The sequence below is a fragment of the Streptomyces sp. NPDC127177 genome, assembly GCF_042672475.1.
GTDB lineage: Bacteria > Actinomycetota > Actinomycetes > Streptomycetales > Streptomycetaceae > Streptomyces.
Window position 1 is genome coordinate 1 of record NZ_JBHXUW010000025.1, and the last position, 57,671, is coordinate 57,671.

Here is a 57,671-nt window from a genome sequence, read left to right on the forward strand (position 1 = left end):
TCCCCGTCCGAGGACGGGGAAGGGCGCTCGGCGCGTTCTGCGGGTCCGGCGGATCAGCCCAGTGCGGGCGGAGCGTCCTCGGGCGCGGTACCCCAGGCCGACGGCTCGCTGCCCACCGTGAAGGAGAGCGAGCGGGACGAACGGATGTCGTCGGTGGTGAGGTAGGTGCGCGACTGCTGAGCACCGTCGAGCCGGGCCGACTGGATGTAGCGGTCGGTGTCCGACGCGCCGGGCGCGCGTACGGTGAGCGCACCGTGCGGGTAGTACCGGCGGTCGAGCTTGATGTCGACGCGCTCGAACGCGGGGGTGGACAGACCCCAGGTGTCGGTGCCGGGCTGGACCGGGAAGACCCCGATCGAGGAGAGCACCATCCAGGCGGACATCGTGCCGAGGTCGTCGTTGCCGGTCATGCCGGTCGGACCGTTGGTGAAGAGCGTGAGGGCCGCGTGGACCACATCGGTCGTCTTCCACGGCTGGCCGGTGGAGAGGTAGGTGTACGGGGCGATGAGGTCGGGCTCGTTCTGCGGGTTGTACTTGTCGGCGTTGTAGTACGCGTACGGACCGTTGACCCAGACCTCACGGGCGGTCTTCGCGGGGTCGGTCAGCAGCTCGTCGTACGCGAAGAAGGAGTCGAGCCGCTGGTTGGCGGCGTCCTTCCCGCCGATCAGGTCGACCATGCCCGGGATGTCCTGCGGCACCATCCACTGGTACTGCCAGGACGTTCCCTCGTGGAAGCCCTCGCTCTCGGCCGGGTCGACGGGGCCGGTGAAGGCGCCGGAGGCGTCACGGGCGCGGAAGAAGCCGGTCGAGGGGTCGAAGATCTTCCGGTAGTTCTGGGCGCGGGCCTCGTAGCGGGCGGCGTCGGCGTCGTGGCCGAGGTCGCGGGCCATCTCGGCGAGCATGCCGTCGGACAGGGCGTACTCCAGGGTGGCGGAGGCGCCGTGGTCGTAGTCCGAGTCACCGGGCTTGGCGTGCTCGCGGTCCTTGATGTACGGGGCGAAGCCGTCCTTCAGGTACTCGGCGTTGGCTTCGCGCCCGACCGGTGCGGACTCGGTGGGCGGCACACCGTCGGCGTTCTTCTTCAGGGCGCGGTACGCCTCCTCCTCGTACCCCTTCAGCAGACCCTGCTGGTAGGCGTTGGTGAGGAAGGGGGTGACCGGGTCGCCGGTCATGATGTTCGTCTCGACCGTGCCGTAGCCCCACTTGGGCAGCCAGCCGCTCTCGGCGTCGATCCGCAGGACGGATATCGCCATGTCGCGGGACTCGCGCGGGGCGAGCAGCGCGAGGAGCTGGGCCTGGGTGCGGTAGGTGTCCCAGAGCGACCAGTTCTGGTAGTAGGTGAACGTTCCCTTGGCGGAGACAGCGCGGTGCTTCTTCTGGTCCCAGCCGGTGTAGCGGCCGTCCACGTCGCTGCCGATGTTGGGCGCGAGGAAGGACCGGTACAGGGAGGAGTAGAAGGTGCGGCGGAGTTCGTCGCTGCCGCCCTGGGCCTTCACGCCTTCGAGGCGGTCCTCCCAGCTGCGCTGCGCGGCGTGCTCAACGCGGTCGAAGCTGCGGCCGCCCTCGGCGCGGAGGTTGAGCGCGGCGCCCTTGGCGTCGACGTAGCTCAGGGCGGTGGTGGCCTCGACCGTGCGGTCCTTGCTGGTGTCGAAGCGCAGCCAGGCGCCGTTGCGGGCGTCGGTGGCCGAGGACTTCTTCGTGCCCTCGGTGACGGTGTCGCCGTTCCAGGTGCCCGAGGTGGTGAACGGCCGGTCGAAGTGCGTGACGGTGTAGACCGTGTACGGCTTGGTGTCCTGGCAGAAGCCACTGCCGGTGATCGCGGTGCGCACCGTGCGGTTGTCCAGGATCTCGACCTCGGACGAGAGCGTCTTGTGCAGTGACTGGCCCGCGTTGAGCAGGACGTTGGCCTTGTCGGTGGCCGGGAAGGTGTAGCGCTGCACCCCGGTGCGCTGCGTCGCGGTCAGCTCGGCGTCGATGCCCGTCCCGAGCCCGACCTTGTAGTAGCCGGGGCTCGCCTTCTCGTCGTCGTGGCTGAACTCCGCCGCGTACTTCGCGTAGTCCGTCTCGGTCACGTCACCGGTGGTGGGCAGGGTCGGCAGGTCGCCGCCCAGGCCGCAGCCGACGCCGGAGAGATGGACCGCCGAGAAGCCGCGGATGTGGTTCTCGCCGTAGTCGTAGCCGGTGTTGTGGCCGGTGTCCGGGGAGAGCTGCACCATGCCGAAGGGCACGGATGCGCCGGGGTAGGTGTTGCCCTCGTTCTGGGTGCCGATGAACGGGTTGACCAGATCGGTCAGCCGGCCGTCGTCGCGCGGGCTGGCCTGAGCCGTGGCCCCGGTGGTGAGGACACCGCCCAGGAGCGCGACGGCGGCGAGTGCGGCCGCCGGGCCGCGCAGTCTCGGCCGTGGGGTCCGGTGCATGGGGTTACTCCTTCGGACAACGTTGTCAGAGCGCGATCATTCTTGGTTCCCGGCAGGCCCCCGTCAAGGGGTCGGACAGGCCCGCTCCGGCCCGCCCACGAGGGGCGGACCGGAGCGGGCCGCACGGGTCAGGCTGCGGGGCAGCCCGCCACCACTGGCTTCGACGCGTCGCGGATCAGGGCCTGCTGAGCGGCCTTCACCCGCTTCACATCGGGCTTGACGACCCTGCGGTCGTAGGTGAGCAGCCCGTTCAGCTCACCTTCCACGTCCGAGATCTGCGTGTACACCGCGCCGTTGCCGCCCTTGCAGGCGAGCGCGTGCACCTCGTCGAGCTTGGCGAGGTAGTCGTCGGTGTAGGTGGCCGGGTCGACGGCGACGTACGACTGCTGGACGGCCCAGGCATGGCCCGGCACTCCGAGACCCAGTCCGCCGTACTCTCCGCTGATCAGGGCCCGTTCACCGTCCGGCTTCGGAAGCGCGGGACTCGGGTAGCCGTGCTCGTCGATGATGTCGCCGGTGCCCCCGTCGACGCCGAGGTTGATGCCGGACATGCTGTTGACCAGGCGCGTCGGGTCCCAGGTCTTGGCCTGGTCGGCGATGCGGGCCTCGTCGTACTGGCCCCAGCCCTCGTTGAAGGTGACCCACATGACGACGGACGGGTGGCTGTCGTGCTCGTCGATCATCTCCTTCATCTCGTGCTCGTACTCGGTGCGGGCAGCGGCCGACGGGTTGACGGTGTTCATCGCCGGCATGTCCTGCCAGACCATCAGGCCCAGCTTGTCCGCCCAGTAGAACCAGCGGTCGGGTTCGACCTTGATGTGCTTGCGGACCGAGTTGAAGCCCATCTCCTTGTGCATCTTCAGGTCGTACGCGAGCGCCTCGTCGGTGGGCGCGGTGTGCAGCCCGTCCGGCCAGAAGCCCTGGTCCAGGGTGGCCATCAGGAAGACCGGCTTGCCGTTGAGGACGGTGCGCGGGGTGCCGTCCACCTTCTCGACGGAGATGGACCGCATCCCGAAGTAGCTGCCCACCCGGTCGGAGCCGACGCTCACCTCGAGCTGGTAGAGGTGCGGATCATCGGCGGACCACAGGTGCGCGTGCGGGACGCGGATCTCGACCGCCGAGCCGGTGCGGCCGGTGGCCGTGCCGACCTTGCGCTTGCCGTCGTAGACGGTCGCGGTGACCGGGACGCCGTCCCGTACACCGCGCGCCTCGACGGTGACGCTGCCGCCCGGCACGTTGGGGGTGATCTTCAGCGAGTCGGCGTGGTCGGCCGCGACCGGCTCCATCCACACCGTCTGCCAGATGCCGGACGACGGGGTGTACCAGATACCGCTCGGGTCGAGGCGCTGCTTGCCCATCGGCGGGTTCTCGCCGTCCTCGGCGTCCGTCGGGTCGTAGACGCCGACGATCAGCTCCTGGGTGCGGCCCGGCTTCAGCGCCGCTGTGATGTCGGCGCTGAACTTGTCGTACCCGCCCTTGTGTTCGGCGACCTTGTGGCCGTTGACGTACACCTCGGACTGCCAGTCGACGGCCCCGAAGTTCAGCTGGAGCCGCTTGCCGGAGCCGACCTTCCAGTTCTTCGGGACGGTGAAGGTCCGCCGGTACCACATGCGGTCCTCATGCCGTTCCAGCCCGGAGAGCTGGGACTCGACCGGGTACGGGACGAGGATCTTCTCGCCGAGCTTCCTTCCCACCGGCGGCTGCTCCCCCGCCTTCGCCGCGGCGAACTCCCAGGAGCCGTTGAGGTTCTGCCAGTTGTCACGGGTGAGCTGGGGGCGCGGGTACTCGGGGAGGGCGTTCTTCGGCCCCACCTCGTCGGCCCACTTCGTGGTCAGCTCGTGCGTGGAGTGGTTCGGCCCGCTGGACCAGAAGGCACCGACCTGCTTGCCGTCCTCGCCGGCGAGCGAGCCGTCGCCGTCGTAGCGGATGTCGGCCAGACCGGTGGCGTTTCCGGCCTTGTTGCCGACGACCGGCTCCTTCAGGGCGACGGTCAGGCTGCGCGCGTCCTTCGGGTCGGCCTTGACCGCTCCGAGCGGCCACTCGGCCCCGCCGATCACCGCGTCCAGGTGGTTGACCAGGCCGGCCGGGAGCTTTCCGAGCTTCTGCGCGAAGTCCAGCTTCAGGGTGCGGCCGTCGGCGAGCACGGTGGCGGCGATGGCACCGTCGTACGCGAAGTCGTCGGGCAGCCGGAACGCGGACTGCGGTACGGGGACCTTGGTACCGCCCGGTTCGGTCCACTTCAGGTGGAGATTGGAACCACCCTCGTGCTCGAAGTACTCGACCTTGAAGTCGTACGCCTTCCCCGCGGTCAACTCGACCGGCTGGGACGTCTGTTCACTCTCCCAGTCGTCGACCCAGTGGTCGATGACCGGCTTTCCGTCGATCCACAGCCGGAAGCCGTTGTCCCCGATCATGGAGAAGGTGTGGGCGCCGGACTTCTCCGGCACGATCTTCCCGGTCCACCGGATGCTCGCGTCGTCGGCCTGCCCGGTGGCCGAGGTCAGCCGTGATTCGAGGGTCGGGAAGTCGATCGAGGGGTCGAAGCCGGTGGCCTTGAGCTCCCCGAAGTCGAAGGCTCCCGGGGCGGACTGGGTGTAGTACTCCCCCTTCAGCCCGTGGACGTCGTCGGCGGCCCCGGGGTCCTTGCCGGCCGCCGAAGCGGCGGGCACGGCGGACAGCCCGGCGGCGCCGACGACGGCTGCCAGGAACAGAATCAGTCTCTTGTCGATGCGCACGGATCCTCCTTGGTGAGGAAGGGTGGCGGCTCGTTGCAGCAAGATGTACAACGTTGGAAGGAATGGCAGTTGGCATGACAGCACGACGAATGCGGCGCTGTCCAGGTGCATGACAAAGCTTGATCCGGGAGGGGGCGGGACCGGGCGGACCCACGGCACGGCGGCGCGCGGCGAGGTACGGGACATCCCGCCACGCGGCCCTTCGGCACGCCCTTCATCAGGCGTTTCCGTCCCGCCCGGCCACTCGGGGGCAACAGCGTCGGGGCGGACTACCGGCTGCGCGCGGGCGCTCCGGGCGGGCTGTCGAAGACGCAGTCACCGCACAGGCCGCCGCCCGGAACGCGGTAGTACAGACAGCAGGTGCGCCGGCGGAAACCGGGACCGTGCGGGAAGCCGGTATCGCGGAGGCCGGGGTGGTCGAAGAGTTCGGACGCGAGGGCGCGGGTGCGTGCGGCCACGTCCGGCCGGCCGGCGGTGCGCGCCCAGCCGATCAGTTGGCGCACGGCTCCGGCCAGCGCGGAGCCGGCGTTGCCGCGCAGGAGCCGGGCGGAGACCGCCGTGTCCCGGCGGACCGCTTCGGCGAGCGGCTCCAGATGGCCGTGCTGGACGACGTCCCTGATCCGGGCGGCGGAGCCCGGCAGCGACTCGGCGGACGCCGTCCACAGATCGTCGGGCGCCTGTCTGCCTGGATTCCAGTGGAGGGACGATGCGCGCAGATCCGGGAAGCGACCGGAGAGCGCCGCGGGCCCCAGCGCGGTGGACCAGAGCCGTGCGGCCAGCCCGAGATGGGCCACGGAGGCGGCGACCCGCCGCTCGGGCGTGCCGAGTCGCTCGGCGACGGTGTCGATCCGGGAGGTGAGCGGGGCGTTCTCCCCCGCGTACAGACACGCCAGGGTCCGGCTCCCGCCGTCCGGCGGAGGGGGCGCGCCCAGCGCGAAGAACACGCCCGGCGACGCCGCTTCCCGCTCACCCATCGTGCCGCCACCTCCGCTGCCCAGGCCACCTGTCGTGACACCGCGGCCACCAGGAGTGGCACGGCTCGCGGTTCACCGTATCCGTTTGGGATGATCGTTCTGACGTCGCTCGCAGGGAGGACTACCGTCGGGAGGAGGACACCGTAACCACTGCCGTACTACCAAAGCAGTACGCCGGATCGCCGTCTCAAGGACGACGACGCGGCGGCTTTGAAGGGCCATCGTGGTGTACATGAGTTCCCTCGCGCTGTCCGTGCTGCTGTCACTGGTCTCCGCGGTCGCCTACGCGGCCGGCGCGATCGTCCAGGAGCGCGTCGCCACGACCTCCGACGGGCGCTCGCTCGCTCCGCTGCGCGACCGGGTCTGGTGGGTCGCGGTGGCGCTGAACGGCGTGGGCGCGGTGCTGCACGTCGTGGCGCTGGCGTACGGCCCGCTCAGCCTCGTACAGCCACTGGGTGCCCTGACCATCGTCTTCGCCCTGCCGATGGCCGCTGTCTTCGTCCACCGCAGGGCCGGGGCCAAGGCCTGGCGTGGCGCGATCATGGCGACCGTGGGACTGGCGGGTCTGCTCGCCCTCACCGGAAGCTCCGACGCGCACACCCTGGGCGGTCCGCAGCAGCTGATGCTCGGCACGGTGACGTTCGGTGCGGTCGCTGCGCTCGTCCTCATCTCGAAGGCGATGCGCCGGCCGGTGATGCGGAGCGTGGTGCTGGCCGGGGGCGCCGGTGTGGCGTTCGGTATCGCCTCGGTGTTCACGAAGACCGTGGCCATGGAGTGGACCGCGGGCTCGGTGGGGACCGGACTGCCGAGTCTGCTGGTGATCGCCGCCCTGGCGGCGACCGGTCTGCTGCTGTCGCAGGCCGCCTACCGGGGCGCGGGTCTGACCGCCCCGCTCGCCACGGTGACCGTGGTGAACCCGGTGGTCGCGGCGGCCGTCGGCATCACACTTTTCGGCGAGCAGTTCCGGCACGGCACCGCGGGCACGATGCTTGCCCTCCTCTGCGGGGCCGTCGCGGCGGGCGGGCTGATCCTGCTCACCACTGAGCGGATGGGCGCGGAGCGACGGCGGCAGCAGGCCGCGGGCGGCGGCGAGGAGCGGCCGGCCGGGCGCATCGAGGACGAGGTGCCGGCTGACCACGCCCCGCCCGCTTCCGGTGCCGCGCCCGGGTCCGACGACTCCCCCGTACCGGGCGCCTCCACCCTTCCCGGCGCCGCTCTCCTTCCCGGTGCCTCGCCCGCGCCCGGTGCCTCGGCCAGTCCCCGCGTCTCTCCCGCTCCCGGCGCCGGTGCCCGGGATTTCGGCGGGCCCGCCCGTCCGGCGGGCGCGCCGGGACAGCCGGTCAGGGCGACACCGCCCGTCGTGACGGTCCCCGAACCGGCGGGGCCGGGACCGTCGGCCGCGGAAGCGTTTCCCGCCCCGCCGGCGCCGCCTGCCCGGACGCCGCTGGAACGCCGGTTGGGGCAGGTGGAGTTCGGCGGGCAGGTCGAGTTCGACCCGGACACCAGGACGCACACCGGCACAGCACGGCGTGCCGGGTTATCCGCAGGTTCCACCGCCTCGCCCGCCGCTGCCGGCGCCACAGCCCTTCCGGCCGATGACGACGCCGGTCGGAGCGGCGCGCTTCAGACCTTGACGCCGGCCGCCCTCAGGTAGGCCAGCGGGTCGATGTCGGAGCCGTACTCCGGGCCGGTACGGACCTCGAAGTGCAGATGCGGCCCCGTCACATTGCCGGTGGCGCCGGAGCGCGCGATGCGCTGGCCCCCGCCGACATGCTGTCCGGCGCGCACGTGGAGCGCCGACAGATGCGCGTACTGGCTGTACTTGCCGTCGCTGTGCCGGATGACGATCTGATAGCCGTAGGCGCCGCCCCAGCCCGCCGTGACGACTGTGCCCGAGGCCATCGCCTTGACCGAGCTGCCGGTGGGAACGGGGAAGTCCACGCCGGTGTGGTAGCCGCTGGACCAGGCGCCGGCCTGGCGGTACTGCGTGCCGGTACGGGCCTCGATCGGGGCGGTGATCGTGTGCTTCTCGGTCCGCTGGACCTTGGGCGTCCCGGTCTTCTTCGGCTGGGCCGGCTTCGCCTGCTCCTTGGGCTTCGTCTGCTGTTTCGGCTTCGTCTGCTGTTTCGGCTGAGCCGCCTGCTTCGGCTGTGCCTGCTGCGTCCGCTTCGGCTCCGCCGCGGCCTTGGGCCGGGTGGCAGGGCGCGGGTCCGCCTTCGACGCGGTCTTCGCGCCCGCCTTCGGGGTCCCGGCCAGGTCGAGGCTCAGTCGCTGGCCGGGGAAGATCAGATCCGGGTCGTCGCCGACGACCTTGCGGTTCGCCGAGTAGAGCCGCTGCCAGCCGCCGAGGTCGCGCTCGGCCGCGATGCCGGAGAGCGAGTCACCGCTCGCCACGGTGTACGAGTCACGCTTTCCGGGCACCGACGTCGGCGTGGCGGCCGTCGTGTCGCGCTTCGCCTCCGCCTGCCTGGGCGCCTCGGTCCTGGGCTGGGTGGCCGCCCGTTTCGGCGTGGCCGCCTTGGTGGTCGGCCCGGTCTGCGGGCTGATGTCGGGGGATCCCCCGCCTCGCGTGAGACCCGCCCGCGTGGAACAGACCGGCCAGGCGCCGGGGCCCTGTCCCTTCAGGACCTTCTCCGCGATCGCGATCTGCTGGTCCCTGCTGGCCAGGTCGGCACGTGGCGCGTACTCCGCGCCGCCGTACGCCGCCCAGGTCGACCGGGTGAACTGCAGCCCGCCGAAGTAGCCGTTACCCGTGTTGATGTGCCAGTTGCCGGTGGACTCGCACGCGGCGACCTTCTCCCACACGTCCCCTGGCGCGGCACCGGCCGATGTGGCGGCGATGAGCGGGAGCGCCAGCCCCGCACCCCCCGCCGTGACCGTCAGCGAGGCACGGTTGATGCGGCTCGGCTGATATCTGCGGTGCCGTCCGTTCGCGGCCATGACTTGGCTCCCCCACTGACTGTAGGACACGTCGCAAGCGGTCAACTTATGTGCTGACAGCGGGTGATGACAAGAGTGCGACCCGTCACCCGCCGCCGGGCCCGTGGAAGCGCTCCCCATTGACACGGCCGACATCGGCCAGCGACGCTGGGCCAGGCAGTACGGGAGAGCGCTCTCCGGCTTGACTGGGGCGCTGGGTGAAGGGGCATGGCCGTCATGACGGACGAAGAGATCGATGCGCTGCTGGAGAAGCTCGACGCGGCGCAGAAGGTGCGTCTGCTGACGGGCGCCAGCACCTGGCGCACGTACCCCGAACCGGCCGTAGGACTGCGCCCCCTCACCCTCTCCGACGGGCCCGCGGGGGTGCGCGGAGAGACCTGGGACGAGCGCGAGACCTCGCTCGTGCTCCCCTCGCCGACCGCGCTGGCGGCTTCCTGGGACGAGCGGCTGCTCACCGATCTCGGTGCACTGCTCGCCTCCGAGGCCCGCCGCAAGGGCGTGGACGTGCTCCTCGCCCCCACCCTGAATCTGCACCGTTCCCCGCTGGGCGGGCGGCACTTCGAGTGCTTCTCCGAGGACCCGCTCCTCACCGGCCGGACCGGCGCCGCGATCATCCGGGGCGTCCAGTCCGGCGGGGTGGCCGCCACCGCCAAGCACTTCGTCGCCAACGACGCCGAGACGGACCGGCTCAGCGTGGATGTCCGGATGGACGAACAGACACTCCACGAGGTCTATCTCGCCCCCTTCGAGGCGGCCGTGGAGGCCGGTGCCTGGGCGGTCATGTCGGCGTACAACAAGGTCGACGGGGCCACCATGTCGGCCTCTCCGCTCCTGGAGAGCCCGCTCAAGAGCGACTGGGGGTTCGAAGGAGCCGTGGTCTCGGACTGGGGAGGCGTGCGCACCCTCCTGGACACCGCCCGCTCCGCGCAGGACCTGGCCATGCCGGGCCCCGACGGGCCCTGGGCGGCCGGGCTGCTCGCCGCACTGGAGCGGGGCCTGGTATCCGCCGCCGCGATCGACGACAAGGTACGGCGGCTGCTGCGGCTGGCGGTCCGGGTCGGGGCGCTCGGCCCGGACCGGCCGGTGTGGCGGCCCGCGGTGGCGCCCGCCGCCCAGCGGGCGCTGCTGCGGCGGGCCGTCGCCGCCGGTTCGGTGCTGCTGCGCAACGAGGGGCAGCTCCTCCCGCTGGACCCGGCGGAGCTGCGCTCGGTCGCGGTCATCGGTCCGCACGCCACGTCGGTACGGATCCAGGGCGGCGGCAGCGCCGAGGTGTTTCCCGACGCGGTGGTGAGCCCGCTGGACGGCATCCGGGAGGCGCTGGACGGGAGCGCGACCGTCACATACCGGCCGGGTCTGCCGCCGTCGCCCCGGCCCCGGCCCCTCTCCCGGGACTGGGCGCGCGACCCCCGCTCCGGCGAACCGGGCGTGCTCGTACGGCTGCTGGACGCCGACGGGGCCGAACTCCACGCCGAGCACCGGCTGTCCGGCCGGATCGTGGAGCCATCGGTGGTGGTCGCCGGCGCGGCGTCCGTGGAGATCCGGGCCCTGGTCCGGCCGCCCGTGGGCGGGGAGTGGACCTGGGCCGTGGGCGGCTGGGGCGCGATCTCGCTGACGGTCGGCGGCCGGGAGGTGCTGTCGGGGTACTTCCCGCTGGACAGCGACGATCCGACCCGGGTCCATGTCGCGCCGCCCGAACACCGGGCGTCCGCCCGACTCGACGCGGGCGCGGAGGTGGAGGTGGTGGCGCGGCGTTCGCTGGCACCGCGCTCCGGGGTAGCGACCGTCCTCGCCGCCGCCCCACCCGCCGGGGACGCGGCCACCGCGCTCGCCAAGGCCGTGGCCGCGGCGCGGTCGGCGGATGTCGCGGTGGTGGTCGTGGGCACCACCGAACAGAGCGAGTCGGAGGGGCACGACCGCGACAGCCTCGACCTGCCGCCGGGACAGGACGCGCTCGTACGGGCCGTGGTGCGGGCCAATCCGCGCACGGTGGTCATGGTGAACGCGGGCGGCCCGCTCGCCCTTCCCTGGCACAACCGGGTGCCCGCCCTGCTGCTCGCCTGGTTCCCGGGCCAGGAGGCCGGTGGCGGGCTGGCGGACGTGCTGCTCGGCCGCTGCGAGCCGGGCGGCCGGCTGCCGACCACCTGGGGAGCATCCCAGGACGACGTACCGGTACTCGACACCGTCCCCGGACCCGACGGACGGCTGCACTACGAGGAAGGCCTCCACATCGGCTACGGCGCCTGGCTGCGCTCCGGGTCCGCTCCCGCCTACTGGTTCGGCCACGGACTGGGCTACACCGGCTGGGAGTACGAGGAGCTGACGGCCCCGGCGACGGTACGGGCAGGCGAACCGTTCGACGTGCGGGTGCGGGTACGCAACTCCGGGCGGCGGCGCGGCCGCGAAGTGGTCCAGATCTATCTGGCCAGGGACGGATCGGCGGTGGAGCGGCCGGTGCGCCGGCTGATCGGGTACGCGGCGGTCGAGGCGGAGCCCGGGGAGAGCGTGGTGGCGGCGGTGCGGGTCTCCGCGCGCGCCCTGGCGCACTGGTCGGCGCAGCGGCACGGGTGGGAGACGGAGGCCGGTGAATTCACGCTGCTGGGCGGCCGTTCGGCGGGCGAACTGCCGCTCACCGCGACCGTGATGGCGGCCGGGGGGCCGCTGCCGTCCGGCAACTCCGTTCCCGAGGTGACGGATCACGATGGAGAGCGCTCTCCGCTGATGCTATAAATGCGCTCATGACGGATGATGTGCGCTCGGCCGGTACACCCACCCTTGAGGACGTGGCGAGGGCGGCCGGTGTCTCCCGCGCCACCGTCTCCCGGGTGATCAACGGGGTCCGCAACGTCGACCCGGTGATCCAGGAGGCCGTACGCCGGGCGGTCGCCCTCACCGGTTACGCCCCCAACCGTGCGGCACGCTCCCTGGTGACCCGCCGCACCGACGCCATCGCGCTGGTGGTCTCCGGCGCCGGCGTCGAGTCCGAACCGGCCGACGGTACGGGAGCGGCCGGCACCGATCCGGCGGAGGCCGGCGAGCCCGACAACGGCTCCGCCTTCACCGCCCAGGTCTTCGCCGACCCGTTCTTCGGCCGGGTGGTGACCGGAGTGGTCAACTACCTGCGCCCGCGCGGGATGCACCCGGTGCTGATGTTCGCCGAGACGTCACGGGCCCGGGAGGACGTGGTCTCGTTCCTGCGCCAGGGCAGCGCGGACGGCGCCCTGGTCGTCTCGACGCACGCGGAGGACCCGCTGCCCGGTCTGCTGACGGAGGCGGGACTGCCCGCCGTGCTGTACGCGCGGCCCGCCCGCCCGGTCCGGATCAGCTATGTCGACCTCGCCCATCAGGACGGCGCCGGGCTGGCCGCCGAGCACCTGCTGGCGCGGGGCTGCCGCCGCATCGCGACCATCGCGGGGCCGCTCGACGTACCGGCCGGGCAGGAGCGGCTGGCCGGTTTCCGCGACACGATGGGCCGGAACGGGCATCCGTACATCCCGATCGCCGAGGGACAGTTCACCCAGGAGAGCGGCGAGGCCGCGATGGAACGACTGCTGGCCGAACACCCGGACCTGGACGCGGTGTTCGCGGCCAACGACCTGATGGCGATGGGCGCCTGCCACGTCCTGCGGGAGCACGGCAAGCGGGTGCCCGAGGACGTGGCGGTGATCGGCTTCGACGACAGCAGCGCGGCATCGGCCTGCCGCCCGCCGCTGACCACGGTCCGCCAGCCGGTGGAGGCGATGGCCGCGGAGATGGCCCGCCTGCTGATCGAACGGCTGGAGAAGCCGGACGGGGCGGCGACCTCAGTGATCTTCGAACCGGCGCTGGTGGTACGGGACTCGGCGTAGCCGGGCGAGGGCCGCCGGGGGTGCCCGGCGGTTGTGTCCTCGGGGAGCGGCGGAAAGGATCGGGTGGTCGATGTGCTACTTGATCGGGGTCCTTGGTGAATCTGACCGACCGGATACTTCCCCTCGCGGGTGTCGCCCTCGGAGCGCTGATGTCGTTCCTGGTGAGCAGCCTGAACGAGCGGACGAGATGGCGCAGGCAACAGGCCGTGCGGTGGGACGAGCACCGCTTGGGGGCCTACGCCGAGTACGCCCACGCCGTGAAGGAGCTGGCGGCCCGCTACCGGATGCTCGCCGCCGCCCGCGGTCTGGTGCCGGGCCCGATGCCGCTGGAACCGACTCCCGACGTGCTCGCGGAACTGGCCGACCTGGAGTCCCGTCGCTCCGCACTGTCCGAGACCCTCGCACTGCTCGGCGACACCGAGGCGAACACGGCGTCCAAGTCCCTGGACCACTGCGTGTGGCGGCTGGAGTGCCTGGCCCGGGGTGTCGCCACCGAGGTCGAACAGGACTGGGATCAGGCGTACTCGGAATTCCGGCAGGCCCGGGACCGCTACGTCGCGCATGCGCGGGCCGGCCTCGGAGTGCCCGGGGCCGTGGCCCGGGACGTGCCATGGCCGGACGCATGGCGCCCGAGCGGTTCACCACCCGCGCCATGATGCGTACGTGGCGCCCGCGCCGCCGGTCACCCGCCCCACCACGCGCACGCGGCGCCCGAGCCGGTTCACCGCCCGCGCCATGATGCGTTCGTGGCGCCCGAGTGGTTCACCGCCCGCGCCATGATGCGTTCGTGGCGCCCGAGTGGTTCACCACCCGAAGCACCACGCGCACGCGGCGCCCGAGCCGTTCACCACCCGGACCGTGGCGCGTGCCCGGCGCCCTCGTGCGCCCGCGCACAACCGGGCCGGCCTCCCCGGCGCCCCCGCCTCACCCCGCCGCCTCCGAGGCCGTCCGCGGTCGTTCCCTCTTCCGTACGGCGTCCGCGGCGGTGCGGAAGCCGGGGGCCGGGTCCTGCTGCGGCTCGGGGGCCGGGCGGCTGCCGCCCCTGGCGAGGAAGTCGGCCAGCGGGAGCGTCGCGGCGCCGACCGTGACCGCGTCCGGGCCCAGCCTGCCCATCTCGATCGTGGTGCGGGCCGCGGCGTGGCGGAGTGCGTACTCCTGCGCGTAGCGGCGGATGTCGGGAAGCAGGTGCGGGCCGATCAGCAGACCCGCCCACCCCCCGAGCAGAATGCGTTCGGGCAGGAAGAGGTTGATCAGGTCCGCGAGGGCCGCGCCCAGGCATTCGGCCGTCTCGTCGAGCAGCGAGACGGCGAGGGGGTCCGGCTCGCCCCCCGGGCCGGGATAGGCGGCGGCGAGCAGTGCGGCCAGGGCGCTCTCGTCGTCCGCGTCGGCGGCCAGCGGGCCCCCGGCCTCGTGCCAGCGCTCCCGCATGGCCTCGGCGCCCGCGTACGCCTCCAGGCAGCCGATCGAGCCGCACCGGCAGCGGCGTCCACGCAGCTGGACCGTGGTGTGGCCCCATTCGAGGGCCATGCTGCTGCGGTCCTCGTCGAGGAGGTCGCCGTGGTTGACGCAGGCCCCGACGCCGGAGCCGATGAGCGCGATCGCCGACGCGCCCGCGCCGCGGCCGCCGCCGAACCACATCTCCGCCTGGCCGAGCGTCTTGGCGCCGTTGTCGATGAAGAACGGCACCTCCGACGGGACCCGGACGGCGTCGCGGAGCAGCCGCTCGAAGGGGACGTCGCTCCAGTCGATGGTCTGCCCGTGGACGACCGAGCCGACGTCGCCGACGGCGCCGTCCGGGGCGTCCCGTTCGATGATTCCGGGGACGCCGATCCCGATGCCGAGCAGCCGTCGCGCATCGGCACCGGCGTCCCTCAGGACGTCGGCGACCCCGCTGCGGACATGGCCGACGATGCGGCTGACGTCGTAGCCGTGCTGGGCGAGCAGCCGTTCGGTGCGGGCGAGTTCGGTGAGGGAGAGATCGAAGAGCTCCACCCTGATCCGGGTCTCGCCGATGTCGATGCCGATCAGGAGCCCGCCGCCGGGCGCGACACGCAGGAGCGTGCGGGGACGGCCGCCGTCGGAATCGACGACTCCGGCCTCCTCCAGGAGACCCTCGGCGGCGAGTTCCGCGACGACGTTGCTGATGGAACCTGAACTCAGCCCGGTGGCGGGGCCGAGCTCCTGGCGGCTCAGCGGGCCGTCGAAATACAACCGTTGCAATACCCTCGCCCGGTTGCCCCGTCGCAGGTCACGCACGGTCCGTCTGTTGCGCTCAGCCATGTGGCTCCTTCCCTTCCCGCAACATACCGTGACCCCGGGGCTTGACGCGACCTTCTCTCAGCTCTTAAATCACGTCATAAATTAAGGCCTGAAGACCGTTCGGTTCCCGAACACGGCCTGCCTCCCCGGAAAGGGGCCATCCCGCATGCGCACCATCAGAGCCGCAGCAGCCGTCACCCTCGCGATCTCCATCGCCGCCGGAGTCACCGGCTGCGGAGGCGGCTCGTCCGCCAGTGGCGGCAGCAACGATTCGCCGAAGACACTCACCTACTGGGCGTCCAACCAGGGCCCCAGCATCGAGGCCGACAAGAAGATCCTCACCCCCGAACTGAAGAAGTTCGAGGAGCAGACCGGCATCAAGGTCAAGCTGGAGGTCGTCCCCTGGGCCGATCTGCTCAACCGGATCCTCGCCGCCACCACGTCCGGTCAGGGACCGGACGTACTGAACATCGGCAACACCTGGTCGGCCTCGCTCCAGGCGACGGGCGCGCTGCTCCCCTGGAGCAAGGAGAACTTCGACGCGATCGGCGGCCGGGACCGCTTCGTCGAGTCGGCGGTCGCCTCGGCCGGCGCGGAGGGCAAGGACCCCTCCGCGGTGCCGCTGTACTCACTCGCGTACGCCCTCTACTACAACAAGAAGAGCTTCGCCGACGCGGGCATCAGCAAGCCGCCGGCCACCTGGGACGAGCTGGTCGCGGATGGCAAGAAGCTCTCCAAGGACGGCAAGTGGGGGCTGGGCGCCGAGGGCTCCAACCTCTCCAACAACATCCACCAGACCTTCGTCCTGGGCCAGCAGCACGGTGCGGACTTCTTCGACAAGTCCGGCAAGGCGACCTTCACGTCCGACGGCGCGGTCGCGGCCGTGAAGCAGTACATCGACTTCATGGCGAAGGACAAGATCGTCGCTCCGGGCAACGCGGAGTACGCCCAGAACCAGTCCCTGACGGACTTCGCCAAGGGCAAGACCGCGATGGTGCTCTGGCAGGCCGCCGCCTCCACCTTCGCCTCCCAGGGCATGAAGCCCGAGGACTGGGGAGCGGCTCCGGTCCCCGTCGCCTCCGGCACCCCGGGCTCGGGCAAGAGCACCAACTCCATGGTCGCCGGCATCAACATGGCGGTGTTCAAGAACACCAAGAACATCGACGGCGCCAAGAAGTTCGTGAAGTTCATGACGAGCGACGCAGAGCAGAAGCTCCTCAACAAGACCTACGGATCCATACCGCCGGTGAAGACCGCCCAGGCCGACGAGGCGTTCTCCGCCCCCGACCTGAAGGTCCTGCGCGACACCCTCGCCACCAGCGCGGCCCCGCTGCCGCAGGTGCCCAACGAGTCGCAGTTCGAGACGGCCGTGGGTACGGCGGTCAAGGAGCTGTGGGCCGACGCCGCAGCCGGACGCCCCGTGACCACCGAATCCGTCAAGGCGCGCCTCGAAAAGGCCCAGCAGACGATGCAGCAGTAAGGCTCTCTCATGACCGCCACCGTGACCACCGACAGCCGGACGGAAAAGTCGGACAGGGTGACGAGCCGGGGCACCGGGGGTGCGCGCAGGAGACTGCCGCGCATCCCCGACCGGATCCGCCAGGGCGGACTGCCCTATCTCCTGCTCCTGCCGGCCGTTCTGCTCGAACTCCTCGTCCATGTGATCCCGATGATCATCGGGATCGTGATGAGCTTCCGCCAGCTCACGCAGTTCTACATCAACAACTGGGGCGGAGCGCCCTGGACCGGCTTCGACAACTACAGGATCGCCGTCGACGTCAACGCCCCGATCGGCGAGGCGCTGCTCCACTCGTTCTTCGTCACCTGTGTCTTCACGTTCTTCGCCGTCGGCCTGGCCTGGCTGTTCGGCGTCGCGGCGGCGATCATGCTACAGGAGAACTTCCGCGGCCGGGGCTTCCTCCGGGCGATCTTCCTCGTCCCGTACGCCCTGCCGGTCTACGCGGCCGTCATCACCTGGGCGTTCATGTTCCAGCGGGACAACGGCCTGGTCAACCACGTGCTCCACGACCAGCTCGGGCTGACCGACCAGCCGTCCTTCTGGCTGATCGGCGACAACAGCATCTACGCGCTGATCGTCGTCTCGGTCTGGAAGGGCTGGCCGTTCGCCTTCCTCATCGTGATGGCGGGGCTGCAGAACATCCCGCGCGAGCTGTACGAGGCCTCCGCCATCGACGGCGCCGGCATCTGGCAGCAGATCCGCAAGATCACCCTGCCGGCGCTGCGTCCCGTCAACCAGGTCCTCGTACTCGTCCTGTTCCTCTGGACGTTCAACGACTTCAACACCCCCTACGTGTTGTTCGGCAAGGCGGCACCGGAGAACGCGGACCTGATCTCGATCCACATCTACCAGTCGTCGTTCGTCACCTGGAACTTCGGCACCGGGTCCGCCATGTCCGTACTCCTGCTGCTCTTCCTGCTGGTCGTGACGGCCGTGTACCTGCTCATCACCTCACGCGGAAGGAAGGGCGCCGATGCCTAGCCGAGCCCCGTCTGCCGTGCTCCCCCGGACCCCGAAGTCCCGCTCCCACAAGCGGTCCCCGATGGCCGCGCCGCGGTCCTTCCTCTGGACCCGCCGCGTCATCCTGACCTTCCTGGCCGCCTTCGCCCTGCTGCCCGTCTACGTGATGGTCAGCAGCTCGCTGAAGCCGCTCCAGGACGTGTCGGGGAAGTTCCACTGGATCCCGTCCGGGCTGACCGTCAAGCCGTACTTCGACATCTGGGACACCGTCCCGCTCGCCCGCTACTTCCTCAACTCGCTGATCGTGGCGGGTTCGGCGACGGTCCTGTCGGTGATCATCGCGGTGTTCTCCGCGTACGCCGTGAGCCGCTACAAGTTCCGCGGCAAGCGCGTCTTCACCGTCACGGTGCTCTCCACCCAGATGTTCCCCGGGATCCTCTTCCTGCTCCCGCTGTTCCTCATCTTCGTCAACATCGGCAACAGCACCGGCATCGCGCTGTACGGATCGCGTGGTGGACTGATCCTCACGTACCTGACGTTCTCCCTGCCGTTCTCCATCTGGATGCTCATCGGCTACTTCGACTCGATCCCCAGGGATCTGGACGAGGCCGCGCTGGTGGACGGCTGCGGACCGCTCGGCGCCCTGTTCCGCGTCGTCGTGCCGGCCGCCGTACCGGGCATCGTCGCCGTCGCCGTGTACGCCTTCATGACGGCCTGGGGCGAGGTCCTCTTCGCCTCCGTCATGACCAACGACACCACCCGCACCCTGGCGGTCGGCCTCCAGGGCTACGCCACCCAGAACGACGTGTACTGGAACCAGGTGATGGCCGCCTCGCTCGTCGTCAGCGTCCCCATCGTCGCCGGGTTCCTGCTGCTGCAGCGGTACCTCGTCGCCGGTCTCACCGCGGGAGCCGTCAAGTGACCACTTCGGAAAGGAAGTCCGTGAACGACCTCAGCGCCCTCCCGGCCGACTTCGCCTGGGGCGTCGCCACCGCCGCGTACCAGATCGAGGGAGCCGTGGCCGAGGACGGCCGCGCGCCCTCCATCTGGGACACGTTCTCGCACATCCCGGGCAAGGTGGCCGGCAACGACACCGGCGACGTGGCCTGCGACCACTACCACCGGGTCCCCGAGGACATCGCCCTCATGAAGGAGGTGGGGGCGGGCGCCTACCGCTTCTCGCTCGCCTGGCCGCGGATCGTGCCGGGTGGCGACGGCCCCGTCAACACGGCCGGGCTCGACTTCTACGACCGCCTCGTCGACGGCCTCCTCGACGCCGGGATCACCCCGTTCGCCACGCTCTACCACTGGGACCTCCCCCAGGCGCTCCAGGACCGCGGCGGCTGGACCGTCCGGGAGACGGCCGAGCACTTCGCCGCGTACGCCTCCGTCGTCGTGGAACGCCTCGGCGACCGGGTCAAGGACTGGGCGACCCTCAACGAGCCGCTCTGCTCGGCCTGGATCGGCCATCTGGAGGGCACGATGGCGCCGGGTCTCACCGATCTGACCGCCGCCGTCCGTGCCTCGTACCACCTGCACCTCGGGCACGGCCTGGCCGTGCGGGCGATCCGCGCCGCGTCCCCGGACGCCCGCGTCGGCATCGTGAACAACCTCAGTCCGGTGGAGGCGGCCACCGACCGCGAGGCGGACCGGGCCGCCGCCGTGCGCGGGGACGGCCACACCAACCGCTGGTGGCTCGACCCGATCCTCGGACGCGGCTACCCGCAGGACATGGTCGACCTCTACGGAGTCGAACTCCCGGTGCGGCCGGGCGACATGGACATCATCGCGGCACCGCTCGACTGGATGGGGGTGAACTACTACTTCCGCCAGGTCGTCACCGCCGACGCGACGGGCCCCGTCCCGCATGCCAAGCAGGTCTACCTGCCCGGCTCCCGTCACACCCACATGGACTGGGAGGTGCACGCCCAGGGCCTGGAGCAGCTGCTCCTGCGCCTGACGGAGGAGTACGGCGTACAGCGCATCTACGTCACCGAGAACGGTTCGGCCTACCAGGACGTCGTGCTGGCCGACGGGTCCGTCCACGACCCCGAGCGGATCCGGTACCTGGAGGAGCACCTCGCCGCCTGCGCCCGCGCCGTCCGCAAGGGCGCGCCGCTCGCCGGCTACTTCGCCTGGTCGCTGCTGGACAACTTCGAGTGGGCGTACGGCTACGACAAGCGGTTCGGCCTGGTCCACGTCGACTACGCGACGCAGCGCCGCACCGTGAAGAGCAGCGGGCGCCGTTACGCCGAGCTGATCCGCGAAGCGTCGTCAGGCCGTCCGGGCCGGGCCGCCTGAGCTCCCGCAGCGGCGCCTGAGGGGCGCGCCCGCCGGGGCACACCATCGAGTCCGCGGGGGTCCCGTTTTCCCGTCACCACCGCGGACTTTCCGCTCCGCGCCGCCAGCGGGGACTTGGGACGGCGCGGGCGGTCCCACGAGATCGCCGGCCCGGTTCGGGCGCGGGCTCGCAGGGCCTGGGGCTCCGGTGGACGGAGCGTCGGGTGAAGACTGAACGGCCAAGGACGACTGGGAGAGCGCTCTCCCAGCCGTAGTCAGTGTTGCGCCGCTGTTCAGGAGGTGTCAAGAGTTGATGAACCACGGCCGTGGAGTGGTCGGTTGGTGTTCACAGCCGGAACACGGGAGCAGGGCGGGCGGCGGCCAGGTCCTCCTGTCCGGGGACGCGTTCGTCCGTCCGGGTCCTGCCGGCCTACCACCAGGTCCGGGGACGCGTTCGTCCGTCCGGGCCCTGCCGGCCAGCCGCTGAAGAGGCCGTCCCATGGTCCGGTATCCATACTGGACATCGCGGCATCTCAGCGCACAGGCCTTCCCCGACAGAATGCAGGAGCACCAAGATGAGCGACACCGCGCAGATCGGCGTCACCGGGCTCGCGGTGATGGGCCGCAATCTGGCCCGCAACTTCGCCCGTAACGGCTACACGGTCGCCGTGCACAACCGCACGGCCGCGAGGACCGACGCCCTGGTCGAGGAGTTCGGCGACGAGGGGTCCTTCGTCGCCGCGCGCACGCCGCAGGAGTTCGTGGCGGCACTGGAGCGGCCCCGGCGGCTCGTCGTCATGGTGAAGGCGGGTGAACCCACGGACGCGGTGATCCAGGAGTTCGCCCCGTTGCTGGACGAGGGCGACGTCGTCATCGACGGCGGCAACGCCCACTTCGAGGACACCCGGCGCCGGGAGAAGGAGCTCCGCGAGCGCGGTATCCACTTCGTCGGCGCGGGCATCTCGGGCGGTGAGGAGGGTGCGCTCAACGGGCCGAGCATCATGCCGGGCGGTTCGGCACAATCGTACGAATCGCTGGGGCCGATGCTGGAGAAGATCGCGGCGAAGGCTCAGGACGGCACGCCCTGCACCACGCACATCGGTCCGGACGGCGCCGGCCACTTCGTCAAGATGGTGCACAACGGCATCGAGTACGCGGACATGCAGCTGATCGCGGAGGCGTACGACCTGCTGCGCGCGGTGGCCGGCTACTCCCCCGCGCAGATCGCGGACATCTTCCGCACCTGGAACACCGGGCGCCTGGACTCCTACCTCATCGAGATCACCGCGGAAGTGCTCTCGCACGTCGACGCGGCGACCGGTGAACCCTTCGTGGACGTCGTGCTCGACCAGGCGGAGCAGAAGGGCACCGGCCGCTGGACCGTGCAGATCGCCCTCGACCTGGGCGTCCCCGTCTCCGGCATCGCCGAGGCCGTCTTCGCCCGCTCAATCTCCGGCCACGCGGACCTCCGTGACGCCTCGCGCCATCTCGCCGGACCGACCGCGCGCAAGCTCGGCGCGGACGAGGCGGCCGCATTCGCCGACCAGGTCGAGCAGGCGCTGTATGCCTCGAAGATCGTCGCCTACACCCAGGGTTTCCACGAGATCGCGGCCGGCAGCGAACAGTACGACTGGTCCGTCGACCTCGGCAGGGTCGCGGCGATCTGGCGCGGCGGATGCATCATCCGGGCCGCCTTCCTGGACCGGATCACCAGCGCCTACGAGGCCCGGCCCCAGATGCCGAGCCTCCTCTCCGACAAGGGCTTCGCCGAAGAGATCGCGGCCGCACAGGACGACTGGCGCACCGTGATCGCCACCGCCGTCACCCGGGGCGTGCCCACCCCCGCCTTCGCCGCCACCCTCGCCTACTACGACTCCCTGCGGGCCGACCGCCTCCCCGCCGCCCTCACCCAGGGCCAGCGCGACTACTTCGGCGCGCATACCTACCACCGCGTCGACCGCGAGGGCACCTTCCACACGCTCTGGGGCGGCGACCGGACCGAGGCCGAAAGCTGACCGCCTCGGTGGCCGGCCGGTTGCCGACCGCGTCGCCCCGCTTCCGACGGAGGCCGCAGCCCCCTGAGGGCCGCTGCGCGGACACAGCGGGGCTCCTCCTCATGGCCGACGCCTTCGCACACCGGGTTGGGCGTGTCGCCCATGACAGCCGGCCGGAGGCGGTTGGAGCCTGAACGCATGACCGACCCGACTCAGGACCCCCGTTTCCTCCAGGACCCCTATCCCACCTACGCGGCCATGCGATCCAGGTGCCCGGTGCAGCCCGTGCCCACCGGGCCCGGCGGGCGCATCAGCTACGTGGTCACCGGCTACGCCGAAGCGAGGGAGGCCCTCGGCGACGCTCGGCTCTCGAAGGACACGGCCGCCTTCTTCGCCGGCACCGAGTCACGGCGTCGCCTGCATCCTGCCGTCGCGCACACCATGCTGGCCGCCGACCCGCCCCGGCACACCCGGCTGCGCAAGCTGGTGACCAAGGCGTTCACGACCGGGGCGGTAGCGGAGCTGCGCCCCTTCATCGCCCGAGTCACCGACGAGCTGCTGGATCAGTGGCCGACCGGTGAGGAGTTCGACTTCGTGGCCGGTCTGGCGGTACCGCTGCCGGTCATCGTGATCTGTGAGCTGCTCGGAGTCCCGGAGACGGACCGGCCTGACGTCCGGCGCTGGTCGGGAGAGCTGTTCGCCGCAGGCCGGCCCGACGTCATCGACGCGGCCTCCCATTCCATGGCCGGCTACATGACGAGCCTGATCGCCGCCAAGCGCCTGAAGCCGGGGGGATCCCTTCTTGACCGGCTCATCTCGGCACGTGAAGGAGAGGACCGTCCGAGCGAGGAAGAGCTGGTTTCTCTGGCGGTGCTGTTGCTCGTGGCTGGACACGAGACCACCACCAACTTCCTGGGCAACGCCACCCTGGCGCTGCTCCAGCACCCTGACGTGCTGGATCGTCTTCGGAGGAATCCGGACGATGTCCCGGCCGTACTGGACGAACTGCTTCGGTTCGACTCCCCCGTCAGCACCGCCACCTTCCGGTTCACCACGGAGGCCGTCAGGCTCGGCGGTACCGACATCCCGGCCGGTCTCCCGGTGCTGGTGGCTCTTGGCGCGGCCAACCGCGATCCGGAACGGTTCGCGTCGCCGGACCTGCTCGACCCGGAGCGGGACGCCACCGCCCATCTCGGCTTCGGCCATGGCATCCATCGCTGTGTCGGCGCTCCCCTGGCAAGAGCCGAGGCGGAGATCGCCCTCCGGGCGGTACTGACCCGGTTTCCCGGACTCCGGCTTGCCGCGCCGCCCGACCAACTGGAGTGGCGTCGCACCCGTCTCGTTCGCGGACCGGTATCGCTTCCTGTCCTGGCGTGAGGCTTGTCTCCCCGACTCCGTCGAGGGCTCCGGGAAACACTGTCCGCCCGCACGGGGGTGGGCAGAGGGGACACGCGTCGAGGCCGTCGCGTTCCGGCGACGAGGACGCCGGGGCAAACGGTACCGGCGCCAAACCCGTGCATCGGGCGCTCGTGCACGCAGCGGCCGTGACGGCGTCCGTGCCCTACCGCGACCGCGACCGTCCTCAGGAGCGGCTCGGGCTCACGCCCCTGTGGCCGTACCACGCCCCCGTGCGCGTACATCGGGGCGAGCGTCGAAATTCACGACCCCCCAACACCCCGGGTCCCGAATACGCGCGCGGCTACAAGCTCGCCATCGCCGCGCGGCTCGCCGGAACCGCCCGCGAAGCCGACGCCGCCGGTTCCGGCCGTCCGTGGTCGAGCGGGATCCGGCCCCTCGACTTCATCCGTCGATGAGCCGTTCCGCGAACACCCCGTAAGGCCGGCGGAAGAGCGACGCGGCCCGGCCCCGAGGCGTCAGCCGAGCTTCTTGAGCAGTTCGTCCGCGAGCGGTGCGGCCGATGCGGGGTTCTGGCCGGTGATCAGATTGCGGTCGACGACCACGTACGGGGCCCATGGCTCGCCCTCCTGGAAGTCGGTCCCGATCTCCACGAGACGGTCCTGGAGCAGCCACTTGGCCTTGTCCGCGAAGCCTGCCTGGCTCTCCTCCTTGTTGGTGAACCCGGTGAGCCGGTAGCCGGCGAAGGCGTTGGTGCCGTCGTCCTTCGTGGCTGCCAGCACCGCGGCGGGGGCGTGGCAGACGATGCCGAGCGGCCGGCCCGACTCCAGTACCCGGGTCAGCAGCCTCCCGGAGTCGGCGTTCACCGCCAGGTCCTCCATCGGCCCGTGTCCGCCGGGGTAGAACACCGCCGCGTAGTCGGCGGGGTCCACGTCCTCCAGCCGCACCGGCCGCTGGAGTTCGGTCATCGATTCGAGGACGCCGGCGACCCGGTCGGCGTTCTCCTGACCGTCGTTGAACTCCGGCGCCAGACTCCCCCGGTCCACGGTCGGGATCACCGCGCCGGGGGTGGCGACGACGATCTCGTACCCGGCTGCCTTGAACCGCTCATAGGGGGCGACGGCCTCCTCCGCCCAGAAGCCGGTCGGGTGCACGGTCCCGTCGGCGAGGGTCCAGTGGTCGGATCCTGTCACCACGAAAAGAATCTTTGCCATGTCACGTCTTCCGTCGTCGTGCCGGCCCCGTGCCGGCGTTCCCGACCGTACGTCCGGGCGCCTGCCGGAACCCGGCAGGTGCCCGTGCGGTGCGCCCGGAAGAGCCCACGGGATGACATGAATGGCGCAGACGGCGGCGACCGTCGCCATGGCTCGGCCGCCGAGTGGAGGGCCGGCTCAGGACGGTGTCCCGGCCTGTGCGCGCAGGGCTCGGCAGAACCAGTCCAGCGCGGGCGCCAGCGGGGCCGGGGCCGGCCAGCCGTTGACCACGGCGAGCAGTTGCAGGTACCGCTCCCGGCGGGGGTCGTTGGCCGTTTCGGCACGGGCCAGCAACAGCCGCCGCAGGTCTTCGTCGTCCGGAGCACCCGAGAGACGCGCGCACGCCGCCGTCACAGCGACGACCACGGCCCCGGCTCGCACGGATGCGGGGTCGACGCCCGCGGCCAGGGCCGGCCCCGCGTGGTCACGGATCACCGCTTCGGGATTGCGGACCGGGACCGGCGAAGCGGCGCGGGAACGGTCCGCCACGTGGAGTTCGGCCGTACGGCGCAGTACGGCACGGAACCCGGGGTCCTGGGACAGCTCGGCCAGCTCCACCCAGGCTTCGGCCTGCTCGGTCCGGGGCTCGGCGGGCAGTTCGGGTGTCATCGACCGCATGACGCCCGCGATGTCGAACGCCGGGTCAAGACCGCCGAGCACCGCGTCGAGGAAGTCATCGGTCAGCCTCCGGCGCTCGTCCTCGGAGAGTCCGGCCAGTCGGTGCATGAATTCCATCTCCTCGGGTGTGGAGCCGCGTCGCGCCACGGCCGTGAGCACCGCACGCCGCAGTTGCAGCACACGGATCTGAACCGCGAGCGCCTCGGCGTGCGCGGCAGCGACCTCCGGCAGCCGGTTCTCCCGCTCCACCACCTCGCGGACCGCCGACAGCCCGACGCCGAGCTCGCGCAGTGTCCGTACCAGGTGCAACCGGGCCACGGCCTCGGGGCCGTAGCGGCGGTATCCGGCCGGGCTGCGGTCGGCCGGCTGCACGATCCCGCGGTCGGACCAGGAGCGGACCGTCTTGACCGACAGGCCGGTCCGCCGCGCCAGTTCACCGATCGGGAGTCGTGAGTCGTCGTTCATGGACCTACCCTCTCGTCTCCCCCCGGGGGAGACTCAAGGGGCGGGAGCGACGGAAGCGGGCCCGCCGGCCGGACCGGGACACCACGCCGGGATATGGAGAGCCATCTCATGCCTGCCCAGCTCATCGACGCGGTGCTCTGCGACATCGACGGTGTCGTCAGGCACTGGCCGGCGTCCGATGCCCTCGAAGACACCCACGGGCTCCCGCGCGGTGCGCTCGCGGCCGCGGCGTTCGCGCCGGCGCGGCTGCTTCCCGCGATCACGGGTGCGGTGACCGACGAGCAGTGGCGGTCCGCCGTCGCGGAGGATCTGGCCGCGGTCTGCGGGTCGGTGGAACGGGCCGGGGCAGCGGTCGCGGCCTGGTCCGATCTCGTCCCGCGCGTCGACCCGGACGTGGTCGCGCTCCTGACCGCGGTCCGGGAGGTGGCGGCGGTGGCGCTGGTATCCAACGCCACCACCCGGCTGGAGTGGGACCTTGACCGGCAGGGCCTGACCGGCCTGGCCGGCACTGTCGTCAACACCGCCCGCATCGGCGTCGCGAAACCGGACCCGCGCGTCTACCGCATCGCGGCCGAGCGCGTCGGGGTCGCGCACGGCCGCTGTCTGTTCGTGGACGACACCGCGCCCAACGTGGAGGCCGCCCGGCGGGAAGGCATGACCGCGCTCCACTTCCGCCGGGCGGAGGACCTGCGTACCGCCCTCGCACCGCTGCTCGACGGTACCGGCTCGCGGGCGGGGCGGCCCTGACGGGTTCGGCCGCCGCGTGGGCCATGGACCGGCGGCCCTCCTGACACCAGGTCAGCCCCTTCCCGGACGCGGCGGTCCCCGGGCCCGCGCGGGGGTGGCCGGTACGGTGGAGTCCGCGCCGCCGCACCGTCCGGCACGGCGGAGCCACGGCGCATTCCTTCCGGGGGCCGGTTGCCCGGAAGGTCCAAGGGCATCGGAGGATCCGTGGCAATCGACATCAACGAGCCGTTCGGCCAGAACTGGACGCACGCGGCGCAGTTCGGCATCGCGTTCGGGCTCTCCTGTGCGATCGGTATCGAGCGCGAGATCCGCCAGAAGGCCGCCGGGCTGCGCACTTACACGATCGTCGGGCTCGGAGCCGCGCTCTTCACCCTGGTCAGCAAATTCGGCTTCTCGGACGTGCTGGTCACCGGGCAGGTCGAGTTGGATCCCTCCCGGGTGGCCGCACAGATCGTCTCCGGCCTCGGGTTCATCGGCGGCGGGGTCATCTTCGTGCACCGCGGTTCGGTCAAGGGGCTGACCACGGCGGCGTCGATCTGGCTGACCGCGGCGGTGGGCTGCGCGGCCGGGGCGGGGCTGCCCGTCCTGGCCACGCTCGCCACCCTCGCCTACTTCCTGGTGTCCTACGGCGTCCGCCCGCTCGCCCACCGGCTGCCGGCGCTGCGCAACGCCTCCACCGGCTACCGGATCACCTACACCGAGGGGGTGGGCGCGCTGCGGGAGCTGGTCAACCACTGCACGGAGGCGGGGTTCGCCATCTCCGAGCTGACCACGCTGGCCTCCGACGGCGAGGGCATGTTCCGGCGGCGTCGCCGGTCGGAGTCCACCGCCTCGGCCGAGCGGACCGTCGAGGTGGCGCTCGTCGTGCAGGGCCGGGGCGACCCGGACGCGTTGATGGCCCGGCTGGCGGGCAGCACCGGGGTGCTGGCGTGCAGCCGGAGCGATCTCGCCGACGAGTGAGCGCGGTGTCTCCGGCGGTCCGGCCGGGGCGACTCCCGCAGGCGCGGGCGCAGGGCCGGCGGGGGCGTCGCCCGGCCGGGTGACCCGGGGTGCGGCACCGCCGCGGGTGTGGGTAAGTGGCAGCGGGCACCGCCGTCCGCAACGCGCGGCAGGGCCCGCCGCACCGCCTCGTCGCCGACGCCATGTCATGGAGCCACCGCATGCCCGACACCTCCGAGGAAGCGGCCGCGGCGCAGCCCGTCGTCGCGCCGCTGACCAGCGCGGCCCTGATCCTGGTCGCCACGATCGAGCCCGGTGGTGAGCCGGTCGTCCGCGAGGTGCTGCCGGATCTGGCGGCCTACGCCCGCTCCATCGGTTTCCGCTTCCCCGGCGCCGGTCTGGTCTGTGTGACCGGGTTCGGTTCCGACGCGTGGGACCGGCTGTTCTCGGGCCCCCGGCCGGCCGCGCTCCACCCCTTCCAGGAGCTGCGCGGCGCCCGTCACCACGCCCCCTCGACCCCGGGCGATCTGCTGTTCCACATCCGGGCCGAGCGGATGGACGTCTGCTACCAGTGGGCCTCCCAGCTGTTCGACCGGCTCGGCGGCGCGGTGCGGATCGTCGACGAGACGCACGGCTTCCGCTACTTCGACCACCGGGATCTGCTGGGCTTCGTCGACGGCACCGAGAACCCGGTGGGTGACGACGCGCGGTCCGCCGCGCTGGTCGGCTCCGAGGATCCGGATTTCGCGGGCGGCAGCTACGTCGTCGTCCAGAAGTACGTGCACGACCTGGCCTCGTGGAACGCGCTGAGCACGGAGGAACAGGAGCGGGTGATCGGCCGGACGAAGCTCACCGACATCGAAATGGCCGACGACGTCAAGCCCGCCGACTCCCATGTCGCGCTGAACACCATCACGGACCCGGACGGAACGGAGCACGACATCCTGCGCGCCAACATGGCGTTCGGCAGCTTCGGGCAGGGCGAGTTCGGTACCTACTTCATCGGGTACGCCGCCGATCCCGGTGTCACCGAGCAGATGCTGCGCAACATGTTCCTCGGCAGTCCCCTCGCCACCCACGACCGCATTCTCGACTTCTCGACCGCGGTCACCGGCACGCTCTTCCACGCCCCCGGCGCCGACTTCCTCGACGCCCCGCCGCCGTCGCCCACGTCCGCCGTGACCGCGGCGCCGCCGGAGCCGACGGTACAGGCCCCGGTTCCGCCGGGCGCCCGTGACGGTTCGCTGCACATCGGCAGCCTGCAAGAAAGCGCCCCGTGATGAACAACCTGCACCGCGCACTCGCGCCTGTCACCCAAGCCGCCTGGGACCAGATCGAGGAGGAGGCGCGTCGCACCTTCAGCCGCCATGTGGCGGGCCGCCGTGTCGTCGACGTGAGCGGGCCCGATGGCCCGCGGCTGGCGGCCGTCGGCGACGGCCACCTCCGCGAGATCGACCCTCCCACCCCCGACGTCCTGGCCCGCGCCCGCACCTCGGTCCCGGTCATCGAGTGGCGGGTGCCGTTCACGGTGACCCGTGCGGCCGTGGACGACGTCGAGCGCGGCTCCGACGACAGCGACTGGCAGCCCGTCAAGGACGCTGCACGGACCTGCGCCTTCGCGGAGGACATGGCGGTGATCGACGGCTACGCGGCGGCCGGGATCACCGGTCTGCGGGACGGTTCGTCGCACACCCCGCTGCCGCTTCCGGCGGACGCCCGGGACTATCCGGCCACGGTCAGCCAGGCACTGACCCAGCTGCGGCTGGCCGGTGTCGACGGGCCGTACCGGCTGCTGCTGGGTGCGGACGCGTTCACGGAGGCGACCGAGACGTCCGACCACGGGTATCCGGTCTCCACCCATCTGGCCCGGCTGCTGGACGACCAGATCCTGTGGGCACCGGCGGTGGCGGGCGGGGTGCTGCTGTCGACCCGGGGCGGCGACTTCGAACTGTGTCTGGGCGAGGATCTGTCGATCGGCTACCAGGACCACGACGCGACGTCGGTCAGCCTGTACTTCCACCAGTCGTTCACCTTCCGGATGCTGACACCGGAGGCCGTGGTCCCGATCATCGCCTGATGCCGGGGCGGGCCGGGGCCTTGAGTCGACCCCGGGATCAGGGACCACGGGGGGGGGAGGCCGGCCGGAGACCGCGGGTCGGCACGGGGTCCGAGACAGCGTGTCGGCCCAGGGCCGGGGACCGCAGGTCGGCCCCGGACCAAAGACCGCGGGTCGGCCTCGGGCCGGGAGATCGTGAGTGGCCCGCAGGCCGTGGGCCACTCGCACCCCTCGCTCGTATGCTCGACTCCCATGACGAGCCGTACGCCCATTCCGCCGGAGCCCACGGTCGCGCTGCGCGAGATCCTGGCCTTCGACGACAGCGGAACACTGCGGCTGCTGCTTGCCCCCGGCGGCCAGGACGTCGAGGTGCGGGCCGTCGCCGTCGGCGACGAGGGGCCCGCGCGGCCGCTCGACGGGTGTCTGGTGCTGGTGGTGGGCGCACCCGCCATGTCGGCCGACGCGGCGGGGCCGGTCCGCGAGGCCGCCCGGCGTGGTGCCTCGGGCGTGGTGCTGCGCGAAGCGGAAGGAGCCGCCGTCGCACCGGAGGTGCTGGCCGCCGCGGAGGAGACGGGCATCGCCCTGCTCACCCGGGCCGAGTGGGCCGACTGGACGGACACCGCGGCTCTGCTGCGCTCCGCACTGGCCTGCGCGCGGGCGGGCGGGGGCGGGCCGACGGCCGAGGAGGGCGGGGCGGAGAGCCTGGCCGCGCTCGCCGCGGCCATCGCCGAGTACACCGGGGGCTCGATCACCATCGAGGACACCCGGTTCCGGGTCCTGGCCCACTCCGCGACAGGACCGGAGGCCGACGGGCTGCGCCGGTCCACCATCCTGGGCGGACGGGTGCCGCAGTGGCGGGTGGCGGAGCTGCGCCGCAGCGGGCTGCTGCGCGCCCTGTGGACATCCCGGGAGGTGATCCACCGCGCAGCGGACGCGGACGGTCCGGAACGCCTGGTCGTCGCCGTCCGCAGCGGTCCCGAGGTCCTCGGCTCCATCTGGGTGGCCGCGGACGGGCGCGCCCTGTCCCCGACGGCGGCGGACGCGCTGCGGCGGGCCGCCGAGGCCGCGGCACCCCATCTGGTGCGGCACCGCCTGCGCGAGAGCGGAGCCGCCCGCCGTACCGAACTCGCCCTGCGGGGACTGCTGTACGGGGAGGGTGATGCCCGCACGCACGCCTGGTCGCTGGGTCTTTCGCCCGATGCGGCGTGCGCGGTCGTGGTGGCCGAACGCGACAGCGGGGCGGCGGCGGGCGACCGTACGCTCGACGTCCTCGCGGTGCAGGCCGTGTCGTACCGTCCCTCGGTTCGCGTGCTGCGCGACGGTGACCGGCTGCTGGTACTGCTGCCGGTGGGCGCGGGCCAGGAAAGGGACGTCCTGGGGCTGGCCCGGGAACTGGCCGGTCTGGCCGCGTCCCTGCCGGGCGGGGTTCCGGTCCGGGCAGGTGCGGGCCCGGTGGCCCCCGGCGCCCTGTCTGCCCGGTCCTCCTGCGAGGAGGCGGCACTGATCGTGCGGGTACTGCGCGAACGCGCCACCCGGGACGGCGAGTCGGAGCGGACGCGGTACGCGGACGCGGCGGGCGTCGGCCCCTCGCTGGACGTCGTACGGGTGCTGGATGTCGTACGGCCGGTGTGGGAGTCGAGCAGCGGTCCCGTGCACGAGCTCGTGCGGGCCGATCTGGCGGCCGACGGCGAACTGGTCCGCTCGCTGGCCGCCTATCTGGACGCGTCGGGTGACGTCGCCCGCGCGGCGACGCGGCTCACCGTTCACCCGAACACGCTCAGGTACCGGCTGCGACGCGCCCGGGAACGGTTCGGCGTGGACCTGGACGACCCCGACACCAGGCTGCTCATCACGCTCGCTGTCCGTCTCACCGGATAGATTTGTCCCCTGTTCGTACGGTCATTGTCCATCCGGCCAAGGGCCTGTGCCGATGTTGTCCTGCCCGACAGAGATCTGCGGGGCCCCCATCACCGACTCTCGCTCCATGAGCCTTCCCTCCACGCCCTCCGCCCTGACCTCCTCCGCGCGTGTCGCGGCCACGGTGCGGCACGCCGTGGCCACCGGTCTGCTCGGAGAGTCGTGCCCGGTCGCCGGATTCGTCGACACGGACGGGGTACGCGATTCGGTCGCCGCGCTCCACGAGGCGTTCGGGCAGGCGCCCGGCGCACCCGGGGTGCTGCACACCTTCGCCGCCAAGGCCGCGTCGCTCGTGCCGGTGCTGCGGCTGCTCGCCGAGTGCGGCATGGGGTGCGAGGTGGCGAGCCCCGGTGAGCTGCGGATCGCGCTCGACGCCGGCTTCGCGCCTTCGAAGATCGTCCTGGACTCCCCCGCCAAGACGCGTGAGGAGATCCGCCGCGCCCTCGCGCTCGGCGTGGCGCTCAATGCCGACAACCTCGACGAGGTGGACCGGATCGCCGCGCTCCGGCCGTCCAATTCGGTGTCCGCCATCGGGCTCCGGGTCAACCCGCAGGTCGGCGGCGGGTCCATCGGGGCGATGAGCACGGCCACCGCCACCTCCAAGTTCGGCGTGGCGCTGCGCGATCCCGGCGCGCGCGAGCGGACCGTCGAGGCCTTCGCCGCACACCCCTGGCTGACCCGGCTGCACGCCCATGTCGGTTCGCAGGGCTGTTCGCTGGAGCTGATCGCGGACGGTATCGCGCAGACGTACCGGCTGGCCGAGGGGATCAACGTACGGCTCGGCACACGGCAGATCACCGGCCTCGACATCGGCGGCGGCCTGCCGGTCAATTTCGCCGACGACTCGGTCCGGCCGAGTTTCGCCGCGTATGTGGCCGCGCTGCGCGAGGCGGTCCCCGGGCTCTTCGACGGCGGGTACGAGCTGGTCACCGAGTTCGGCCGGTCCCTGCTGGCCAAGAACGGCTTCATCGGCGCACTGGTCGAGTACACGAAGGACGCCGGCGGCCGCCGTATCGCGCTCACCCACGCGGGCGCCCAGACCGCCACCCGGACCGTCTTCATGCCGGACGCCTGGCCGCTGCGGATCGGCGCGTTCGACGCCGAGGGGCGCGCCAAGGCGGGACCGTCCCTCGTCCAGGACATCGCGGGGCCATGCTGCTTCGCAGGGGACGTCGTCGCCCACGCACGGGAGCTGCCGGAGCTTCGCCCCGGCGACTACGTCGTGCTGTACGACACCGGCGCGTACTACTTCTCCACTCCCTGGTCGTACAACAGCCTGCCGCGGCCCGCGGTGTACGGGTTCCGGACGGCGGAAGTGAACGGGGAGGACGGCTCGACGGTCCTCTTCGCGCCGGTGCGCGACGCGCAGTCGCTGGAGTCGATCTCGGCGGAGAGCGGACTGGCGCACGCCGACGCCCTGCTGGACCTCCACCTCTGACTCACCCCCGCCCTCGCACGCCTCCTCATACCTGTGCCCCGGGGACTCCGCCCCGGGGCATATTTAATAGCCATGGACATAGTATTCATGTACTGTATCGCCATGGACGACACACCTGAGGGTCCGACACCCGGCTTCCTGGTCTGGCGGCTTTCGATGAAATGGCGGGTGGCCATCGACAGGTCGCTGGCGCCCCTTGGGCTGACACACGCGCAGTACTCACTGCTGGCATCTCTTCTCGGGATGCGGCAGTTGGGGCTGCGGCCGAGCCAGCGCGGCCTCGCCGACCACACCGGGCTCGAACCCCTCTACATCTCCAAGCTCGCACGCGGCCTGGAGACCGCAGGACTCGTGGAGCGCGCCCCCGACCCCTCGGACACCAGGGCGGTCCAGCTGTCACTGACGGACGAGGGACGCGCGGTGACGGGCCGGGCGGTCCAAGTGGTGCACCGGCTGCTCGACGGCATGCTCGCACCCCTCGGCGGCCTGAGCGGCCCGGACGCGGCGGCGTTCACCGACACGCTGACGGCGCTGCTCGACGTGCCGGTCCCCGCGGCCACCGACCCTTCCACCAAGGAGTAACCATGTCCGTCGCACCCGCGCCAGCGGTCAACGGCCAGGTCATCGGCCAGGCCCACTACGCCACGCGCGCCGTCCTGGAACACCTGCTCGTGGCCACCGGCACGACCTTCCACCAGTGCGTGGCGCTGAACGCCACAGCGGACGCCGGCGGGACCGTCGAACGCCGCCGGCTGGCCGACCGGTTGGCCGCCACGCTGAAGATCGAGTCATCGTCAGCGGAGTCGACACTGTCCGAGCTGGTCACCGCCGGTCTGCTGGCCGAGCTGCCGGGCGACGAACCGCGGGTGACGATGACGGATTCGGGCGGGGAACTGCAGCGCAGGACCCGGGCCGGCACCGCCGCCATCACCGCCCGGCTCTACGCGGACCTGCCCGCCGAAGACCTGGCCACGGCCGGCCGGGTACTGACCGTGGTCACCGCACGGGCCAACGCCGTACTGGCCGAGGGCTGAGGCGGGAACGACTGCCGGTCGGCGGCCCCGCGGGGCCGCCGTCGGGACGCATGCCGTCAGACCGGCGAGGGCTCCGGCTCCGGCGGCGGCACCGGATCGGGGTCCGGCGCGGGCGGCTGCGGGATCGGATCGGGCGTCGGACCCGGCGGAGTCGGCGTGGGCGGCGTCGGACCCGGCCCCGGCGGCACGGGGGTCGGCTCCGGCAGCGGCCGGGGCGGCCCCGGAACCGGCCCGGGCGTGGGCGTGGGCGGTACGGGGTCGGGGAACGGATGGGTCATCTCGGGCCTCCGAACGGTCGGGGTGGATCTCCTCCACCGTCTCCCGGAGCGGCTGCCCGCGCCCGGCGAGTCCATACGTACGGGCTACGGATGATCCGCCCGACCCGGTGAGCAGGCCGCGGCCGCGGCGGCGCCCAGCCCCGGACGCGGACTGGAGAGGACCGGGACGCGGGTGGCCGTGCGGGTGACGGCGTCGGCCATGGATGCCTGGGCCAGCACGATCACGTCGGCGTCGGTCACCGCGTCGGCCGCGGCGGCCACCAGATCCAGATAACCGTCACGGTCCCCGGCCTCGAACCGCTCCCAGGCACCGTCCACCAGGACGGTGCGCACCGCGGCAGGATGCCGGCCCGCCCTGTCCGCCTCCTCGGCGAGCAGCGCGAGAGTCGGCTCGATGGTGGCGGTGAGTGCCGCGATGACGGTCACCCGCCGGGCGCGGGCAGCGGCGGCCGCCATCGGGCGGTCGACCCGCAGCACCGGGACGCCGAGCGCCGCCCCGGCCGACTCGGCGACCCCGCCGATCGTCGAACAGGTACAGAGCACCGCGGTCGCGCCCTCGGCCACGGCGGCGGCGAGCAGCGCCTCGACATCGCCCGTCACCGACTCCGGCCCGCTCGCCCCGGCCCGGTCGAGCAGTTCCTCGTGCACGAGGTGGCGCAGCACGAGCGCCGGATGGTCCGCGTCGCGCAGGGCGTCGAAGACCGGGACGTGGACCGAGGATGTGTGCAGCAGCGCGAGGGTCACCGGCGGAACGGTACCGGCCCCGCCGCCGACGCCGGAAGCCAGGTGTCAGTGCAGCTCGGGGCGGGACTCGAGCTGTTCCTTTGCGCGTTGCACAAGCTCGTCCGGGGCTGCCGGAGCCTCGTCGGGGTGGCGCGACGCCCACTTCGCCGCGTACGGGCAGAGCGGGACGACCGGCACGCCCTCGCGAGCCGCCATGGCGTAGAACTCCCGGACCAGGGAGTCCCCGATGCCCTTGCCCTCGTGCCCCGGTTCGACGACGGTGTGCACCGCGACGAGTGCGGCGGGCGTCCCGTCCATGACGAAGTACACGATGACCCCGGCGGCCGTGCCGTCCTCGTACGCGAGCAGCTTGCCCGCTGCCCGGTCGTCACGGATCTCGGGCCCGGTCTCCGCGGACTGCTCTGCCATGGCGGGTGCTCCCTCGGTCGTTCGGGTCGCTTCAGCGCGCCGCGGGCACGGCGTGCGGACTGCGCGCGGTGTCGGTGCCCGGCACGGGCGCGGAGGCGTCGGCGCCGAGTGCGACGATCCGGTTTCCCGCGTCGACATGGACGATACGCGGAACGAGGGCGCGCGCCTCCGCGTCGTCGACCTGTGCATAGCTGATCAGGATGACCAGGTCGCCGGGGTGGACGAGGTGGGCGGCCGCGCCGTTGATCCCGATGACCCCGGAGCCGCGTTCGCCCTCGATGACGTACGTCTCCAGCCGGGCGCCGTTGTCGATGTCGACGATGTGCACGAGCTCGCCGGGCAGCAGGTCCGCGGCCTCCATCAGCTCGGCGTCCACGGTGACGGAGCCGACGTAGTGCAGATCGGCCTGGGTCACGGTGGCCCGGTGAATCTTCGACTTGAACATGGTGCGCATCATCGAGACACTCCTGGACATAGGCTCCCTGCCTGCATTTTTGCAGGTCAAGTGCGGTTCCCCTACCTTACAATGAGTCGCATGTTCGGTCAGCTTTCGCAGGGTTTTTGAGGACTGATGCTGACCAATTGCTGACTTCCCTGACCTGTCAGGCATTGCGGGAGAGCTTCGCCGGCCCTCCTGGACTTCACCGCGACGACTACACAAGCCTACGTAGCAGCGTCGAAGAGTGTCCGTGATCACCGTCACTCTGGCGGTCTGGGCCGAGGTCAAGAGCGAGGGCGGTCACCGGGGTCCGGGCTGCACACCACCTTGGGCCAGCCGACCCAGCCCCCTGAACACCCCCTCAAGGAGGAGGCACCAATGGTTCAACAGGAATCCGAGGGGCCGAAGCGGCGCGGCAACATAGCCGCGGATCGCCGGTTAGCCAAACCGGCGATCCTCATGACCATGGCTATAGCTCGTCCGGTGACTCCTGGCGGTGGCACAGGGCGGGCGTCAAGGACGTTTGGAATTCGGCCAGAGCAGAGCGCGATTCTATGCCGCGATCGGGCTCAGGCCAGTCTCAAGGAGCCATCTTGCCCGTGGAGCCACAGCCGCACTCCGACGAGACCCGCACCGATATCAACTCGTCGGGCAGGCGCCGCAACGTCGAGCCCGTCCTTATGGACACTTCCGAGGTCGCCACGATGCTCAACATGTCCACGAGCTGGGTCTACAAGGAGGCATCGAAACTGGGCTTGAAGGGCTACAAGCCCGGCCGAGGCAGGAACGCCAAGGTGCTGTACAAGAAGGCCGAGATCTTCAAGTGGCTGGACAAGCAGAAGATCCATTAACGCATGGCTCCGCGAGGTCAACGAGTTTCGCTCACCTGCACCAGCATCCATTCGTCCACCGCGGATCACCTGTGCGAGATCTCCCCTGCCCGGTTCGGGTGCGGGGCGTCCTCTCGGAGGTGGTGCATCCACCGTGATGTTCACAGTCGATGCGCCGCAGTGCGGGCGCCCTGGCTCAAGGACCGCGACGCACTCCACGTGATGCGTCATCGAAAAGATGTCGGCCTGAGTACGTGATGAAAAAGCCCAGGTCAGAGACCATTTCTCAGCTCGCCGTCCTGCGTGTGGCGGCATCGAGCGTCATGGCCAACAGTCCATTCCTCCTCGAGACGGAACGGGTTTCCACGGTTAGGCCCCCTGCACGAGCCCTCGGATCATTGATCGCCAGGGCATTGGTGGACTACCACCTCGCGAGGACAAGGACACCGGCATCATCACCCCTACGGGATCCAAGCGAAGGCGATATTGGAAGCCTTGCGGAACGCGGAGAGCGACGGCCGCCCGCCCGCGAAGATGGACACGGCTCACCGCATCCAGGGGTCCCGCAAAACCGGCGCGGTCGGGGACCGATAGGTCTTGCCCTGGCGACAGCGCGCGCCTCTTGCCGCCGGGCCAACCAGCACGCGGGCACTAGGGAATCCGCGAGTCCGCGGTGCACGCCCGCCAATCAACTGCCGCATGAGGGGCAATACGTAGCCGCCCTCCGGAAGGGTTCGCGGATACGTAGTGGGCGAGCACCAAGCAGGCGGGTTGGATCAGGGCCGATGAAGCGCGACGCAGCCTAGTGGCGGTACAGATTGGCTACTCCGCTGCGCATCCACACATCGTATCCCTGAGTCCGGTGGACTCCGACGATCCGATCCAGATGCTCCTCGAACGCCAGCTCGACCTGGCCCAGCCCCGTACAGGAACGCATCAGGGCTCCGTCTGCGCGCGGAGTAAGGCGCACGCACCCGATCCCGGGATTCCGCGCATTGCTTGCCCGGGACAGAGCAGCTTCGGAGAAACCACCCGCGGCGTAGAGCACTCCGCGGTCACAGCCGACGTCGAGCAGTTTGCCGACGAACTCGTCAATGGTCCCGATGCTTACCGGCCGCTTGTATCGCTTGGCTTCGATAGCAATCGTGATGTCTTGGCCGACAACCTGCCCGCGCACCAAGGCGTCGAGTTGTCGCGTGGCCCCGCTGACCAAGGCGGTGACGTGGGCGTCCGGTTCAACGGTGGCGCCTGAATCGAGGCTCTCGACGAGTTCGGCGACCTCTTGCTCGAAGTGCTGCCACGGCCCCTGCTTCTTCCCTCGAACCTGACCGCGCTGGCTCCCCGCTCCCTGTCGAATCACCGCCGCATGTTAGCCCGATCTTCGGTATTCTTCTGAGGAGTTGCCCCGCTCAGGCCATTTCAGGCTGCCCTTGCACTCTCGCAACGGACCGCGTGACGCTCAGGCGTTCAGTACGAGCAGTGAGCGTTTTCAGAGTGGCCACTGATCGGGTGACGGGGCAGTGTGGGTCCGGGTGCGCAACGGACAGGGGCCCCGTGCCGTTGAGAGAGGTGTTCGACGTCTCAACTCAGCAGCACAGGAGCCATGTTGGTTCCATGTCCTGCCGTACTCGACCTGCCTCACGCCCTGGTCGAGTGGGTCACGATGCTCATCGTCACCCGGGAAGGTGACCGCCGGTGCAAGCTTCCGCCGCACCGGCGGGCGCTGATCGCACTGGTGTACCTGCGCCGCCACGAAGCGCTGGCCCGTATCGCCGCGGCCTTCGGGATATCCGTCGGCACCGCCCATGCCTACGTCACCGCGGTCACTGGCCTGCTCGCCGAGCAGGCACCCGGCCTGCTGAAGACGCTGCGCGCACACGATCCGGAGTTCGTTCTCCTGGACGGCACGCTCGCCGAGTGCGACCGCGTCAGTGACGGCAGGGCCGACTACTCGTCGAAACACAAGCGGCACGGGGCGAACGGGCAGGTCGTCACAGATCCCGGCGGGGAGATCCTCTGGCTGTCGCCGGCGCTGCCGGGCCGGACCCACGACCTGACTGCCGCCCGCACCCACCAGATCCTTCGAATCTGTGAACGCCAGGGCACCCCCATCCTCGCCGGCACGGCCTATATCGGTGCCGGCGGCTGGGTCACCACCGCTAGGCGGCGAACTCACCACCACCGAACAGACCGCGAACCGGGCCCTGTCCGCAGCCCGTGCACCCGTCGAACGAGGCATGGCGCGACTGAAGTCCTGGCAGCTCTTCCGCAGATCCCGCATCAGCCCCAACCGCATGAGCGTCATCGCCAGAGCCGTCCTCACCCTGGAGCGGCAACGCTGAAAACGCTCACTGTGCTCCTGTCGGCGGCTGGCGGCCTGGACGGTGGCGGGGGGTACGCCCACACCTCATCAGCGAATCAGGTTGGTTGCCTGAGATCTGCACGTCAAGCGCTTTGCCACATTGTGTAGTCGCGAGGGGACTGAGAGGGGTTGAACTCCCGCCGGGCGGAACGGCGCTGACCGCGATGGGTGCGGCTCCTTCGAGGGAAAGTCGTTGATCAGGAGCCGAGTTGGGAGTGGTGATGGGCGGGGGTAGGTGCGCGGGTGTAGTGGTAGGCGAGCTAGGGGTCGAGGTCGCTGTTGGCGTGGACGGCGTGGAGCCTGAGGACGGCTTCGGCGCCGGTGAGGCCCCAGCGGGCACCGGTGATATCGAGACGGTCGCCGATCAAGGGCTTGCAGGCTCCCTCGACCGAGCCAGTCGCGATCGGCCAGCCTTTCTCCAGTCTGGTGTCGATGCTGTCCTGCTTCGCGCCGGTGAGTCCTTCTTCTGCGGCCCTGGCGGCCATCTCGTCGGTGACGCGGGCTGCATGTCCGTGCAGGATCGCAGTGAGTTTTTCGTGCTGGTTTTCGCAAACCGGACATCACATGGTTGCAACGAAGTCCTGAGCTGGGCATGGACATGGTTGCCAGGGCGGTCAACCGGATGTGAAGATCCTCTTCGCACAAATGGTCTATCGATGGAGATGTGATGAAGAGCATCCGCTTCAAGAAGAAGGCAGCCGCCTTCGCTACGTCCTTCGCAGCTGTGGTGGCCGTGATGGCGACCGCCGGCCCGGCTCATGCGGCAGAGTTCAAGGTCACCGACAACTGCAAGGTCCCGTGGATCACTTGCTCGTACGGTGATCTGTGGCTGCTCTACAACACGAAGAAATTTGCAGTCGAGAACGGCTATATCAAGTCGGCGTACGCGACTTTCTATAGCAACGTGTCCGACCACTCAGGGACGAGCCAGTACCAGGGAACCTCATTGTCGACCTACCGGTACGTCTTCGGTAACGGCGGAAATGGCAACGGGGGGTACGTGAAGAATAATGCCGGGTCTGTACGGAACTGCGCCCGAGATGATAACTACCGCGTGTACTACAACTCCGGATACGGCGGCACGTCTCAGTATTTCGCGAAGAACGGGCCCTACGGAGACTGCCCCGTCACCGACCTGATCTCCGCCCTGCACGACAACAACGCATCCTCCCACTTCGGTTAAGAAGGATCCCCCGTGAAGCACACCAAGCGGATAGCCACCACAGTAGCCCTGACCGCTTCGGCCTTGCTGGTCAGTGCCTGTTCCTCCGGCACAACTTCGGACACCACGAAGATCGCGGCCGACGGCAAACCGATTGTGAACAAGAGTAACTGGCCCGAGAAGATCCCCACGAGTGGCCTGACCAAGAACCTGACCCTTCCGCTGGAGGAGTACATGGCCTCCTACGAGGATCAGGTCGCCATTGAGCAGGCTGCCACCGATCTCCAGCAGTCCTGCATGAAGGAGTACGGCATCGAGCTGACGTTGCCACGAGCGGGCGCCAACCCCCCTCCCAGCGACAACGATGCCAACATCGAACGCCGTTATGGCATCACCAATCGAGCCGAAGCGCAGAAGTACGGCTACGAGCTCGCCCCTACGCTGCGGGAGCACACCAAGCAGCCCCTGCGTGATCTATCCGGTGTCGAGGTCGAGGTCCTAACCGGCCACACCAAGCCCCAACCGCTCAAGGCCCCCGAGGGAACCAAGGCGGGAGTGACGTCCAGCGGCCCCGGCCAGAGCACCAAGCCCGCTCGGGCAGAGCACGATGGGAAGAAGCTGAAGACGGGCGGCTGCATTGGCTGGTCCAGGGACCAACTCGGCGTGCAGGGAGCCGACCCGATCGCCGTGGCGCAGCTCGCCGGGGACAGCCTGACGCAGTCGATGCAGGACACCAAGGTCATAAAGGCCATCGGTGCGTGGTCTTCGTGTATGGACGGCAAGGGGCATGCGGGACTTGCCGATCCGTACAAGGCGATGGACCAGGGCGTCACGAACGACGGGGACCCGTCGCAGGAGTCCATCGTCCTGGCGGTTGACGACATCGACTGCAAGACGCAGTCAGATCTGATCAAGGTCTGGTCCGATGTGGAGACCGCGATCCAGAACAAGCAGATCGCCGACAACAAGAGCCGACTGACCGGGATCAAATCGCAGCACGGCAAGGAAGTCACTGCCGCGCGCAAGCAGATGGCTGCCTCCTCCCAGTGACCGGACTTCGCATGGTCAACGCGATGTGTCTGCTGGCGGCGTGTGTGCTTGTCACCGGGTGTACGGACGACGCTGCTGACCCGGCCCCCGCATCACCGAAGCCGGCGACTTCAAGTGTGGAGCAGAGCAGTCTGCCATTGCGTCCCTCGCCTGTGGCATCGGTGCACTCCGAAGGCCGTAGCCGCGTCCTGGAGTACGGAGATCTAGTCGTGCGTGCCACGCCGGAAAGCGGCGGTGTCCGGACCGAGATCGAGGTATCCAATACCTACGAACGGAACGCAACGTACTCGGTCAAGATCAGCATCGCTGACGGTAAGGGCTGGACCGCGTATAACCAATTCTGGCTTCAGGACGTCCCTTCGGGCGAAACCGGGCGTGATGACGCGATGATCGGCTCCAAGGACATGGGACCCGTTCCTCAGGTTCCGAAGATTTACGTCGACGACTTCAACCCCATCATCGATCAGAAGTAGAAAAGGAAAAAACTTACTGTGCTTGTAAGAGAGAGGAAGCACACGGTGGTGATATCGGCAGCGACAGCGGTTCTCGCCTCATCGCTGGCCACCTCCGCGCAGGCCCAGGGGCCGAAGGCCCCCGACCATGCCGTTCAGGGCGGCAAGAGCCTGCCGAAGCAACCGAGCAAACCCCACGCAGTCGGGAAAAGGGACCGGGCCTCCGTACTGGGCAAGGCTTCGGCGTAGTCGTTTGACGTCCGGTTCGTGTCGTTCTGGCGACCGGATGATGAGGGTGTGAGACGGGAGCAGGCGCGGCCTCCAAGATCATGGAGTTCTTTACGCCCCGTGATCCGGCTGGAAGACCGTGCTTGCCTGCGTATCATCGCCGATCCCGGCGGCCCTTGACCAACATCGTGATCACCCCGAAGCCCGAGACGGGGAGTTCGCCAGTCTGCTGGAGTGGCTGGCCGAGGTGCCCGACCCGCGCGATCCGCGCGGAGTGCGCCACCGGCTGACCGTCGTCCTCGTCCTCGACGCCTGCGCCGTCCTGTCCGGGGCGACATCGCTGCTGGCAGTAGGTGAGTGGATCGCCGACGCCCGCCGTTCGTATGGTCCGCTGGCCAGCCTGTATCCGGCTTGGAGAACTTCCCGCATCACGCCGGTGGAGGCGCTGCACCGCTGAGCGTACGGAGCTCGCCCAGCATGCGCAACGCACGTGGACCACCTCACGTCACGTAGAGAAGGAAAGCCCATGCACGTCCTCAGGCGAACGGCCGTCGCCCTCACTGTCATGCTCACGGCCATCTCGCTCGGTGCCTGCTCCTCGTCCGGATCGGCCTCCAACTCGGCGAAGGACAGGGCCCCTATCGACCAAACCAACTGGCCTGCGGAGGTGCCCACTTCTGGACTGGTCAAGGGCCTGGAGCTGCCACTTGAGTCCTACCTGCCCTCCTACGCGGATCAGGTCGCCGTCGACACCGCGCTGCGCACCCTGCAGACGCGATGTATGTCTGAGTACGGGCTGACCATCGATCTGCCGCGTCCCGGCGCGAACCCGCCGCCCCACAGTAACGCCGTCTCGATCGAGCGGCGCTACGGTCTCAGCGACCGCGCACAAGCACAGAAGTACGGGTACGGGCTGCCGAAGGAGCTGACCCGGAGCCTCGAATCCGTCGAGGACGGACTTTCAGGCATCGAGGTGGAGGTCCTGACCGGGCGGAAGAAGCCCGAGTTCGCCCCGCCCAAGGGCGCCAAGGACAGCGACGGCCATTTCGGCAGGGCCCCGGAGCCCGCGCGCGCCGAGCACAACGGAAAGAAGCTGCACGAGGGCGGCTGCGCCGGCTGGTCGAAGCGGCGGCTCAAGGTGAACGAGGAGGATGCGGGCTTTGTCTCCGGGCTCGCCTCGACAAGCCTCTCCGAGTCCCGACCGCTGAAGCCGGTCGAGAAGGCTCTCCAGAGCTGGTCGGCCTGCATGAAGGACAAGGGCCGTAAGGCCGCCGATCCGTACCGGGCGATGGAGCAGGGCTACGCCGACGGCGATGGCACCACCAAGAACGCGATCGAGCTCGCGCTGGACGACATCGACTGCAAGGAGCAGACCCGTCTGATCGAGGTCTGGTTCAAGAAGGATTCGGCCGTCCAGAAGCGGCTGATCGAGGAGAACAAGAACCAACTTGCCGCCATCAAGGAGCGCATGGGCGAGGCCCTTGCGGCTGCGAAGGCAGTCAAGTGATCAGAGGAGGAGCACAGTTGAGACAGATACGTATCCGTCTGCGCGTGCCGATCGCCCTTGCGGTGACGACCGCGATAGCGATGGCGCTGAGCCTGCCCGCGCAGGCCGAGGAACCAAAGCCGCCCAAGGGCGCGGCGCAGGGATGGAGCGACACCACCCAGCCGCAGAAGAAGCTCTCCCTGAAGCCCTCCGCGATCCCCGCGAAGGACCGCGCCGGCCTACTCGGCAAGGGCTACGAGAAGTCCGCGGACATCGCAGTCACCACGACCGGTGACGGCACCGGCTTCCACCTCCTTGCGGGCAAGGAAAAGGACGGCTACCAACTCCATACGGTGGCTAGTCTGTTCGAGGAAGGCTTCGCCTCTGATACCTGGATTGGCAACCACTGCGTCACCGAGTCCGGGAAGTACGCGGCCGTCTCGTACGCGCCGCGGATGTTCACTAACAAGCCTGAGCTGATGGTGCGCGGTGCCTTCACCGCGGTGGTCGACCTGACCTCGGGGGAGGTCACCAAGCTCCCGTTCCAGTCGTCGCTCGCCTACTTCTCGCCCGGCTGCGGCCAGGGCGATCAGGCGGTGTTCACCCAGCTCACCCATGATGGTGACGACAAGCAGCAGACCCGTCTGATCACCGTCGACGCGGCCACCGGCAAGGAGTCGAAGCCGGTCACGCTCGCCGGCCAGGTCACCTCGGCGATCCCCACCGACGCGGGCATCGTCGCCGCCCACGGCAACAAGCTGGTACGAATCAACGGCACGGCCGGGAAGACCCTGGCATCCACCAACACGGTGCCGTTCCAAATCACCGTCGACGCCGACGGCGGTATCACCTTCATCGACCGTGAGTTGGACAGGAAGGCGTCCGACAAACCGGCCGCCTGGGCCAAGCACCTGGACCGTACGAAGGTGAGCCAGGGCAAGAAGACCGAGCCCGTCACCGTCGCCTCCGGCGGGCTGCACGCCTGGGACCTGACCCGCTCGGCACGCGGCGAGGTGTTCGTTACCGGTGACGCCACGTCCAAGGCCCTGCCCGAGCGGGTGCACAACCCCGGCAAGCTCCCCATGGGCGCGGCGATCTCCAGCCACGCCCAGGCGGCCCTGACCACCACCTGGTCCGATGGGAAGACCACTCTGGTCAACCCGGAGGACGCCGCCAAGCCACGCCCCGCCCGTACGGCCCTGCGCATGCTGGACTCGGGCAAGTCCGCAACCCTAGACCTGCGCCCCGGCACGCACCGCGTGGGCGACAAGGCACAGGGGCAGTCCCTGTCCCCCGCTCTACCCACCGGCGGCCCGGTCGACTCCGGCCCGGGCACGGGCAGGAAGATCACAGGCGGCCTGTCCACGCAGACCGTCCGTACCCAGGCCCTCACCGCGCAGGCCGACAACCCGAGCGAGGGCACCGGGGAACGCTACTGCGCGGTGGCCCGCAACGACGTGAAGAAGCAGGCGTTCCAGCCCACTCCGCGCCAGGTCGAATGGGCCGTGGACCAGGCCGTCGTCGGCGAGCTGAACTTCTACCGGTCGCCGAACTGGAAGAACACCGGCACCGGCGGCTACCAGCCCCAGGGCCTGTTCCCGCCGACCGTGCTCGCTGGGGACCCCAACGGCACCCTCGACAACGAGGACCCGGACGTCACCGACAAGTGGCACATTCCCGCGCAGGTGATGCTCGGCATCACCGCGCAGGAGTCCAACATGTGGCAGGCCACCCGCTACGCTGTGCCCGGTGTCACCGCAAACTCCCTGATAGGCAACTACTACGGTGTCGACTACGCCGCCTCGGGCGAGCAGCTCGATCCCTGGCGGATCAACTGGGCGGACGCCGACTGCGGTTACGGCATCACCCAGGCCACCGACGGTATGCGCCTGACGGGCAAGACCAAGCCGGGCGAGACTGCCCTGTCCACACTCGCGCAGGAAGCCGTCGCCCTCGACTACACGGCGAACGTCGCCGCTGGTGTACGAATCCTGTCCGAGAAGTGGAATCAGACCTACAACGCCGGGATGAAGATCAACGGCGGCCACCCCAAGTGGATTGAGAATTGGTTCTTCGCCCTGTGGGCGTACAACTCCGGCTTCTACGACACGCCTGACTCCCAAGGGCACTGGGGTGTCGGCTGGACGAACAACCCGGCCAACCCGCTGTGGAAGGCCAACCGCGTTCCGTTCCTGCAGAGCGCGTCCAACCCGGCGGGGGACGACTACAGTCACGCCGCGCACCCGCAGGACTGGCCCTACGAGGAGAAGGTGATCGGCTGGGCGGCCCGTCCGATCTCGGCGATGTTCGCGCCCGGTGACTTCCAAGCCGGCTACCGCCCCGCCTGGTGGACCAGCAACGAAGACCGGACCAACGCCAAGCCGCCGCTTGACCTGTTCTGCAACGGGTCGAACTACTGCGACCCGTCCAAGATCGGCGACAACGACTCCAACGACCAGGGCATGGGTGCCTGCACCGCCGACTCGGGCGACAGCGACACCAACCCGCACTGGCTGCACTGCTGGTGGAACGAGGAGATCACCAAGGACCAGTGGAAGGACTGTGAAAGCCTCGCCGAGTGCGGAAACGGCGTCCACCGCTTCACCACCTCCTACGGCGAGCAACCGGACGCCGGCTCATACCCGCCGAACTGCTCCATCGGATCCCTGCCCGCCAACACCTTGGTGGTCGACGACCTGCCCGACGGCACCATCCCCGCGGGAGCCGACACCAGCCGCGGCTGCGGAGCGGTTAAGTCGAGCGGCACATTCGGCCTCAGCTATGCGCCGTGGGACACCCAGATGGATCTCACCAACGACGGTACGGACAACCCGACCACTGTCACCACGTATCCCGGGAAGATCGACACGCACCAGATCGGCGCGGGCTACGGCAACCACTTCTGGTTCGCACACACCCGTTCGCCAGAGTCCTATCCGGCCAACGCGAACCGTTTGAAGGTCACCGGCACCTGGAAGCTGAACGCTCCGCTGACCAACACGACCCGCCAGGCGCAGGTCTTCGCGCACATCCCCGACCACGGAGCGCAGACCACCAACGCCGTCTACCGGATCCAGACCCCGACCGGGGAACGGACAGCCCATATCTCCCAGAAGTCGAACCAGTCCAACAAGTGGGTCGGCCTCGGCGCCTACACCTTTGGCGAGCAGATCCCCGAAGTACGTCTCGACAACTTCAACGGCGGCTCCGGAGACGCCGACATCGCCTTCGACGCCATCGCCTTCGTGCCAGGAACCTTCAACGGCATGAAGCTCACCGGCAGCATGACGGCCGACCCGACCGCTCCAGAGCCGGCGCCGGTCGAGCCGAACGAGGACATCACCGACGGCCTCCTCTCTGCGGACGGCAGTTCCTCGGCAAACTCCGCCACGGCGGCGGCGATGGCCGCCACGAGCACCGCGTCATGCTCGACGGTCAACCACTCCCTCAGCCGCAAGCGCACCACCGCCTGTATCCACAGCGACTACGGCATGACGGAGTACTCGAACACCGTCCCGATCGGAAGCGCGGCTTTCGACCTCTACATCACGTACTACCTCGACCCGAAGAGTGCCGAGTTCTCGCAGGTCACCATGATCCGGCTGAAGTCGATGGACGGTACGGCGAAAACCGCAACCTTCGACTACGCGGCCAAATGCCGCGGTTACTGCAACGTCACCAGCGTCGACTGGAACGGATCGAAGACCTTCGCCAAGGGCGACACGCTCCTACGGACCGTCACCACTCGGTTCAAGTGGACGCCCAGCGGTAGCAAGAACACGATCACCCCGTACTTGTCTCTCGGCGGCAAGGTCGGCAGCACCACGGTCGTGAATCCGTCCGAATTCGAGAACGCCAAGCTGGCCATCCGCTGCGACTCCGCAGTCGCCAACGCGGGTACCGGCTGTGTGTTCTCCGGCTACAAGCCGACATATGTCATGAACTCCAAGAAGTTCCCCGGGGCCGCGGCACACATCGACTTGATGTGGCGCAAGACCAACATCAAGTGGGGTCAGCGCAGTAGCGGCAAGTCGCTCACCTACCTCGGCAATAAGAAGGTACCCGGTAGTACCCGTCTCCAGAAGACCGTCAACCGGGAGAAGCTCTGCACGAAGAGCTCCACGAACTTCACCCCGTACGAGGTTCCCGGAGACCCCTATCAGGGCACGGGGCTCTTCAGCGACCTGTGGACCACCGATTCGGGAACCGCGAAGACGGACTCCATCACCTGCGACGAGTTCTCCTTCGCCAACTCCTTCCAGAGCGCGGGCAACATGACCGGCCCGAACCCAGTCAGTACCAACGGCAGCGAGTGTGTGCAGACGTACCTCAAGCGCAACTCCGACGGCACTATGAGCCTTCACCTGCGGCCGGACTTCCCGGACCCGGTCTGGAACGAGCCCTGCGGCCGGTCCAGCATGTCGAAGTGGCAGAACACCCAATCCATGCAGCCCTTCGGCGGATTCATCCGTGAACAGCGGCTGATGGAAGACGACGACTACTGGGTCGACCTCGACGGGTTCACCCCCTAACAGAACCCCACACAGGGAAGGGCCCCCACGGAAACCCAAGACCATCCGTGGGGCCCTTCCCTGTGTGCCTCAGGGGAGGCTGACGCAGCCATCTTGGATCCGCTGACTGGTTTCCTCCGGACCAAGAATTCGCTCCAGATCCTCAAGAACCGATGCGAAGAATTCCGACAGATCCGGGAAGAGATCCATGGTCTCTACGTCGCCGTCACTCCACTGCCCCACCGAACCTGTCTCTGCGTCGATGAAGAAGCCATACATCTCACCACACGCATAAGACTCGGCGGCGAAAGGAATCCATTCCTTCCTCCAATAGCTCTCATCCTCGCTCGGACCAGGCATCATCTGATGATGCAGCCGCTCGATACTCGACAGAGGCAGCAGCGCCCATCCGCCAACGAGGAACTCGCCTTCTGGGCAAGAACCCGTCAGGCCGTTCGACCCATCGAGCCGGGTGACGGTCCCGTTGTTGACCTTCAGATAAGCACGCAGATCCTCCGGGAACCGAACACCTACCTTCTTCTCCCCAGCCGCGATCTCCTCCTCGCTCGCCGCATCCCCCAGAGCACGGTGGCTGACCGGGGCATACTCACACAGCCAGGACACAACCCGCTGCCACGACTCACCTATATCACTCGGCACGCAGACCTCCATCAAAAACCTACTAATCACGTTGGAGCATTCGCGCGGCAGGGAAGATCCTGCCCCTGCGTCACAAGCAAATTCCAGCACAACGGCCAGTTCACGCCCACACCGCACCCTCTGCTGTCTATGCTGACATAGTCAGGAGGGCCTACCAGGATTGGGTGCGGCTCCTTCCCGGGGACGGCTGAGCTGGGGCGGGGTGCGGTGGTCTCTACCGTGCGGGTAGAGGAGGCGGTGCCGGATGGGCTCTTTGTTCGGGGAACTTGAAGCGCGGCGGGCGGCGGTGCGGGCGCGGGTGGAGCGGGCAGGTCGCTGCGTTGACTGGACGGCTGGGGGCGGAGCGGGGGCGGCTGGACCGGTTGACGGTGACGTGGGAGACGCTGGAGGAACTCTCAGCCGAGGGAGCCGCGGTGGACGCGGTCGCACGATCGGCGGCGGTCGAGCCGGTGGGCGGGGGCGGAGTGGTCGGGGTGCAGACCGTGACCGTCTGGCGGAGGGGATGACCGGTGCGGATCTCCCGCCGATCTGACCGTCTCGATATCGCCGGTGCCCGCTGGGGCCTCGCCGGCGCCGAAGCTGTCCTCGGATTCCGCGCCGTCCACACCAACGGCGACTTCGACTCCTACCTCGCCTACCACCACACCCGCGAGCACCAGCGCACCTACCCCGACCACGAAGAAGTCAACGACCCCACGCCCACGCCATACAGGTTAAAGATCAAGCTAAAGGTTGTTGCAGAACGCCTGGGATGGGGCATTCCTCTTGTATGGGTGGGGTGTTGCGGGCTGAGTCGTTGTGGGTGGAGACGTTCACCGGCTTGCGAATGGGCCGGTTCGAGAAGTTGGTGAAGGTAGTACGGGAGCGGTGCGGAAACGATCCTCCCGCACCGCAGAAGAGCCGGACGCCCACTCCTGCGCGGACAGGAGGAGGACAACGCCGAACACCGACGCGTCCGCGCCCGCGTCGAGCACACCTTCGCCCGCATGAAGAACTGGAAAATCCTCCGCGACTGCCGCCAGAAAGGAGACGGACTCCACCACGCCGTCCAAGCCGTCGCCACCATGCACAACCTCGCCATGACAGGCTGACCAGCAGGTCAAACGCCATCCCGGCCTGCCCACACCCACCCTTCTGCAACAACCTTTAGGCCGTGTATCGGAAGTGATCGTGTGCATAGGGTGTCGGCATGTCGCTGAGCCACATAGCCCTCTCATCTGGCCGTTCGATCGAGCTCACCGAGCTCCGAATGTCTTCGACCTACGGGGGGATGTTGGAGGGCTACCCGTGCAAGCCCATCAACGACATGAAGGTCAGCGGCCTCCAGCGGCAGGCTGAACATGCGGCCGCCATAGCCCCCGTCCCGCAGGATGGTCTTGAGGACCCGGAATATATGCACCTGGTTCCCGCGACCCACCCCGTCTTTCTCCATCTCGTCCAGAAAGCGTTCCACCACGATCGGTGTGACCGAGTTCAGCTTCCGCGACCCGAGGCGCGGGACGATGTGCACGTTGATCGAGCTGTCGACGTGTTCCCCCGTGGAGTAATCCGTCATCTTGCGCTGCCGGGGACGCCACTGCTTCGCGTACTCCTCGACCGTCAGCTGGCCCAGTTCACGGCGGGCCGCCGCCACCGACGGCGCTGTGGTCCTCTTCTCCGCGTACAGCTGCGTGAGGCGTTCGATCGCGTCGTCCTGTGCGCCGTAACCGGACTCCTCGCGCTGCTTGCCGAGCGCGTCCCGGAAACGAATCGAGTCCGGGTGAGGGCAGCGGGTGGGCTTCGCGCAGCCGCAGTCCTTGAAGAAGGACCCCACGCCGCGGGCGAGCTGTCGGGCCATGCGATGGACCATCCGTTCCAGCCCAAGAATCATGCTAAGGCGCCGCACCGTAGGTCGCAGGTCAGCAAGCGGGGACACGTCCGGGACGCATGCTGACCGTTTGCTGACCTGAGGGGAGCATATTATGCCGCTGACCTGCGGAAACGCCAATTAGCTAGATCTTCGACCTGAACATGGTGCGCATCATCAAGCTACTCCTGGACCTAGGCTCCCTGCCTGCGTATATGCAGGTCAAAGGCTGTCCGCCCACTCTACAACGAGTCGTGTCCCCGCGAAGGGCCCCCCAGGTCGTTCCGGACCCGCGCTGACCACTGGGATCGAAGGGCGGGTGCCGTGCTCGGCGCCCGCCCTTCGATCGACTGCCCGGTCACCTGCGGTCAGGCGACCGGGCGCGCCGGTCCACACGCCGGAAGAGGGCAGAAAGCTGCCCCGACCGACGGGTACCCAGTGGTCAGCAGTTCCGGACCGGGTTGGTTTCGCTGGAGATCGCGGTGTCCTTCATGAAGCCCAGCTGGCCGTTGTCGGCGACGGTCATCAGCCAGCGCGTGGGGTGGGGTCCACCGACCCAGTCCTGGCCGTCGAGCTTGCAGTAGAACCAGCTCGGGTTGGAGTACATGTAACCAACGACCTTGCTGGCGTCCGGGTACGAGTGGTTGTTGCCGATGATGCCGTACACCGGCGCGCCCGACACGTTGTTGCAGTACCACCTGATCCCGTCGCTGTCCGGCGCGCAGTTGGTTGCCGCGTGGGCGGACGGCGTCGCTACGGCACCGATCCCCACGCTCAGCGCCACCGTCGCCAGGGTTGCTCCCAGCGTCCTGCGTATACGCATGTGTGTCTCCCCCGCTGTCGCTCGTGGTACGGCACAATGCTCATGGCGTGCCGTCAGGTCATCGAGAGAGACGCGGCGACCGCGCGGAAGGTTCCGTCCCACTTCCGAAACAGGCGCTGCCGGGCGGGCGAAGTCTTGTCCCGGCTGTCGTTCAGGTCGTGGCCGGTCCATCTTGCGCTCGCCGATGCGCCGCTGAGGGCCGGAGCGATCTGCCGTTCCGGGCCGGCCGGCCGACTGCGGTCGGATCGTGCGGGCGCCCCCGCTCTCACCCGGTCGGGTCAGTGTCCTGGGCTTCCGCCGCGGGGACGGATTCACCGGCCCGCGAGGTCCGTCCCCCCTCCGACCTGCGGCGCCCACGGCCGTCGGGCGTCATACGCCGTGCCGGTGCCCGCGATCCCCGTCAAGGCGTTCAGGTCATCCCGTATGCCCTTTTTCCCGACACGTCTTAGCCTGCTGACACATAGTCGACAGCCGGCTCCGTCGGCGGAGGGCGAGCTTCCATGGCTGAGCAACGTGAGAAGTCCGGAATCGTCAGCGAGTTGTGCGCCGAATTCGCGGGCACGATGATCCTCATCCTGTTCGGATGCGGTGTCGTGGCCCAGGTGGCGGCCGGTGGAGATCTCACGGATCCGACCGGCGGCCTCGGGGACCACGACAGCATCGCCTGGGCGTGGGGGCTGGGCGTAACGCTCGGCGTCTACGTGGCGGCGCGGCTGAGCGGGGCCCATCTGAATCCCGCGGTGACCCTCTCGCTGGCCGCCTTCAGGGGGTTCCCGTGGAGCAAGGTGGCTCCCTACGCGCTGGCGCAGACCGTCGGCGCGTTCGTGGCCGCACTCCTCGTCCGCTGGAACTACACCGAGGCGCTGGCCAAGGCCGACCCCGGACACACCATCAAGACGCAGACCGTGTTCTCCACACTGCCGGCCAACGGCAACGCGGCTCTGCCGGTCCACGAGTGGGGCGCGTTCCGTGACCAGGTGATCGGCACCGCGATCCTGTTGCTGCTGATCATGGCCATCACGGACCTGTTGAACACCCCGCCCGGCTCGAACATGGGCCCGTTCATCATCGGCCTGGTCGTGGTCGCGATCGGGATGGCCTGGGGAACCAACGCGGGCTACGCGATCAACCCCGCCCGTGACTTCGGCCCCCGGCTCGCGAGCTTCATCACCGGCTACAACGGTGCGTGGCGAGATCAGTACGGAAATCTCTACTTCTGGGTGCCCATCGTGGGCCCGCTCGTCGGAGGTCTGCTCGGCGCGGGCTTCTACAAGGTCTTCGTCGGACGGTTCCTGCCGTCCGCGGTACCCGAACCGCCGGGACGCATCCCGGCACCCAAGGACTGAGCACACCGGCCGGAGAGGCAGCACATCATGGCGGACTTCATAGGCGCGGTGGACCAGGGGACCACCAGCACCCGATTCATGATCTTCGATCACGGCGGCAACGAGGTCGCCAAACACCAGCTGGAGCACGAGCAGATCCTGCCCCGCTCCGGCTGGGTGGAGCACGACCCGGTGGAGATCTGGGAGCGCACCAACTCGGTGATGCAGAACGCGCTGCGGCACGGCGGTCTGTCACCGAGCGACCTGGCGGCCATCGGGATCACCAACCAGCGCGAGACGACGGTGGTCTGGGACCCGCGCAACGGTCAGCCCTACTACAACGCCATCGTGTGGCAGGACACCCGTACCGACACCATCGCGGCAGGGCTCGACCGCTCGGGCGCGGGCGAGGTCATCCGCCGCAAGGCAGGTCTGCCGCCGGCCACGTACTTCTCCGGCGGCAAGATCCAGTGGATCCTGGAGAACGTCGACGGCGTACGGGAAGCGGCGGAGGCCGGTCACGCCATCTTCGGCAACACGGACGCCTGGGTCCTGTGGAACCTCACCGGCGGGCCGGACGGCGGTATCCATGCCACCGACGTGACCAACGCGAGCCGTACCATGCTGATGAACCTGGAGACCCTCGACTGGGACGACGAACTCCTCGGATTCTTCAACATTCCCCGGGCGATGCTTCCCAAGATCAACCCCTCCTCGCACCCGGAGGCCTACGGCTCCACCCGCACCTCCCGGCCGTTGCGTGCCGCCATTCCCATCGGCGGAGTCCTCGGCGACCAGCAGGCGGCCACCGTCGGCCAGGTCTGCTTCTCCCCCGGCGAGGCCAAGAACACCTACGGGACCGGCAACTTCCTGCTGCTCAACACCGGCACCGAGCTGGTCCGCTCGCAGCACGGCCTCCTCACCACGGTGGCCTACCAGTTCGGCGACAGTCCGGCGGTCTACGCGCTGGAGGGTTCCATCGCCGTCACCGGATCCGCGGTCCAGTGGCTGCGCGACCAGATGAAGATCATCAAGTCGGCGGCCGAGAGCGAGGGACTGGCCCGGGGCGTCGAGGACAACGGGGGCATGTACTTCGTTCCCGCGTTCTCCGGCCTGTTCGCGCCGTACTGGCGTTCCGACGCGCGTGGTGCGATCGTCGGCCTGGCCAGGTACAACAACAACGCCCACCTGGCACGGGCGACGCTGGAGTCCATCTGCTACCAGAGCCGCGACGTGGTCGAAGCCATGGAACAGGACTCCGGCGTCCATCTCGACGTGCTCAAGGTCGACGGCGGTGTCACCGCGAACGACCTGTGCATGCAGATCCAGTCCGACGTCCTCGGCGTCCCGGTCAGCCGGCCCGTCGTCGCGGAGACGACCGCTCTCGGCGCCGCCTACGCGGCGGGGCTGGCCACCGGTTTCTGGCAGAACACCGACGAGCTGCGCACCCAGTGGCACGAGTCGAAGCGGTGGTCGCCGCAGTGGTCCGAGGAGCAGCGCGCGGAGGGCTACGCGGGCTGGAAGAGGGCTGTGGAACGCACCCTGGACTGGGTGAAGGTCGACTGACCACGTCCTCGCGACGGCAAGACAGGCCCGGGCAGGGCGCATCCTGCCCGGGCCGTCAGCGCAGCAGGGTGCCGCGCACGGTGATGCCATGTCGGTCACGCAGGCGGCGAACCTCCCACAGGGTGACCGCGGTTACGGAGATCGGCGCCCCGAGCGTGAACAGCATGCGGGTGCCGAACGGGACCCCTTCGTAGGAGCCGGTGAACAGGTCGATGACCGCGAGCTCCCACACCAGTGCGGTGGCCACCAGGGGCGGCACCAGGTCGTGGATGTCCGCCGTGCGGAACACGGTCGCCGTCGACATCACGACGCCGTAGAGCACGAACGGCAGCCACCACAGGAACAGGAAGAGGAACCCGGCGACCTTGACGTAGATGTTGTCCGGAACGATCTCGTCGCTCATGCCCTTCTGGTCCGCGATCTCCAGCGCCACGACCACGAAGACCGAACCGAACAGGGCCAGCATCGCGCCCAGCGGCCTGAGGGCGCGCCGCAGGAACACACGCCGGTTCGGCGGCCGTGACATCGCCACGAAGACCCCCACGACCACCGGCAAGGTCACCGCCATCACCAGCACGCTGTTCCACACCTGGTCGACTCGGTCATCCATCAGTCCCTTGGCGGACGAGACCAGCCGGTAGGACAAGGCGAGCCAGGTGACAGCCGCGAACCCGACCAGCGTACGGATCAACTGGAGCCGCCTGACGGCGAGATCCTCCACCCGCCCCGGACGCGACGGTGTGAAGACACGTCTGGCGAGTCCGATCGGGTTGCCCGCTCGCCGGATCCGCTGCCAAGGCGTCGGCGGATGGGGCGGCTGCGGAGGCCACCCACCCGGTGGTGGCTGCGGCGGACCGTACGGGTAGGGCTGGGGAGGTCCGTACGGGTAGGGCTGGGGAGGTCCGTTCCGCTGTGGGGGCGGTGGGCCGTACGGCCCGGACGGCGGGGGCTGCGGCCCGTACGGCCCGTAGGGCCCGGACGGCGGAGGCTGCTGCGGTGGCAGGCCGTTACCCGGTCCCGGATACGGCCCCAACCCCCCGTTACCACTCACGTCCCGTCCCCCCGCTCCGCCTTCTGTACGCCCGAAGCATAGAGGTCCAGCCCGCCATCTCCACGCGCTCGGCAGCGCCGGATCGCCCGCGCCGTCGTACGCGCCACGCATCCAGCGCGCGCGCCCGCGCCGTACGCCGCCGCCCTACAGGGGTTCGATGGCGCGGTCGGCCCCATGTGGTGAGCCGTCCAGGGCCTGTTCGGTCCAGATGGTCTTGCCGCTCGTGCCGTAGCGGCAGCCCCAGCGGGTGGTGAGCTGGGCGATCAGGAACAGTCCGCGGCCGCCCTCGTCGGTGCTCCGGGCCCTGCGCAGGTGGGGCTGGGTGTTGCTGGGGTCGGAGACCTCGCAGACCAGGACCCGGTCACGGATCAGCCGCAGGGACACCGGTCCGCCCGCGTAACGGACTGCGTTGGTGATCAGTTCGCTGACGATCAGTTCGGTGGCGAACATCTGCTCGTCGAGGCCCCAGGCCTCCAACTGGACGTTGACGTCGGCGCGTGCCGCGCTTACGGCTGCCGGGTCGGCCGGGTACTCCCACGCCGCCGTGTTCTCCTCGGTGACGGTCCGGGTGCGGGCGAGGAGCAGCGTGACGTCGTCGTCCTGGTACTCCGGCGTGGGGTGACCGGCCATCAGCTCGGCGCCGATCTCGTCCGGCGACCGACCGGCCCCGGCCAGTCGTCCCAGTGCGTCGAGCAGGGCGGCCTCGCCGCCGCCGGAGTCCCTGCCGCGGCGGACCAGGCCGTCGGTGTAGAGGGCGAGGATGCTGCCGACCGGCAGCGTCGTGCTGAAAACCTCGAACGGGTTGTCGCCGACGCCCAGGGTCGGTCCCGGAACCACGGGGAGGAACTCCACCCGCCCGTCGGGCAGGGCTACGGCCGGGGGCGGATGGCCGGCGCTCGCCATCTGGCACACCCCGGTGACGGGGTCGTAGACGGCGAACAGGCAGGAGGCGCCGACGGTGTCGGACTCCTGGGCCTCGCCCTCCATGCGCTGGACCAGGTCGTCGAGCCGTGCCAGGAGTTCGTCGGGGGGAAGGTCGAGATCGGCCAGGGTCTGGACCGCGGTGCGGAGCCGGGCCATGGTGGCGGTGGCCTGCAGCCCGTGGCCGATGACATCGCCGACGACCAGCGCCGTTCTCAGCGATGACAGGGGGAAGGCGTCGAACCAGTCCCCGCCGACGCTCACACTGCCGCTCGCGGGCACGTAGACGCCCGCGGTCTCGGTGGCCGTGCTCTTCGTCGTCGACGGGGGCAGGAGGCTCTGCTGAAGGACGATAGCCGTCTGGTGTTCCCGGGTGAACCGGTACGCGTTGTCGATGGCGAGGGCCGTGCGGTGGCAGAGGTCCTGCATGAGTTTGATGTCGGCGTCGTCGAACGGCGAGGGATCGCGGGTGCGGTACACGGAGGCGTATCCGAAGAAACGGCCCCGGTAATAGAGCGGGCAGCCGAGTGAGTGGTGCATCCCTTCCGGCATGTGGCGCCTGATCAGGTACGGGTCGTGACCGAGGATCTCCCGCGAGAGTGCGGCGTCCGCGGCGACCACACCCCCGACGGTCCTGACCGCGATCGTCGGGCTCTCCGGGACTGCGGGCACGGGCTCACCGACCTGGACCAGTGCGGCGGGCCACGTGCCGCCGTGCGCCTGGACGGCCGCCCGGCGCGGGGCGAACGCTTCCTGCCCGGGGTGGCCCAGCGGCGGATCGCGCCCCTCCAGCACATCGTCGGGGAAGTCGACGTTGGCGAGGTCGCCGAGTGCCGGCACCAGCACGGCCACCAGGTCGCGGGCGCTGTGCACCAGGTCGAGTGAGCCCCCGATACCGAGCCCGCTCCGGTACGCCGTCGACAGGCGCTGCTGGGCGCGGTGGCGCCCGGTGACCTCGATGGCGGCCATGGCGATGCCCAGCGGCGCGCCGGCCGGGTCGCTGACCCGGATGCAGGTGAGGGACAGCATCCGGTCGGAGCCGAGTTCACCGAAGGGGTACTCGGCGGCGATGACGGGCATTCCCGTCTCCGCCACCCGGGCCATGAACTCGCGGACGGTCCCGTGGATGCCCGCACCGGGCAGCTCGACCAGCCAGTCGTCGCCGGCACCCTCGGGACACAGCAGATCGCAGGCGGCGTTGGAGCGGACGACGCGCAGGCTCATGTCGCACTCGATGATGGCGATGTCGTCCTGGGCCAGCACGGAACGGGCGAGGACCGAGTCCTGGTCCCATCCCTCCGGTGTTCCTGCCGGCTCCGCGACCACGAGCGTGGTCCCCGGGGTGTCCGAGCCCATCAGCCGGACGTCGGCCTCGATCAGCCGCCCCGAGCTGTGCCGGAGCCGTGTCCGCCCGGTCCCCCCATGGGCGGACGCCTTCCCACGCCCGGGTGCGAGAAGCCGACGGGCAGGTCTTCCGGTCACCTGGTCGCCGGTCCAGCCGAGCAGGTCCGCGGCCGCACTCGACCACCAGCAGATCCGGGCGCGGTCGTCGAGGAGTGCCGCCGCGGCGCGATTCAGCCCGGCGCCCGATTCCTGGTGGTCGCGGCCGGGAGATGCCATCGGTCGTCTCCATGGCGGGAGGGAACTGCGTGCGGGGCGCACCTCTCACCCCAAGCATGCGCTCCCCCGGTGCTTCGGGCACGTCGGGCACCTCGCGCCGGACGGCGAAGAGCACCGCCGGGCAGACCGGGGGCCGTCGGCACCGGCTCAGGTGTGCAGCGCC

The 57,671-nt window shown here is 69.7% G+C and carries 44 protein-coding genes and 5 pseudogenes (1 of these 49 running past the window's edge); 31 read left to right on the top strand and 18 right to left on the bottom strand.

Going from position 1 to position 57,671, the window contains the following annotated elements; genetic code table 11:
• Positions 1-53: 53 nt before the first annotated feature.
• The 3 genes from ACFVJX_RS17285 to ACFVJX_RS17295 all read right to left on the bottom strand — a co-directional run bounded on the left by ACFVJX_RS17285 (position 54) and on the right by ACFVJX_RS17295 (position 6,126).
• Complete coding sequence (locus ACFVJX_RS17285; protein ID WP_384122477.1) at positions 54-2,417, bottom strand: GH92 family glycosyl hydrolase; 2,364 nt, start codon at positions 2,415-2,417, stop codon at positions 54-56.
• Positions 2,418-2,545: 128 nt separating this feature from the next.
• Positions 2,546-5,152, bottom strand: coding sequence for a PA14 domain-containing protein (locus ACFVJX_RS17290; RefSeq protein WP_384122479.1), 2,607 nt, complete (start codon positions 5,150-5,152; stop codon positions 2,546-2,548).
• A gap of 269 nt (positions 5,153-5,421) precedes the next feature.
• The gene (locus tag ACFVJX_RS17295) at positions 5,422-6,126 is read right to left on the bottom strand and encodes a (2Fe-2S)-binding protein (RefSeq protein WP_384122482.1); all 705 of its coding nucleotides are present in this window, start codon (positions 6,124-6,126) and stop codon (positions 5,422-5,424) included.
• 223 nt (positions 6,127-6,349) lie between these two features.
• On the opposite strand from ACFVJX_RS17295, the pseudogene ACFVJX_RS17300 reads away from it, so the two are divergent.
• Positions 6,350-7,193 (top strand): annotated as a pseudogene (locus ACFVJX_RS17300) (DMT family transporter); the annotation flags it as partial.
• 556 nt (positions 7,194-7,749) lie between these two features.
• Here ACFVJX_RS17300 and ACFVJX_RS17305 read toward each other — a convergent pair.
• Positions 7,750-9,066, bottom strand: a complete 1,317-nt coding sequence (locus ACFVJX_RS17305; RefSeq protein ID WP_384122484.1) for a transglycosylase family protein — start codon at positions 9,064-9,066, stop codon at positions 7,750-7,752.
• 207 nt (positions 9,067-9,273) lie between these two features.
• Between ACFVJX_RS17305 and ACFVJX_RS17310 the strand changes: the two genes are divergently transcribed.
• The 3 genes from ACFVJX_RS17310 (at position 9,274) to ACFVJX_RS17320 (ending at position 13,567) form a co-directional block, all read left to right on the top strand.
• Entirely contained in the window at positions 9,274-11,793 is a 2,520-nt protein-coding gene (locus tag ACFVJX_RS17310) for a glycoside hydrolase family 3 C-terminal domain-containing protein (protein WP_384122487.1), read from the top strand.
• A gap of 8 nt (positions 11,794-11,801) precedes the next feature.
• Positions 11,802-12,911 carry a LacI family DNA-binding transcriptional regulator gene (locus ACFVJX_RS17315; protein WP_384122490.1) on the top strand — a complete coding sequence of 370 codons (1,110 nt, stop codon included), beginning with the start codon at positions 11,802-11,804 and terminating at the stop codon, positions 12,909-12,911.
• 95 nt (positions 12,912-13,006) lie between these two features.
• A complete protein-coding gene (locus ACFVJX_RS17320; RefSeq protein WP_384122614.1) occupies positions 13,007-13,567 on the top strand; it encodes a hypothetical protein in 561 nt (186 codons plus the stop codon).
• A 268-nt stretch (positions 13,568-13,835) separates the two neighbouring features.
• Here ACFVJX_RS17320 and ACFVJX_RS17325 read toward each other — a convergent pair whose 3' ends face one another.
• Positions 13,836-15,191 (bottom strand): ROK family protein, encoded by a 1,356-nt coding sequence (locus ACFVJX_RS17325; protein ID WP_384122493.1) that lies wholly within the window; start codon positions 15,189-15,191, stop codon positions 13,836-13,838.
• A 145-nt stretch (positions 15,192-15,336) separates the two neighbouring features.
• On the opposite strand from ACFVJX_RS17325, the gene ACFVJX_RS17330 reads away from it, so the two are divergent.
• From ACFVJX_RS17330 to ACFVJX_RS17355, 6 genes are all read left to right on the top strand, one after another.
• Positions 15,337-16,650 carry an ABC transporter substrate-binding protein gene (locus ACFVJX_RS17330; protein ID WP_384122496.1) on the top strand — a complete coding sequence of 438 codons (1,314 nt, stop codon included), beginning with the start codon at positions 15,337-15,339 and terminating at the stop codon, positions 16,648-16,650.
• A 9-nt stretch (positions 16,651-16,659) separates the two neighbouring features.
• A complete protein-coding gene (locus tag ACFVJX_RS17335) occupies positions 16,660-17,670 on the top strand; it encodes a carbohydrate ABC transporter permease (RefSeq protein WP_384122499.1) in 1,011 nt (336 codons plus the stop codon).
• Positions 17,671-17,731: 61 nt separating this feature from the next.
• Positions 17,732-18,571 carry a carbohydrate ABC transporter permease gene (locus ACFVJX_RS17340; protein ID WP_384122616.1) on the top strand — a complete coding sequence of 280 codons (840 nt, stop codon included), beginning with the start codon at positions 17,732-17,734 and terminating at the stop codon, positions 18,569-18,571.
• 20 nt (positions 18,572-18,591) lie between these two features.
• Positions 18,592-19,950 carry a GH1 family beta-glucosidase gene (locus ACFVJX_RS17345; RefSeq protein ID WP_384122501.1) on the top strand — a complete coding sequence of 453 codons (1,359 nt, stop codon included), beginning with the start codon at positions 18,592-18,594 and terminating at the stop codon, positions 19,948-19,950.
• A 554-nt stretch (positions 19,951-20,504) separates the two neighbouring features.
• The gene (gene gndA / locus ACFVJX_RS17350) at positions 20,505-21,944 is read left to right on the top strand and encodes an NADP-dependent phosphogluconate dehydrogenase (RefSeq protein ID WP_384122504.1); all 1,440 of its coding nucleotides are present in this window, start codon (positions 20,505-20,507) and stop codon (positions 21,942-21,944) included.
• A 177-nt stretch (positions 21,945-22,121) separates the two neighbouring features.
• A complete protein-coding gene (locus tag ACFVJX_RS17355) occupies positions 22,122-23,300 on the top strand; it encodes a cytochrome P450 (RefSeq protein WP_384122505.1) in 1,179 nt (392 codons plus the stop codon).
• Positions 23,301-23,797: 497 nt separating this feature from the next.
• On the opposite strand, the gene ACFVJX_RS17360 is transcribed toward ACFVJX_RS17355, so the two are convergent.
• Positions 23,798-24,493 carry a type 1 glutamine amidotransferase domain-containing protein gene (locus ACFVJX_RS17360; RefSeq protein ID WP_384122507.1) on the bottom strand — a complete coding sequence of 232 codons (696 nt, stop codon included), beginning with the start codon at positions 24,491-24,493 and terminating at the stop codon, positions 23,798-23,800.
• Positions 24,494-24,670: 177 nt separating this feature from the next.
• Positions 24,671-25,615, bottom strand: a complete 945-nt coding sequence (locus ACFVJX_RS17365; RefSeq protein ID WP_384122509.1) for a MerR family transcriptional regulator — start codon at positions 25,613-25,615, stop codon at positions 24,671-24,673.
• A gap of 108 nt (positions 25,616-25,723) precedes the next feature.
• Here ACFVJX_RS17365 and ACFVJX_RS17370 point away from each other — a divergent pair, with 108 nt between their 5' ends.
• The 8 genes from ACFVJX_RS17370 (at position 25,724) to ACFVJX_RS17405 (ending at position 33,746) form a co-directional block, all read left to right on the top strand.
• A complete protein-coding gene (locus ACFVJX_RS17370; RefSeq protein ID WP_384122511.1) occupies positions 25,724-26,362 on the top strand; it encodes an HAD-IA family hydrolase in 639 nt (212 codons plus the stop codon).
• A 204-nt stretch (positions 26,363-26,566) separates the two neighbouring features.
• Positions 26,567-27,322: an MgtC/SapB family protein gene (locus ACFVJX_RS17375; RefSeq protein ID WP_384122513.1), complete on the top strand. Its 756-nt coding sequence runs from the start codon at positions 26,567-26,569 to the stop codon at positions 27,320-27,322.
• 200 nt (positions 27,323-27,522) lie between these two features.
• Positions 27,523-28,581 carry a Dyp-type peroxidase gene (locus tag ACFVJX_RS17380; protein ID WP_384122515.1) on the top strand — a complete coding sequence of 353 codons (1,059 nt, stop codon included), beginning with the start codon at positions 27,523-27,525 and terminating at the stop codon, positions 28,579-28,581.
• The gene (locus ACFVJX_RS17385; protein ID WP_384122517.1) at positions 28,581-29,378 is read left to right on the top strand and encodes a family 1 encapsulin nanocompartment shell protein; all 798 of its coding nucleotides are present in this window, start codon (positions 28,581-28,583) and stop codon (positions 29,376-29,378) included. Before ACFVJX_RS17380 ends, ACFVJX_RS17385 begins: the two co-directional genes overlap by 1 nt.
• A 231-nt stretch (positions 29,379-29,609) precedes the next feature.
• The gene (locus ACFVJX_RS17390) at positions 29,610-31,235 is read left to right on the top strand and encodes a PucR family transcriptional regulator (RefSeq protein WP_384122520.1); all 1,626 of its coding nucleotides are present in this window, start codon (positions 29,610-29,612) and stop codon (positions 31,233-31,235) included.
• A gap of 106 nt (positions 31,236-31,341) precedes the next feature.
• Positions 31,342-32,712, top strand: coding sequence for a diaminopimelate decarboxylase (locus ACFVJX_RS17395; RefSeq protein WP_384122522.1), 1,371 nt, complete (start codon positions 31,342-31,344; stop codon positions 32,710-32,712).
• 102 nt (positions 32,713-32,814) lie between these two features.
• Positions 32,815-33,294: a MarR family winged helix-turn-helix transcriptional regulator gene (locus ACFVJX_RS17400; RefSeq protein WP_384122525.1), complete on the top strand. Its 480-nt coding sequence runs from the start codon at positions 32,815-32,817 to the stop codon at positions 33,292-33,294.
• A 2-nt stretch (positions 33,295-33,296) separates the two neighbouring features.
• Complete coding sequence (locus ACFVJX_RS17405; RefSeq protein ID WP_384122527.1) at positions 33,297-33,746, top strand: hypothetical protein; 450 nt, start codon at positions 33,297-33,299, stop codon at positions 33,744-33,746.
• Between the two features lie 362 nt (positions 33,747-34,108).
• On the opposite strand, the gene ACFVJX_RS17410 is transcribed toward ACFVJX_RS17405, so the two are convergent.
• From ACFVJX_RS17410 to panD, 3 genes are read right to left on the bottom strand one after another with little or no spacing between them, the layout of a single operon-like run.
• Positions 34,109-34,768 carry an aspartate/glutamate racemase family protein gene (locus tag ACFVJX_RS17410; RefSeq protein WP_384122529.1) on the bottom strand — a complete coding sequence of 220 codons (660 nt, stop codon included), beginning with the start codon at positions 34,766-34,768 and terminating at the stop codon, positions 34,109-34,111.
• A gap of 45 nt (positions 34,769-34,813) precedes the next feature.
• The gene (locus ACFVJX_RS17415; protein WP_384122532.1) at positions 34,814-35,176 is read right to left on the bottom strand and encodes a GNAT family N-acetyltransferase; all 363 of its coding nucleotides are present in this window, start codon (positions 35,174-35,176) and stop codon (positions 34,814-34,816) included.
• 31 nt (positions 35,177-35,207) lie between these two features.
• Entirely contained in the window at positions 35,208-35,633 is a 426-nt protein-coding gene (gene panD / locus ACFVJX_RS17420) for an aspartate 1-decarboxylase (RefSeq protein WP_384122618.1), read from the bottom strand.
• Between the two features lie 581 nt (positions 35,634-36,214).
• Here panD and ACFVJX_RS17425 point away from each other — a divergent pair.
• Positions 36,215-36,466 carry a helix-turn-helix domain-containing protein gene (locus ACFVJX_RS17425; RefSeq protein ID WP_384122621.1) on the top strand — a complete coding sequence of 84 codons (252 nt, stop codon included), beginning with the start codon at positions 36,215-36,217 and terminating at the stop codon, positions 36,464-36,466.
• A gap of 781 nt (positions 36,467-37,247) precedes the next feature.
• Here the strand turns inward: ACFVJX_RS17425 and ACFVJX_RS17430 are convergent.
• Positions 37,248-37,805, bottom strand: coding sequence for a restriction endonuclease (locus ACFVJX_RS17430; RefSeq protein WP_384122534.1), 558 nt, complete (start codon positions 37,803-37,805; stop codon positions 37,248-37,250).
• Between the two features lie 246 nt (positions 37,806-38,051).
• On the opposite strand from ACFVJX_RS17430, the pseudogene ACFVJX_RS17435 reads away from it, so the two are divergent.
• Positions 38,052-38,787, top strand: a pseudogene (locus ACFVJX_RS17435) (transposase family protein).
• Between the two features lie 286 nt (positions 38,788-39,073).
• Here ACFVJX_RS17435 and ACFVJX_RS17440 read toward each other — a convergent pair.
• Positions 39,074-39,229, bottom strand: a pseudogene (locus ACFVJX_RS17440) (ISKra4 family transposase); the annotation flags it as partial.
• 245 nt (positions 39,230-39,474) lie between these two features.
• Between ACFVJX_RS17440 and ACFVJX_RS17445 the strand changes: the two are divergent.
• From ACFVJX_RS17445 to ACFVJX_RS17475, 7 genes are all read left to right on the top strand, one after another.
• The gene (locus ACFVJX_RS17445; protein ID WP_384122536.1) at positions 39,475-39,990 is read left to right on the top strand and encodes a hypothetical protein; all 516 of its coding nucleotides are present in this window, start codon (positions 39,475-39,477) and stop codon (positions 39,988-39,990) included.
• A 12-nt stretch (positions 39,991-40,002) separates the two neighbouring features.
• On the top strand, positions 40,003-41,019 hold the full coding sequence (locus tag ACFVJX_RS17450) for a hypothetical protein (RefSeq protein WP_384122538.1): 1,017 nt from the start codon (positions 40,003-40,005) through the stop codon (positions 41,017-41,019).
• A 209-nt stretch (positions 41,020-41,228) separates the two neighbouring features.
• A complete protein-coding gene (locus ACFVJX_RS17455) occupies positions 41,229-41,492 on the top strand; it encodes a hypothetical protein (RefSeq protein ID WP_384122540.1) in 264 nt (87 codons plus the stop codon).
• A 45-nt stretch (positions 41,493-41,537) separates the two neighbouring features.
• The gene (locus ACFVJX_RS17460; RefSeq protein WP_384122542.1) at positions 41,538-41,720 is read left to right on the top strand and encodes a hypothetical protein; all 183 of its coding nucleotides are present in this window, start codon (positions 41,538-41,540) and stop codon (positions 41,718-41,720) included.
• A 118-nt stretch (positions 41,721-41,838) separates the two neighbouring features.
• The gene (locus ACFVJX_RS17465; RefSeq protein ID WP_384122544.1) at positions 41,839-42,156 is read left to right on the top strand and encodes a transposase family protein; all 318 of its coding nucleotides are present in this window, start codon (positions 41,839-41,841) and stop codon (positions 42,154-42,156) included.
• 69 nt (positions 42,157-42,225) lie between these two features.
• Complete coding sequence (locus ACFVJX_RS17470) at positions 42,226-43,206, top strand: hypothetical protein (RefSeq protein ID WP_384122546.1); 981 nt, start codon at positions 42,226-42,228, stop codon at positions 43,204-43,206.
• Between the two features lie 80 nt (positions 43,207-43,286).
• On the top strand, positions 43,287-47,717 hold the full coding sequence (locus ACFVJX_RS17475; protein ID WP_384122623.1) for a hypothetical protein: 4,431 nt from the start codon (positions 43,287-43,289) through the stop codon (positions 47,715-47,717).
• Positions 47,718-47,786: 69 nt separating this feature from the next.
• On the opposite strand, the gene ACFVJX_RS17480 is transcribed toward ACFVJX_RS17475, so the two are convergent.
• Positions 47,787-48,356: an SMI1/KNR4 family protein gene (locus tag ACFVJX_RS17480; RefSeq protein ID WP_384122548.1), complete on the bottom strand. Its 570-nt coding sequence runs from the start codon at positions 48,354-48,356 to the stop codon at positions 47,787-47,789.
• Between the two features lie 320 nt (positions 48,357-48,676).
• Between ACFVJX_RS17480 and ACFVJX_RS17485 the strand changes: the two genes are divergently transcribed.
• Together ACFVJX_RS17485 and ACFVJX_RS17490 are read left to right on the top strand one after the other, a co-directional pair.
• Entirely contained in the window at positions 48,677-48,862 is a 186-nt protein-coding gene (locus ACFVJX_RS17485) for a hypothetical protein (protein WP_384122550.1), read from the top strand.
• Between the two features lie 360 nt (positions 48,863-49,222).
• Positions 49,223-49,447 (top strand): annotated as a pseudogene (locus ACFVJX_RS17490) (transposase family protein); the annotation flags it as partial.
• 350 nt (positions 49,448-49,797) lie between these two features.
• On the opposite strand, the pseudogene ACFVJX_RS17495 reads toward ACFVJX_RS17490, so the two are convergent.
• Positions 49,798-50,226 (bottom strand): annotated as a pseudogene (locus ACFVJX_RS17495) (integrase); the annotation flags it as partial.
• A 418-nt stretch (positions 50,227-50,644) separates the two neighbouring features.
• Positions 50,645-51,025 carry a hypothetical protein gene (locus ACFVJX_RS17500; RefSeq protein WP_384122552.1) on the bottom strand — a complete coding sequence of 127 codons (381 nt, stop codon included), beginning with the start codon at positions 51,023-51,025 and terminating at the stop codon, positions 50,645-50,647.
• Positions 51,026-51,525: 500 nt separating this feature from the next.
• On the opposite strand from ACFVJX_RS17500, the gene ACFVJX_RS17505 reads away from it, so the two are divergent.
• The gene (locus ACFVJX_RS17505) at positions 51,526-52,371 is read left to right on the top strand and encodes an MIP/aquaporin family protein (protein ID WP_384122554.1); all 846 of its coding nucleotides are present in this window, start codon (positions 51,526-51,528) and stop codon (positions 52,369-52,371) included.
• Positions 52,372-52,398: 27 nt separating this feature from the next.
• Positions 52,399-53,916: a glycerol kinase GlpK gene (glpK, locus tag ACFVJX_RS17510; RefSeq protein WP_384122556.1), complete on the top strand. Its 1,518-nt coding sequence runs from the start codon at positions 52,399-52,401 to the stop codon at positions 53,914-53,916.
• A 55-nt stretch (positions 53,917-53,971) separates the two neighbouring features.
• Here glpK and ACFVJX_RS17515 read toward each other — a convergent pair whose 3' ends face one another.
• From ACFVJX_RS17515 to ACFVJX_RS17525, 3 genes are all read right to left on the bottom strand, one after another.
• Positions 53,972-54,637, bottom strand: a complete 666-nt coding sequence (locus ACFVJX_RS17515) for a hypothetical protein (protein ID WP_384122558.1) — start codon at positions 54,635-54,637, stop codon at positions 53,972-53,974.
• 474 nt (positions 54,638-55,111) lie between these two features.
• Positions 55,112-57,508 (bottom strand): SpoIIE family protein phosphatase, encoded by a 2,397-nt coding sequence (locus ACFVJX_RS17520; protein WP_384122560.1) that lies wholly within the window; start codon positions 57,506-57,508, stop codon positions 55,112-55,114.
• A 147-nt stretch (positions 57,509-57,655) separates the two neighbouring features.
• Positions 57,656-57,671, bottom strand: the final stretch of a protein-coding gene (locus tag ACFVJX_RS17525; RefSeq protein WP_384122562.1) for a sulfite exporter TauE/SafE family protein. It continues 764 nt past the right edge of the window; 16 of the gene's 780 nt are visible here — the last part of the coding sequence; its start codon lies beyond the right edge, outside the window; the stop codon is at positions 57,656-57,658.

Excerpts from the sequence above, each read along its gene's own strand:
- ACFVJX_RS17285 (WP_384122477.1), bottom strand. The coding sequence starts at position 2,417 with ATGCACCGGACCCCACGGCCGAGACTGCGCGGCCCGGCGGCCGCACTC.
- ACFVJX_RS17295 (WP_384122482.1), bottom strand. The coding sequence starts at position 6,126 with ATGGGTGAGCGGGAAGCGGCGTCGCCGGGCGTGTTCTTCGCGCTGGGC.
- ACFVJX_RS17305 (WP_384122484.1), bottom strand. The coding sequence starts at position 9,066 with ATGGCCGCGAACGGACGGCACCGCAGATATCAGCCGAGCCGCATCAAC.
- ACFVJX_RS17310 (WP_384122487.1), top strand. The coding sequence starts at position 9,274 with ATGGCCGTCATGACGGACGAAGAGATCGATGCGCTGCTGGAGAAGCTC.
- ACFVJX_RS17315 (WP_384122490.1), top strand. The coding sequence starts at position 11,802 with ATGACGGATGATGTGCGCTCGGCCGGTACACCCACCCTTGAGGACGTG.
- ACFVJX_RS17325 (WP_384122493.1), bottom strand. The coding sequence starts at position 15,191 with ATGGCTGAGCGCAACAGACGGACCGTGCGTGACCTGCGACGGGGCAAC.
- ACFVJX_RS17330 (WP_384122496.1), top strand. The coding sequence starts at position 15,337 with ATGCGCACCATCAGAGCCGCAGCAGCCGTCACCCTCGCGATCTCCATC.
- ACFVJX_RS17335 (WP_384122499.1), top strand. The coding sequence starts at position 16,660 with ATGACCGCCACCGTGACCACCGACAGCCGGACGGAAAAGTCGGACAGG.
- ACFVJX_RS17340 (WP_384122616.1), top strand. The coding sequence starts at position 17,732 with ATGGCCGCGCCGCGGTCCTTCCTCTGGACCCGCCGCGTCATCCTGACC.
- gndA (WP_384122504.1), top strand. The coding sequence starts at position 20,505 with ATGAGCGACACCGCGCAGATCGGCGTCACCGGGCTCGCGGTGATGGGC.
- ACFVJX_RS17355 (WP_384122505.1), top strand. The coding sequence starts at position 22,122 with ATGACCGACCCGACTCAGGACCCCCGTTTCCTCCAGGACCCCTATCCC.
- ACFVJX_RS17360 (WP_384122507.1), bottom strand. The coding sequence starts at position 24,493 with ATGGCAAAGATTCTTTTCGTGGTGACAGGATCCGACCACTGGACCCTC.
- ACFVJX_RS17365 (WP_384122509.1), bottom strand. The coding sequence starts at position 25,615 with ATGAACGACGACTCACGACTCCCGATCGGTGAACTGGCGCGGCGGACC.
- ACFVJX_RS17370 (WP_384122511.1), top strand. The coding sequence starts at position 25,724 with ATGCCTGCCCAGCTCATCGACGCGGTGCTCTGCGACATCGACGGTGTC.
- ACFVJX_RS17380 (WP_384122515.1), top strand. The coding sequence starts at position 27,523 with ATGCCCGACACCTCCGAGGAAGCGGCCGCGGCGCAGCCCGTCGTCGCG.
- ACFVJX_RS17385 (WP_384122517.1), top strand. The coding sequence starts at position 28,581 with ATGAACAACCTGCACCGCGCACTCGCGCCTGTCACCCAAGCCGCCTGG.
- ACFVJX_RS17390 (WP_384122520.1), top strand. The coding sequence starts at position 29,610 with ATGACGAGCCGTACGCCCATTCCGCCGGAGCCCACGGTCGCGCTGCGC.
- ACFVJX_RS17395 (WP_384122522.1), top strand. The coding sequence starts at position 31,342 with ATGAGCCTTCCCTCCACGCCCTCCGCCCTGACCTCCTCCGCGCGTGTC.
- ACFVJX_RS17400 (WP_384122525.1), top strand. The coding sequence starts at position 32,815 with ATGGACGACACACCTGAGGGTCCGACACCCGGCTTCCTGGTCTGGCGG.
- ACFVJX_RS17405 (WP_384122527.1), top strand. The coding sequence starts at position 33,297 with ATGTCCGTCGCACCCGCGCCAGCGGTCAACGGCCAGGTCATCGGCCAG.
- ACFVJX_RS17415 (WP_384122532.1), bottom strand. The coding sequence starts at position 35,176 with ATGGCAGAGCAGTCCGCGGAGACCGGGCCCGAGATCCGTGACGACCGG.
- panD (WP_384122618.1), bottom strand. The coding sequence starts at position 35,633 with ATGATGCGCACCATGTTCAAGTCGAAGATTCACCGGGCCACCGTGACC.
- ACFVJX_RS17445 (WP_384122536.1), top strand. The coding sequence starts at position 39,475 with ATGAAGAGCATCCGCTTCAAGAAGAAGGCAGCCGCCTTCGCTACGTCC.
- ACFVJX_RS17470 (WP_384122546.1), top strand. The coding sequence starts at position 42,226 with ATGCACGTCCTCAGGCGAACGGCCGTCGCCCTCACTGTCATGCTCACG.
- ACFVJX_RS17475 (WP_384122623.1), top strand. The coding sequence starts at position 43,287 with ATGGCGCTGAGCCTGCCCGCGCAGGCCGAGGAACCAAAGCCGCCCAAG.
- ACFVJX_RS17500 (WP_384122552.1), bottom strand. The coding sequence starts at position 51,025 with ATGCGTATACGCAGGACGCTGGGAGCAACCCTGGCGACGGTGGCGCTG.
- ACFVJX_RS17505 (WP_384122554.1), top strand. The coding sequence starts at position 51,526 with ATGGCTGAGCAACGTGAGAAGTCCGGAATCGTCAGCGAGTTGTGCGCC.
- glpK (WP_384122556.1), top strand. The coding sequence starts at position 52,399 with ATGGCGGACTTCATAGGCGCGGTGGACCAGGGGACCACCAGCACCCGA.
- ACFVJX_RS17520 (WP_384122560.1), bottom strand. The coding sequence starts at position 57,508 with ATGGCATCTCCCGGCCGCGACCACCAGGAATCGGGCGCCGGGCTGAAT.